We start from the raw sequence: 56,864 nt of genomic DNA on the forward strand, positions 1-56,864 counted from the left end.
GCCCGGGCCTCCTCGAGGGTGCGGCGGACCAGATCGATACCACTCAGGGCATTCGACGGGGCACGGGGTCTCTCATCGGCACCGGTCATGAGTGCATCTCCGACACCCGGCCCGAGTCGCCGTCACGCAAATCGACGTGCACCTGGCGGGCGTCCCAGCCCGCCGGGATGTCTTCCAGCACCGCCGCGGTGACCAGCACCTGTTCGGCGGATTCGGCGACCGTGGCCAGCGCGCGGCGCCGGGCGGCGTCGAGCTCGGCGAAGACGTCGTCGAGCAACAACACGGGTTCGCTTTCTTCGCCCCTCAGTAATTCGTATGCGGCCAGCCGCAACGACAACGCCAAGGACCAGGATTCGCCATGGCTGGCAAAACCTTTCGCGGGCTGATCCCCGAGCGACAGTTCGAGATCGTCGCGGTGCGGGCCGACAAGACACACGCCGCGTTCGAGCTCCGCGTCGCGGCGCGCCGACAACGCCGCGAGCAGGGCGGCTTCCAAGAACTCCCGGTCGGCGCCGGCGATGTCCGTCCCGGCCTGGGCACCCAGGCTGGAGCGATAGCCGATGGATGCGGTGCGCGATCCCGGGGCCAGCAGCTGGTAGGCCTTTTCAACCTCTGGCGTCAACTGGTTCACCAAATCGATACGGGCGGCCATCAATTGGGCACCGTATTCAGCCAGGCGACTGTCCCACACGTCGAGCGTGTCCAGTGCGCTCTGGTCGCCCCGGTAGCGCGCCCCGGACAGAGATTTCAACAGCGCGGTGCGCTGCCGCAGCACCTTTTCGTAGTCGGCGCGCACCGCGGCCACCGCCGGGCGGCGCACCGTCGCCAGATCGTCGAGGTAGCGGCGCCGGTCGGATGGATCGCCGCGCACCAGCGACAGGTCTTCGGGGGCGAACAGCACCGCGCGCAGCACCCCAATCACCTCGCGCGTACTGCGCACCGGGGAACGATTCAGCCGCGCCTTATTCGCCCGGCCCGCCGCGATCTCCAGATCGACCGCGCATTCCCTGCCTTCGTTGACCACGATCGTGGAAACCACCGCGCGCTCGGCCCCGGCGCGGATCAACGGCGCGTCCGTGCCCACCCGGTGCGAGCCCATGGTGCTCGAATACCACAGCGCCTCAAGGAGATTCGTCTTCCCGAAGCCGTTGGATCCAATGAAGACCGTCCGACCAGGCTGCAATTCGAGGTCGGCGTGTGCCCAGGACCGGAAATCGCGCAGTCCCAAATGCCGGACGTACACCTAGCCAGGCAACCGGACAGGCATCAACAAGTAGACGTAATCGGTCGGCAGGGCGCTGTACGGGCCCGGGCCGGTCGGGTGGCTGTCATCACTCACGGCCGGCCGCAACAGCGCCGGCTTGCCTGGCGTCGTGAAGCCGAACGACACCAGCTCCGAATGGACCGATCCCAAGCCGTCGGTCAGATACGTGGGGTTGAACGCGATCGTCAACGGCTCGCCGACGAAATCGACCGCGAGGTCTTCTTCGGCCCGGCCAACATCGTCGGCGCCGGCCGACAAGCGCAGCGATCCCTCGCTGAATTCCATCCGCACCTGGGCGCCCCGGTCGGCGACCAACGCCACCAGCTTGATCGCCTCGGTCAATTCGGCCACGTTGATGGTGGCGACGGCCGTGTGCTCGGCCGGCAGCAGTTGGCGGAACTTCGGGAATTCCGCATCCAGCAGACGGGTGGTGGAACGCTTGCCGTTACCGCTGATGCCGAGCAATCCGTCTTTCCCGACGCCCGAACCCGCACCCAGTGCCAACCGGACCTCGGAGCCGTCGGCCCCGGTCCGGGCGGCTTCGGCCAATGTCTTGGCCGGCACCAGGACCGCGGCTTCGATGTCCGGCGAGGCCGCCGACCAGGTCAGCTCGCGAACCGCCAGGCGGAATCGGTCGGTGGCCGCCAAAACCACCGTGTCACCCGAAATCTCAACCCGGATCCCGGTCAACATCGGCAACGTGTCGTCGCGGCCGGCCGCGATGGCCACCTGGCTGATCGCCTCGGCGAACAGGTCGGCGGGCAGCGTCCCGGTCTCTTCGGGCAGCGCGGGCAGCGTCGGGTAGTCCTCGACGGCCATCGTCGGCAACGAGAACCTGGCGTTTCCGCAGTGCAATGCCACCCGGTTGCCGTCGACGTAGAAGTCGATGGGCTTGTTGGGCAGCGCCCGCACGATGTCCGACAACAGCCGACCGGACACCAAAACGCTTCCCGGAGAAGCTATTTCGGCTGCAACCTGCGCCTCGGCGGAAACCTCGTAATCGAATCCGGAGATCGTCAGGCCCTCATCGGTGCCGGACAGCAGCACACCGGAGAGCACCGGCACCGCGGGTCTGGACGGCAGGTTCTTCGCCACCCACGACACCGCGTCGGCGAAAGACTCCCGCACCAGACGAAATTTCAAGTCGCTGAGGCCAGCCGTTGTCGTCGCCGCGTCCATAGCGTCCCTTCACCTACTCAGCGTTTCGAATCCATTGGCTAGCCTCCCCCGCTAGCACGGGGCTCCGCCACGAACGCCGGTGACATGTGATGAGCCAACGGCGACCGCAACGGCAGTCGAAGAACAACCGTAGATCCTTCGACGCCATCTTGAAAGCTAATCGCAAACCCCGACAACCCGAGCTGACCGAGCCTCAGACGACGAGTGTGCACCGAGCGTCCCCAAGCCTGTATTTCAAAGAAGAACCGATGAAGAGATCTCAGTACCAGTATTAAGGCCTGTGCAATCTGGGGACAGCGGCGTCTCGGGCCAGCTAGCGCCGCGATCGGGTTGTGCATCGCCGCGTGAACACCTGTGGGCGACGTGTTGGGCGGGTGGGGACGAATGACGACTGTGCACCCAAGCCGTGTTACTGCACCGGCGTTTAATTGCGTTGTGCACAGTCCTACCCACATCCCCTGGCTGTGGCGGGTGTGACGGACGGGTGTGAAGTTTCTCGAAAAAAATTACGAGCACGCGCAGCGAAAGCCCGGAATCAGGGCCGGGAGCGCCGGGGAGAGAAGAGATTTCAGCGCTTGGAGCGCTGACGGATGCGAGTGGTGAGCTCCTTGACGTGATCAAAAACCTCACGCCGCTCGGCCATCTCGGACAAGATCTTGCGCTGCGCGTACATGACCGTGGTGTGGTCGCGGCCGAATGCCTGCCCGATCTTGGGCAGGGACAGATCGGTGAGCTCGCGGCACAGATACATCGCGATCTGGCGCGATTGGGCCAGCGCTCGGGTCTTGCCGGGGCCGCGGAGCTCTTCGACCGTGGTGTCGAAGTATTCGGCGGTGGCCGCCATGATGGTGGCCGCGCTGATCTGCATGGTGCTGGCGTCGGCGATCAGGTCGCGAAGCACAATCTCGGCCAGCGCCTTGTCGATCGGCGTCTTGTTCAGCGAGGCGAACGCCGTGACGCGGATCAGGGCGCCTTCGAGCTCACGGATGTTGCGCTCGATGCTGCTGGCGATCAGCTCGAGCACATCGTCGGGCACCGCCAGCCGCTCCATCTGTGCCTTCTTGCGCAGAATGGCGATCCGGGTTTCCAGTTCGGGGGGCTGGACGTCGGTGATTAAGCCCCACTCGAACCGCGTCCGCAGCCGATCTTCCAGCGTGGCCAGCTGTTTGGGTGGGCGGTCCGAGGAGATGACGATCTGTTTGTTGGCGTTGTGCAGGGTGTTGAAGGTGTGGAAGAACTCTTCCTGGATGCCTTCCTTGCCCTCGATGAACTGAATGTCATCGACCAGCAGCACGTCGACGTCGCGATAGCTGCGCTTGAAGGCGACCTTGCGGTCGTCGCGCAGCGAGTTGATGAAGTCGTTGGTGAATTCCTCGGTGGAGACGTACTTGACTCGCATGCCAGGGAACAGCCGCTGCGCGTAATTGCCGGCGGCGTGCAACAAGTGGGTCTTGCCGAGACCGGACTCGCCCCAGATGAACAAGGGGTTGTAGGCCCGCGCCGGCGCTTCGGCGATCGCCAGGGCGGCAGCGTGGGCGAACCGGTTGGAGGCACCGATGACGAATGTGTCGAAGGTGTAGCGGCGGTTGAGGCTCGTCCCGGCGGCGACGGCCGGATCGATCGCGTGCGGCCGCTCGGTGAAGTAGTTCGGCCACCCCGGCTGGTTGCCGGTGACCGTCTCGCCGTTGTCGAACGCTTCGTCGTTGTCGATGGCCGCACCGTCGGCGGGGAAGGCAGGTTCGGCTCCGGGGAACGGTTCGGCCGGCGGGATGAGCGCGTCCTCGACATCGTCGGGCGGGGGAGCGATGCGAACACCCAGTTGAATCTGCTGGCCGAGCCGCCGACTGAGCGCATCGGTGATGGGTGCCCGCAGATGTCGTTCGATCTCGTTTTGCACGAAGCTGCTCGGCACCGACAGCAGCGCGAATCCCTCGACGATGGTCAGCGGGCGGACAAGATTGAGCCAGGCACGTTGTTGGGGAGTGAGGGGAGTGACCAGGGTCGTGCGGTTGGCCGTCATGCCGTCCGCAGGGGGCTCCCCATTGAGCTCGGAAACGACCGCATTCCACACTGCCGTGAAACTGGAACCGGGGTCATCGGTCAACGACGCATCTCCCTGGTTCTCGAACGTCCCGACCCGAGTCACACACGCTTGGCGACAAAGCAACTGTCCACATAGTTATACACAGGTGTGGACAGGATGATCGTAGGCGAGCCACAACCTACCGGCGACGGCTCGCGATCTCCGCGCTGGAAGAGAACCCCGGAAGGTTGTCTAGGCAGCTAGTCGATCCACCATCCTCGCTTCGTTGTCGAGCGCTGCTTTAGTCTAAATCGACTTCGCAGAAGCTAACAGTTTTCCGTTCGGCTGCCAACCGTTCTGCTGCATTCCAATCGGGTCATTTAGGGTACGTAGGGCTTGCTTCGGCTCGTTATGGTAGCCACGTCCGCGGCGAGTGTGACCGAAACGGAAAATCTTTCCGGCAGGCGTGCGCGGCTTCGTTGCGGCAGGCCAGGTTTGACCAGGCGAAGCCTCGTCAGTACCCTCAAACAGTCGCCCGAAAGTCGGCGATACGGCTGCGACCCGAACCACCTGGGGACCGCGCCGGCCAGTAGCACCAAGACCACCTCCGGTCGAACCGCAGACGAGCCCGATGCGAAACGTCTGAGCGGCCGGATGGCAACACAACGAGGAGAACGTCGTGGCCAAGGGCAAGCGGACCTTTCAGCCGAATAACCGGCGCCGAGCCCGCGTGCATGGCTTCCGCCTGCGGATGCGCACTCGTGCCGGACGCGCGATCGTGTCCGGTCGGCGCCGCAAGGGTCGCCGCGCGCTCTCTGCCTGATCGCAACGTCAGGTCCTTCGGCGGTGCTTCCCGCACGCAACCGCATGACGCGGTCAATTGACTTTGACGCGACGGTGAAGCACGGGATTCGGATGGCACAGTCCGATCTCGTCGTGCACTTTCACCGGGGCGAAGATGGTGACGAAATTCGCGCGCCGCGCGTCGGACTGGTGGTCGGCAAGCCCGTCGGGTCCGCCGTCGAACGCCACCGGGTCGCTCGTCGGCTGCGGCATGTCGCCCGAACGCTGCTGGGCGAGCTCGGCCAATCCGATCGGTTGGTGATCCGCGCGTTGCCCAGCAGCCGGACCACCTCCTCGGCCCGGCTCGAGCAGGAACTGCGCCGGTGTTTGCGACGCGTGCCGGCGGCGGGAAGCAAGCCGTGACGATCTCGACCCGGCTGCGCGCATTGGTTGGCAACGCCGGACGAGCGACCGCCCGCGGAGTGATTTTCCTGATTCAGCTGTATCGGCATATGGTGTCGCCGCTACGTCCGGCGACGTGTCGCTTCGTCCCGACCTGCAGCCAGTACGCGGTCGATGCGCTCAACGAGTACGGCCTGATTCGGGGGAGCTGGTTGGCTGCGGCGAGACTCGCCAAATGCGGACCATGGCATGAAGGCGGCTGGGACCCGATCCCGGACCGCCCCGGATGCCACGTGAATTGCCAAGATGCCAGCGCCGCCCGGGTCCCCGGAGCGGCGCGAGGGGAGAGTGAATCTTTTGTTTGATTTCTTCAGTCTGGACTTCGTCTACTACCCGGTGTCGTGGATCATGTGGGTCTGGTACAAGTTGTTCGCCGCCATGCTGGGGCCGTCGAACTTCTTCGCCTGGGCACTGTCAGTGATGTTCTTGGTCTTCTCCCTGCGGGCGTTGCTCTACAAGCCGTTCGTCCGGCAGATCCGTACCACGCGCCAGATGCAGGAGCTGCAGCCCCAGATCAAGGCGCTGCAGAAGAAGTACGGCAAGGATCGGCAGCGGATGGCGCTCGAGATGCAGAAGCTGCAGCGCGAACACGGGTTCAACCCCATCTTGGGCTGCCTGCCGATGCTGGCGCAGATCCCGGTGTTCATCGGTCTGTATCACGTCTTGCGTTCGTTCAACCGCACCACAGGCGGGTTCGGGCAGCCGCACCTGTCGGTGGCGCAGAACCGGCTCACCGGAAACTACGTCTTCACCCCGACCGACGTCGGCCACTTCCTGGACGCGAACTTGTTCGGCGCACCGATTGGCGCCTTCATGACCCAGCGCACCGGGTTGGACGCGTTCACCTTCTTCAGTCGGCCGGCCGTGATCGCGGTGGGGTTGCCGGTGATGATCCTGGCCGGCGTCGCGACCTACTTCAACAGCCGGGCCTCGGTGGCGCGGCAGAGCCCGGAGGCGGCGGCCAACCCGCAGACCGCGATGATGAACAAACTCGCGTTGTACGTGTTCCCGCTCGGCGTCGTCGTCGGTGGCCCGTTCCTTCCGCTGGCCATCATCCTGTACTGGTTCGCCAACAACATCTGGACCTTCGGGCAGCAGCACTACGTCTTCGGGATGATCGAGAAAGAGGACGAAGCCAAAAAGCAGGAAGCGATCCAGCGTCGCGCGGCGAACGCCCCGGCGCCGGGTGCGAAGCCGAAGCGGAATCCCAAGGCGGCATCGTCGGGTGGCAACGGCTCGTCGACACCTGACGCCGAGACGGGTGCGTCCGGTTCGGGGAGCGCGGATTTCGATGGGGCCGACGCGGCAGCCACCGAGGAGAGCGACGGCCCGACCAACCGCACACCACGGCCCGGGGCGCGGCCGAAAAAACGCAAACGCTGATACGGGCGGAATGACTAACGGGGCCGCCGGGACAGGGCGACCCGAGTTGGGCTGGGGCCCATTGATTGAGGGAGAGAAGACATGACAGACGCCGAGACCACCGAGCGCGACGCCGATACCGAACTCGACACGCGATCGGCCGCCGAGGATGCCGCCGAGGCGGGCTCGGAAGAGATCGATGATCTGGAGGAGCGCTTGGTCGCCGAGGGCGAGATAGCCGGCGACTACCTCGAAGAGTTGTTGGACCTGTTGGACTTTGACGGCGATATCGATCTGGATGTCGAAGGCAGCCGCGCCGTCGTGAGCATCGACGGCAGCGACGATCTGAACAAGTTGGTGGGCCGCGGGGGTGAGGTGCTTGACGCGCTACAGGAGCTCACCCGGCTGGCGGTGCACCAGAAGACGGGCGTGCGAAGCCGGCTGATGCTCGACATCGCGAGCTGGCGTCGGCGGCGCCGGGAGGAGCTGGCGGCGCTGGGCGACAAGGTCGCCCGGCGGGTGCTCGAATCCGGCGAACGTGAAGAGCTCTCCCCGATGACGCCGTTCGAACGAAAGATCGTGCACGACGCCGTCGCCGCGGTCGCCGGGGTGCACAGCGAGAGCGAGGGCGTCGAGCCGTCGCGCCGCGTGGTCGTTCTGCACGACTGACCTCGCCAAGTTACAGCCATGTAGTTCCGGCCCGTCGAACTCCGAAGGTCGACAGTGCGCGTTCCAACTAGAGGATGTTTCACGTGAAACATGTCGGTTCCGCCGATTCGGCGGGCTCGGCGGAGGAGGGCGCCGACCAGGGCTCGTCGCCGGACGTGGCTGCCGCGGTCTTCGGTGAGCGGCTGGGCATCGCCCGCCGGTACGCGGAGATTTTGGCCACCGCCGGCGTGGAGCGAGGGCTGCTCGGGCCGCGGGAGGTCGACCGCATCTGGGATCGCCACATTCTGAATAGCGCGGCCCTCGCCGAGCTCCTCCATCCAGGCGAGCGCATCATCGACATCGGGAGTGGGGCGGGCTTGCCCGGGATACCGCTGGCGGTCGCGCGACCGGATCTCGACGTCGTCCTGCTCGAACCACTGCTGCGCCGCAGCGAATTTCTCAACGAGGTCATCCACGAACTAGGGTTAGCCGTCGTGGTCGTCCGTGGCCGTGCGGAGGAGCCGGGCGTGCGCAACCGGTTCGGGGAGAGGGATGCTGCGGTGTCGCGAGCGGTTGCATCGTTGGACAAGCTGACGAAGTGGAGCTTGCCGCTGCTTCGGCCCGACGGCCGAATGCTCGCCGTCAAGGGGGAGCGGGCGTTCGACGAAGTTGAACAGTACCGGCGTGTGATGGCTGCATCGGGCGCCGCTGATGTCAGGGTGGTGACATGTGGCGCGAATTATTTGCGTCCCCCCGCAACCGTAGTGTCAGCGCGCCGCGGAAAGCCGCCACACCACAAGCCGGCACGGACCGGGAAGGCCCGAACCCGATGACTTCTCCAGAAGATTGGCCGGTGGCTCACCACGCACCGGAGGACGTTCGCGAGACGGCGGCGCCCGCGCCGGCGGCCAATGTTTCACGTGAAACAACGGCCGAATTCGACACCCCGATCGGGGCGGCCGCCGAACGCGCGATGCGCGTGCTGCACACCACCTACCCGCCGCTCCGCCGGCCATCGCATCGCCGCGTTTTCACCGTCGCCAACCAAAAGGGCGGCGTGGGCAAGACGACCACCGCGGTCAACCTCGCGGCAGCGCTCGCGGTGCAGGGGCTCAAAACCCTCGTCATCGATCTCGACCCCCAGGGCAACGCGAGCACGGCGCTCGGTATTACCGACCGGCAGTCGGGAACGCCGTCGTCGTACGAGGTCTTGCTCGGCGAGGTCTCGGTGCACGATGCGCTGCGGCAGAGCCCGCACAACGAGCGCCTGTTCTGCATCCCGGCCACGATCGATCTGGCCGGCGCCGAAATCGAATTGGTCAGCATGGTCGCGCGTGAGAACCGCCTGCGCACCGCATTGGCCGATCTCGACAACCTGGACTTCGATTGCGTCTTTATCGACTGCCCGCCGTCGCTCGGCCTGCTGACCATCAACGCGCTGGTCGCCGCGCCGGAAGTCATGATCCCGATCCAATGCGAGTACTACGCGCTGGAGGGCGTCTCGCAGCTGATGCGCAACATCGAGATGGTGAAGGCCCACCTCAATCCCAAGCTCGAGGTGACCACCGTGGTGCTGACCATGTATGACGGTCGCACCAAACTCGCGGACCAGGTCGCAGAAGAGGTGCGCCGATATTTTGGTAGCAAGGTTTTGCGGACGGTGATTCCGCGCAGCGTCAAGGTTTCCGAGGCACCGGGCTACAGCATGACCATCATCGACTACGACCCCGGTTCTCGCGGGGCGATGAGCTATCTCGATGCGAGCCGCGAACTCGCCGAGCGCGATTGACCACCATCCGCGAAGGGACGACCATGACGCAGCCGTTACGCAAGAAGGGTGGCCTCGGCCGGGGCCTGGCTTCGCTTATTCCGACCGGCCCCGCGGAGGGCGACTCGGGGCCGGCAACGCTCGGGCCGCGGATGGGCGACGCCGCCGCCGACGTGTTGATCGGGGGACCGCCGCCGCAGGACGCGTCGTCGATGGGCGCGGTCTACCGCGAGATCGCGCCGGCCGACATCGAGCGCAACCCGCGTCAGCCACGGCAGGTCTTCGACGAGGAAGCGCTGTCGGAACTGGTGCACTCCATCCGCGAGTTTGGCCTCTTGCAGCCGATCGTGGTGCGGGCCGTCAAGGATTCCGCGAGCGGCGCGCGTTATCAGATCGTGATGGGGGAGCGGCGCTGGCGCGCGGCTCAAGAGGCCGGGTTGGCGACCATCCCGGCGATCGTGCGCGAGACCGGTGACGACGATCTGCTGCGCGACGCCCTGTTGGAAAACATCCACCGGGTGCAGCTGAACCCGTTGGAAGAGGCGGCCGCCTACCAGCAGCTGCTCGACGAGTTCGGGGTCACCCACGACGAACTGGCGGCGCGCATCGGCCGGTCGCGGCCGCTGATCACCAACATGATCCGGTTGCTCAAGCTGCCGATCGCGGTGCAGCGCCGGGTGGCCGCTGGGGTGCTGTCCGCGGGTCACGCGCGCGCGTTGCTGTCGCTGGAGGCCGGGGCGGAGGCACAGGAGGAGTTGGCCACCCGGATCGTCGCCGAGGGGCTGTCGGTGCGGGCGACCGAGGAGGCGGTCACGGTGGCCAACCGGAGCGGTCCGGCCACGCCGACGGCGCCGCGGCGCAAGCCGATTCAAATGCCGGGCCTGCAGGACGTCGCCGATCGACTCTCGACCGCCTTCGACACGCGGGTGACCGTCAGCCTGGGCAAGCGCAAGGGCAAGATCGTCGTCGAATTCGGCTCGGTGGACGATCTGCAGCGGATCATCGACGTCATGTCCCCGCCCAAGGCATGAACTAGGACATCGTGTAATTACGTCACTGTGACACGGGGGCCGCTTTCGCGGGCGGGCCGCCTACCCCCGGCGTCGTAGATCAGCGAAACAGCATGCGCATCAACAACTTTCGATAATCGACGTGCCACGGCCGCAGAAGGCCGGCGGTCCGGGTGCGTCAACCCCGGTGGCCAGGCCAAAGCTGGCCCGATCACGACCACCTCTCCTATCCTGGAGGGGTTGCCGGTGCAGATGGCTGCAGTACCGCACAGGAGCCAGGAGGCTAGTGTCCGCTCGAATCACGCCGCTACGGCTCGAGGCATTCGAGCAGCTTCCCAAGCACGCACGTCGGTGCGTCTTCTGGGAAGTCGATCCAGCGACCCTCGGTAATCAGGACCACCTCGCCGACCCCGAGTTCGAAAAAGAAGCGTGGTTGTCGATGGTGATGCTGGAGTGGGGCTCGTGCGGACAGGTCGCGACCGCGGTCCCGGACGAGCGAAGCCAGTCCGAGCCGCCGTGCCTGGGCTACGTGTTCTACGCCCCGCCGCGGGCGGTGCCGCGGGCGCAGCGGTTCCCGACCGGTCCGGTCTCCGCGGACGCCGTGCTGTTGACGTCGATGGGCATCGAACCCGGGCCGGCGGCCGACGATCTACCGAACGGGTTGATCGCGCGGGTGATCGACGAGCTGGTGCGCCGCGGCGTGCGGGCGCTCGAGGCGTTCGGCCGCACCCCGGCGGCGTCGGAACTGCAGGATCCGCGGCTGGTCGGTCCCGACGTGCGGCCGGTGCTGGAAGCGGTGGGCGACTGTTCGGTGGACCACTGCGTCATGGACGCGGAGTTCTTGAAAGACGCGGGTTTCGTTGTGGTAGCACCACATACGTATTTCCCAAGACTGCGGCTCGAGCTCGACAAGGGTCTGGGCTGGAAGGCCGAAGTGGAGGCGGCGCTGGAACGGCTGCTGGAGAGCGCACACCTGGAGCAGCCGGTCGGCGCCGGGTCTACGGCGGCAAATGCGCTGAAAACGTTGAAAACCACGGCGGGTGGTTAACGGCTAAGATCCGCCCAGCTGGCTGGTGCGTTCCACCGACAATTCGTGGGCCAGCAACTCGGCGAAAGTGAAAGTGCCAGTGGGCCGGTCGTTTTTGCCCAGCAGATACAGCCGCTTGACCGCGGCCAGGATTCCTTCGGCGATGGCATCACGGGTCTGCGTTGATACCAGCATCGAGCGATCGCGCGGGTTGGTGATGTAGCCGACGTCAACCTGCACCGTGGGCATCCGGGTCAAGCGCAGCAGGTCCCACGTCCGGCCGTGCGTGCGGCAGTCTCGTAATCCGGTGCGGGCCACCACTTCCCGCTGGATGAAGTCGGCGAGATTCCGCCCGATGGTGGAGACCGAACCGTGTGAGTTCCCGAAATGAAACGACGCCACCCCGTTGGCGGCGGCGCTGACCTGACTCTCGCAGCGCAGGCTGATCATCAGATCGGCGCCGACGTTGTTGGCGGTGGCGGCGCGCTCGGCATCCAACGGGCTGCGATTGACCGGTCGCGACAGGAAGGTCTCCATGCCGATCGCGGCCATCCGTCCCTCGAGCCGGCTGGCCAAGTCCCACAACACATCTGCTTCACTGATCGGTCCGGACGGCCCCTGCATGATGGCGCCGTGGTCCGCGCCGCCGCGGCCCGGATCGATGATGATCCGCTTGCCGGACAGCTTGGGGCCCGATGAGCGAACGAGCTCTTCTTCGCGGAGCGCGTGTGGCGATCCGCCGCTGACCCGTGAACTCAGGAAGTGAAAGGAGCGCAACGTTTCCGGACCGCAGATCCCGTCGGCGGAAAGCCCGTACTCGCGCTGATACGACATCAACGCGTTGTGCGTCTGCAACCCGAAGTATCCGTCGACCAGGCCGGTGTAGAAACCCAGATCCTGGAGACGGGCCTGCAGCGTGGCCACGTCATCGCCGAACAGCGGAGCACCGAATTGGTGGTACAACGTGCGGGCGCCCAACCGGTACGACGCCTCTTTGAGCGCCCGGTAGGTGGCCTCACCGACGATGCCGTCCACCAGCAGGCCGCGATGTTGTTGGAAAGCGCGCACCGCCTGGTCGAGTTCGGCGTCGAACAGTTCGAGGGTCACCTGCTGGCCGGTGTTGAGATCGTCGTCGGAGCCATCGAGCAGGCCCAGCGAGGCCAGCGTCGCCCGAATCTCGGTCACAGCAGCGCCGCGGTCACCGCAGCGCAGCGCGTCGCCGTATTCGCGGCGCGGACTCGACATACAGGGGGCCCTCCGGGACTAACTGACGAGCTCAAAAATGGGCAACAGCTAACCGTATTGTCGCAGACGCTTCGTCAATTCGGGAAAACCCCAGGCTATGCGCGGGGCGTGGTGCGACGAGTCAAATGAAGATCAGCTGAGGTTGGGAACCGCGTCCGAGAGCTCGCGCAGCAATGCGGCCTTGCCCTTGGCGCCGACGATCCGCTTCACCGGCTGCCCGTCTTTGAACAGGATCAGGGTGGGAATGGAGACCACCTGGAAGCTTTGTGCGGTTTCCGGGTTGGCGTCCACGTCGAGCTTGGCGACGGTGAGCTGTTCGCCCCGCTCGCTGGCGATCTCTTCGAGGACCGGCGCCACCATCTTGCAGGGGCCGCACCACGTGGCCCAAAAGTCAACCAGCACAGGCTTATTGCTAGACAAGACGTCGGTGGAAAACGACGCGTCAGAGACTTCTATTGTGGCCCCGGCTTTTTCGGCGTCGGTCATTGTGGTGCTCCAATCAATGTGTCGGTACTGCCAGGAAATTCGGTGGCGTCGCCTTGGGCGGCGGCGCTGGACTCTTCGTGGTCGGCGAGCCAGCGTTCGGCGTCGATGGCGGCCGAGCAGCCGCTGCCGGCGGCGGTGATGGCCTGGCGGTAGGTGCGATCCACCAGGTCCCCGGCGGCGAACACCCCCTCAATCGAGGTACTCGTGGTGCGGCCTTGGACCAGCACATACCCGTCGGGATCGGTCTGCAGCACCTCGCGCACCAACTCCGAACGCGGGTCATGACCGATGGCCACGAACACCCCGGTCACCGGCAACGTCGACACCTCACCGCTGCGCGTGTCACGCACCCGCAAACCCGTCACCGTGGACTCACCCTCGACCGCCTCGACCGCCTTGTTCGTCAGGATGGTGATCTTGTCGTTGGCCTTGGCCCGCTCGAGCATGATCCGCGACGCCCGAAACTCCTCGCGCCGGTGCACCAACGTCACGCTACGGGCAAAGCGGGTCAAAAAGGTGGCCTCCTCCATCGCCGAGTCCCCACCCCCGATCACCGCAATGTCTTGATCCTTGAAAAAGAAACCATCACAGGTCGCACACGACGACACCCCGCGACCCAACAACTCCTGCTCCCCGGGCACCCCCAAATACCGGGCCGCCGCACCCATGGCCAAGATCACCGCCCGCGCCGACACCGTCTCACCCTCGCTGGTGGTGACCGACTTGACCGCACCCTGCAGCGAGACGGATTCGACGTCTTCCATCCGCAGATCCGCCCCAAACCGCAGCGCCTGCTCACGCATCTGATCCATCAACTCCGGACCGGTGATCCCGTCCCGAAAACCCGGGAAATTCTCCACCTCGGTCGTCGTCATCAACGCCCCACCAAACGACGTCCCCTCAAACACCACCGGCGCCAACTGCGCCCGCGCCGCATACAACGCCGCGGTATACCCAGCAGGACCCGAACCAATGATGATCACGTCATGGACGTCGGAGGTGCTCATAAGCGGCCACCCTACTGCGCATCCGGCACACACCGGCCCAATCCCGCTGGCCGCCAAGGCATAGACGTGAAGCAGCGCACACAACGGACGGTTGTGCCTTCACAACACATGACCTCTACTGACGCCGCCGTAACTGGTGCACCATGGAAATCGCGACCCGTGGGTCCAACGACGAACTTGCGGGTACCTACAGACCCAACATCATCGCGATGCCGCGGCCCGACAGCCCACCCTGAGGCCGCATAACCGCCCTCAACGCGCCGCCGCGAGGAATGAGAACGCCATGACCACCGCACGTCCCGTCAAGACTCGCAACGACGGTCAGTGGGCGCTGGGCGATCGCGAACCGCTCAACCACGCCGAGCAGTTCAAGTCCGACGACGCGCCGCTCAACGTGCGCGACCGCATCATCAACGTCTACGCCACGCAGGGCTTCGACAGCATCGCCAAGGACGACCTGCGCGGGCGGTTCCGCTGGATGGGCCTCTACACCCAGCGTGAGCAGGGCTACGACGGCAGCTGGACCGGCGACGAGAACACCGACAAGATCGAAGCCAAGTACTTCATGATGCGGGTCCGCTCCGACGGCAAGGCGATGACCGCGCACACCATGCGCACCCTGGGCCAGATATCCACCGAATTCGCCCGCGACACCGCCGACATCAGCGACCGGGAAAACCTGCAGCTGCACTGGGTCCGCATCGAGGACGTCCCCGAGATCTGGCGCCGGCTCGAATCCGTGGGGCTGCAGACCACCGAGGCCTGCGGCGACTGCCCGCGTGGCATCCACGGGTCGCCACTGGCCGGTGACTCGCTCGACGAGATCCTCGACCCCTCGCCCGCGATCGACGAGATCGTCCGCCGCTCGCTGAACAACCCCGAGTACGCCAACCTGCCGCGCAAGTACAAGACCGCGGTCTCCGGCTTGCAGGACGTCTCCCATGAGACCCACGACGTCGCGTTCGTCGGCGTCAACCACCCCGAACACGGCCCCGGCCTGGACCTGTGGGTGGGCGGCGGCCTGTCGACCAACCCGATGCTGGCCCAGCGCCTCGGCGCGTGGGTGCCGCTGGACGAGGTCGCCGACGTCTGGGAGGGCGTCACCCAGCTGTTCCGCGACTACGGCTACCGGCGGCTGCGCGCCAAGGCCCGGCTGAAGTTCCTGGTCAAGGACTGGGGCGTGGAGAAGTTCCGTGAAGTTCTCGAACAGGAATACCTCAACCGCCGGCTGATCGACGGGCCGGCGCCCACGCCGGTCAAACACACCATCGACCACGTCGGGGTGCAGCGAATCAAGAACGGGCTCAACGCCGTCGGCGTCGCGCCGATCGTCGGGCGGGTGACCGGAAGCACCCTGTCGGCGGTGGCCGACCTGATGGAGAAGGCCGGCTCCGACCGGGCGCGCTGGACCCCCTTCCAGAAGCTGGTCATCCTCGACGTCGCCGACGACAAGGTCGACGAACTGGTCGCCGGCCTGGACGCGCTGGGCCTGCCGTCACGGCCGTCGTCCTGGCGCAAGAACACCATGGCGTGCACCGGAATCGAATACTGCAAGCTGTCGTTCGCCGAAACCCGGGTGCGCGCACAGACTTTGGTGCCCGAGCTGGAACAGCGCCTGGCCGACATCGATTCCAGGCTCAACCTGCCGATCAGCGTGCACCTCAACGGATGCCCCAACTCGTGCGCCCGAATCCAGGTGGCCGACATCGGATTCAAGGGCCAGTGGATCGACGACGGCGACGGCAACTCGGTCGAGGGCTTCCAGGTGCACCTCGGCGGCCGCCTGGGCGAGCAGAGCGGCTTCGGCCGAAAGTTGCGCCAGCACAAGGTCACCAGCGCCGAACTGGGCGACTACATCGACCGGGTCACCCGCAAGTACCTCGACGGACGCGAGGACGGCGAGACGTTCGCCTCCTGGGCGCTGCACGCCGACGAGGAAGAGCTCCGCTGAGGATCCGATGAACACGCTCGTACTCGCCGCACACGGCAGCCGCGACCCCCGGTCGGGCGCGAACGCCGAAGCCGTGGCCGATCGCCTCTCGCGGATGCGGCCCGACCTCGACGTGCGGCTGGCGTTCCTCGAGCTCAACACCCCGAACTTCGTCGACGTGCTGGCCGGGTTGCCGGACAGCCGCCGCGCGGTGGTCACGCCGTTCCTGCTGGCCAGCGCCTATCACGCGCGTTTGGACATCCCCCAGCAGATCGCCGACGCCGGAGCGCGCGGCATCCAGCAGGCCGACGTGCTCGGCGAGGACGATCGGCTGGTTTCGGTGCTGCGCGAGCGCCTGGCCGAGGTCGGGGTGTCGCCACACGATGACGCTCTCGGGGTGATGGTGGTCGCGATCGGCTCGTCGAACCTCGCCGCCAACGCGCGCACCGCGAAGGTGGCGCCCCGCCTGGCCGCCGGCACCCACTGGGCGGCGGCCACAACGGCTTTCGCCACCCGGCCCGAGGCGTCGGTGGCCCGCGCCGCCGAGCAGTTGCGCCGTCGCGGCGCGCGCCGGCTGGTCATCGCGCCGTGGTTCTTGGCGCCCGGCTTCATCACCGACGGCGTGTCAAAGTTCGCCCGCGACAACGACATTCCGATGGCGGCGCCGCTGGGGTCGCACCGGCTGGTGGCCGAGACGGTGCTGGACCGCTATGACCAGGCTCTGGCCGACGACGCCGCGGCCTAAGCTTTCGCAGCCGCGGTGCGGCTGGTGATGTGGCTGAGCAGGTCGCGGATCGCCCCCGGCGGCGGTGTGCGTCCGCCGATCCAGATGGCCCGAAACTTGCGACGTAGATCCAACTCCGGGATGTTGACGGCGTATAGCCGGCCGTCCGCCAGGTCGTCGACCACCGCCAGCCGGCTCATGGTGGCCGGGCCGGCGCCGGCGAGCACGGCGGCGCGCATGGCCGCCGCGGAGGTCAGTTCCAGTACGGGCGTGGCCTGCTGCATGTCCTCGCCGAGCACCTTGCGCAACGCCGCCGTCAGCGAATCGCGGATGCCCGAATGGGGTTCCCGGGCCACCAACGGTGTCTGCGCGAGTTCGCGCGCGGTGACCACCCGCGACCGCCGCGCCCACTTGTGATTGGGTGGGACCACGATTACCAGCTCGTCCTCCCCCACCACGCAGCTGCCCAAACCCTTTGGCGTGCCGGGGTTTTCGACAAATCCCAGGTCGGCGCTGCCGTCGCGGACGGAGGCGATGGCGTGCTCGCTGTTGGTGGCGGTCAGGAGCACCTGAGGCGCAGTGTCGCCGCGCCGGGCCGCCTCGGCCTGCAGGGACAGCAGCCAGTGCGGCATGAGTTGTTCGGAGATGGTCTGGCTGGCCGCCACCCGGATGCGTTCGCGGCCCTCCTTGCGCAGCGAACCCAGACCCGCGTCGACCTCGTTGGCGACTTCGAGCAGGCGGGTCGCCCAGTCCGCGACGATCAGGCCGGCGGGCGTCAGTTGCGAGCCGCGCGTCGTGCGGACGGCCAGCGTGACGCCGATCTGGGCCTCCATGGTGGCGAGCCGGCGGGAAATGGCCTGCTGGGTCAACCCGAGTTGGCGGGCGGCCCGCCCGAGGCTGCCGGTCTCGGCGATCGCCAGAAACGCCTCGAACGACGCGAGTTCGGGCAGCCGGGGGCTGAGGGGCATGGGCGGCGGCTCACAATCAAATCGTGTGACACAACTATAGCTTGTGACACCACAACGCCGCACCTCTACTCACGCCCGGCACGAGCCGCTAAATTAGCCAGCCTGACCGTGTTTTGACGGCCGCACCCGGCTGACCCCGCTAGCCAGAAGGAAGGACAACCCCCGTGGCCTACGTGATCGCCGAACCCTGTGTGGACATCAAGGACAAGGCGTGCATCGAGGAATGCCCCGTCGACTGCATCTACGAGGGCGCGCGGATGCTCTACATTCACCCCGACGAGTGCGTCGACTGCGGTGCCTGCGAGCCGGTGTGCCCGGTCGAGTCCATCTTCTACGAGGACGACCTGCCCGACGAGCACAGCCAATACCTTCAGATCAACGCCGATTTCTTTACCGAGCTCGGCTCGCCCGGCGGCGCGGCGAAGGTCGGGCTGACCGAGAACGACCCCGCCCCGGTCAAGGAGCTGGAAAGCAGGGCGGAAGCGTCCTAGCTGTCGCGGGCCGCTAGTCCCAGCCGGAGAGCCCGAACGTGTCGCTGGGCCGCCGACCCGAAAGCTTCTGCACCACCCACTGGTTCATCGAGACCCGCTGTTCGGCGGCCTCGACAGCGAGGTGGCTGTGCAGCTCCAAGGATGTCCTGATCACGATCGTGCCGCTGTAGCGGCGGTCCGCCATGGCGGTCGGGACCGTTTCGCCGGTCGACAACATGATTTCGACGTGCCGGTCGACGGCCGTCTCGATTTCGCCGATGGCCTCTTGCGCGGTCGGCGCTTCGCGCCGCATGAATGGCAACTCGAGACAGGTGCCGACGTAGTGGCCGTGGTACGGCGACCACGCGACGCGGTAGGTGTAGTGGTTCACGCCGGGTTGGTAGCACGGGCGCTAGCGGTTTCGCGAGTCACTCATCCCCACCCGGAGAGGTGCGCGGCGTGTTGGGGCGAGGCGGCGGGCTGTTGGGTGCGGCACGGCGGGCTAGCGGGTGCGGCACGGCGGGCTGGCGAGGCCGGCACCTCTCCAAGACGACAAAGCCCTTCCCACATCCGCTAGCGCATGCGCTAGCGAATCCGAGAGTCAGCTACTCGTAAGGTGAGGCCATGCGGACAGCGAGAATCCTCCACGTCATCCGGCACATAGGGGCGGCCGCGGTCACCACCGTCACCGCGGCGTCCACCGTCAACGCCTACCGCCCCTTGGCGCGCGGCGGATTCCCGTCGCTGTACTCCTGGATGTTCGGGCTCGTCGTCACCGAATTACCGCTGCAGACGCTGCTGAGCCAGCTCGCTGGGCTGGCGCTGACCGGCCGTCGTCTCAACCCACCGCTGCGCATCATCGCGTGGGTCGTCGCCGCCCTCTCGGCCCTCGGCCTGCTCAACCTCAGCCGGGCGGGACATCGGGCCAACGTTCCGCTGACCGAGGCGTTGGACGACGGGCTGGGGCCCGATCGGCTCACCGAGACGAGGGGTCTGTGGCGCCGGCCGGCCGGCGCCGGCACCGCCAAGGCGCCGGGGCTGCTGAGGATGTTGCGGATCTACCGGGACTACGCCCACGACTCCGACATCAGCTACGGCGAATACGGCAGCGCCAACCACCTCGACATCTGGCGCCGTCCAGACCTCGACCCGGCCGGCAAGGCGCCGGTGCTCTTCCAGATCCCCGGCGGCGCTTGGACGACGGGAAACAAACGGGGACAAGCGCATCCGTTGATGAGCCACCTCGCCGAGCTGGGCTGGGTCTGCGTGGCCATCAATTACCGGCACAGCCCGCGCAACACCTGGCCCGACCACATCGTCGACGTCAAGCGCGCCCTCGCCTGGGTCAAAGAGCACATCGCCGAATACGGCGGCGACCCCGACTTCGTCGTCATCACCGGGGGCTCGGCCGGCGGTCACCTGTCGGCGCTGGCCGCCCTGACGCCGAACGACCCGCAGTTCCAGCCGGGGTTCGAAGACGCCGACACCCGGGTGCAGGCGGCGGTGCCGTTCTACGGCATCTACGACTTCACCCGATTCGACAAAACGCTGCACCCGATGATGCCGGGGCTGCTGATCAAGTCGATCATCAAGCAGAAGCCCGACACGCACCGGCAGACGTTCGAAGCCGCGTCGCCGGTGAATCACGTCAACTGCGACGCTCCTCCGTTTTTCGTCCTGCACGGGCGCAACGACTCGCTGGCCTACGTCGAGCAGGCCCGCACGTTCGTCGAGCAGCTGCGGAAAACCAGTGCCCAACCGGTGGTCTACGCCGAATTGCCGTTCACCCAGCACGCTTTCGACATCTTCGGCTCGGTCCGCGCCGCGCACACCGCGGTCGCCATCGAGCAGTTCCTCGCCGAGGTCTACGCGGCGCACCTGCGCGCCGATGTGCTTGCGGCGCCGGAGGTTTCGTAGGGGTCAGGCCTTGGGACGCACGCCGGCCGCCCGGTACACGAACACCGGGTCCACCGGCACCCGCAGCGCCGTCCGGGGCAGGGCTTCGAGCACCTCGTCGGGGATCTTCTTCTTGTAGTTGAGCCGCATCGAGCCGCTGAAGGCAGGGTCGACGCCGTGCAGATCGATCTCGATCCCGAGGCCCTTGCCGGTGATGGTGGCCCGGGCCGGACCCTTGTCGGTGTCCCAGGGGCAGTCGAGGGAGCGCAGGTTGGCGTCGCCGCGGGCCGGGAAGGTGGCGACGATCCGGGCGGCGCTGAACGCGAACCCGCCCTTATAACGGGACACCCCGGAGGCCGAATACACCCCGGGCACATGGCCACTGAAGTGGCGGACCACCCCGACCCGTCCCGCGCTGAAGGTGAGCCCCTCGGCTTCGAGTTCCTCGCGCAACGGCGCGGGCAGCTGGCCGATCCGGGTCAGGTTGCGAAGAAATCCGAACACGACCGAACCGTAGCCCGACAGACGATGAGCCCGCAGCCTTATTGCACGGTGACGGTCAGCGTGTAGGTGCATGCGGGTTTGGTGTCCTTACCCACGAAGCTGGTGTAGGCCGTGCTGACGGTGGTGGTCCCCGGTCTCAGCGCGGCGAAGGTCCACACCTCGGTGCCTGGCGCCCCCAAAGCATCCGAAGCCGGCTGCTCGAACTCGTGATTGAGCTGTTTGATGACCGACGAGTCGCCGATCTTGGTGTCGGGGTTCCACCGGTAGGGCGTGGTGTAGTTCGAGCCCAACTGCACGATCAGGGTGTTGCCGACGGCGAGGGTGACGGTCTGGCTGATCTCGCTCTGGGTCAGCACGTCGGTCATGGGGACGTGGAGCGTTTTGGTCGACGGCGGGTTCCTGGAGGCGAAGTGGCAGCCCACCACCGTCGACAACATGAGCGCGGCGACTGTCACCAGCAGCCTGACCTTCACCAAATCCCCCTTCGGTGTCGCTCCGGAGCCTAATAGGTCTGATCCAGACCGAAGATAGGCGACGAGCTCCGCCGTCGCTCCCTCGCCAGGACACAGGGCTTACTCGATTGCCGTGCTAGGGGATTCGCGGCCGACCCGACCGCGATCTGCGGCCTGCTGATCGAGGCTCCAGCTCGCGAGAATCTTCAGCGCCTGCTCGGACTGCGAATTCGGGTCCGCGGTATAGCCGACCAACGACAGGCCCGGCGCCGCCGTGACTGCGAAAACGTTGTAGGTAAAGGTCAACTCGCCGAACTCCGCATGGCGAAAAACTTTCACGCCGTGCCGATGCGCGGTGACGTTGTGGGCGGCCCAGCGGCCGCGAAAGTCGTCACTGCGGGTCGCCAGCTCGCCGACGATCCGGGTGATCTCGGGCGAGTGAGGCGAGCGGGCGGCCTCGGCCTGCAACATGGCGACGACCTCGTCGGCTGACCTATTCCATTCGGGAAACACCTGGTCGGCATAGGCGTCGAAGAAGATGAACCGAGCGAAGTTCGGGACACCGGTCGCCCGGTCGAACATGGGGGCATACAACGCTCGGCCAAGCCGATTAGCTGCGAGGATGTCCAGGCTTCCGTTCATGACGATCGCGGGCGAGGTGGCCATGCCGTCAATCAGAGCCTGGATCCCATCGGGAATCGTCTGCCCGGCTTCCCGCCTCGGGCGGCCACCCGTCCGCGTGCCGATCGCCGCGCGCACCAGGTCGAAGAAGTGGGCCGTCTCGTCGTCAGTGAGCCGGAGCGCACACGCCACGGCATGCAGCACGTCGTCCGACACGCCCGCAACGCTGCCACGCTCGATCTGTGTGTAGTACTCGGTGCTGACCGCGGCCAGTTGCGCGACTTCCTCGCGCCGCAAACCGGGCACTCGCCGTCGCCGGCCGGACGGCAACCCCACTTGCTCTGGACTGATTCTCGCCCGCCGGGTCATCAAGAACTCCTTGATGTCCTTGGCGATGTCCATATTCGCCACAGTAGGCAAACACCGGCCGCGCCAGGCAGGGGCTGCTGATACCCCCGATAATTGATGGCTCCCTGCTCGCCCTCCGCGTGCGTAGCGTCGCAGAAAAGGAGGTCATCACATGGCAAGCGACAATCAGACGCAGGCAGCATTCGACAATTTTGTTCAGTTGTGGACCACTGGCACGACGGCAGGACGCCGCGCCCCGGTTCTGCGACGTCCCGACGAGGTCGGTCTCGATTACGAAAACGTCTTCTTTCCGTCGATGGACGGAGTGCCGCTGGAGGGCTGGTTCATCCCGGCCGACTCCGACAGGCTGATCATTCACAACCACTTCCTGCCCGGCAATCGCTACGGCTACCCGGGTCACCTTCCCGAATTCGGTGGCTTAGGCGGATTCGAAGTCAACTTCCTGCCCGAATACAGGGCGTTGCACGACGCGGGATACAACGTGCTCGCCTACGACATCCGCAACCACGGGATGAGCGGGCAGGGTAACGGCGGCATTGCCGGCATCGGCTTGACCGAATACCGCGACGTCATCGGCTCGCTGCGCTACGCGGCGGCCCGTCCGGACACCAAGACCATGAAGAAGGCTTTGCTGTCCGTCTGCCTGGGGGCAGACTCGACCGCCGTCGCCTGGTCCAAGCACCCGGACGAGTTCTCCGAAATTCGGGCAATGGTGATGCTGCAGCCGGTCTCCGGGCGCTACATCGTGGAGGAGTTCGTCAAGAGCATCGGCATAGAAGACGGCTACCAGAAGTTCGACAAGGCGGTGCACGAGCGCACCGGCTTCCATCTGTCCGAGCAGTCACCGCTCGAGCACATGAAGGCCGTCACCGTGCCCACTCTGGTGGCCCAGGTGCACGACGACACGATGACGCGACCCCAAGACGTGCAAGACATCTACGACGCGATCCCCGTCGAGCAGAAGCGCCTCTACTGGATCGAGGGCACCGACCGCCGCTTCGACGGCTACAACTTCTTCGGTGCGCACCCCGAGCTTCCGATCGAGTGGTTCGACAAGCACATCAGCTGACAACCCTGACCCGCCCAAACCCGAAGCCGCGCAAACTTAGCGGGTCCGGCAGGATGGGCTGGTGTTTGGCCTCGAACTGATCGTTGCCCTGGTGTCCACCGTCATCGTGGGGACGGTCATCGGACGGCGCTACCGCGTCGGCCCCCCGGTGCTACTCATCTTCCTGGGCGTCCTGGTGGGCCTGATCCCCCATTTCGCGCACATTCATGTCAACGGCGAGATTGTGTTGTTGCTGTTCCTTCCCGCGATCCTGTACTGGGAGGGCCTCAACACCAGCTTCCGCGAGATCCGGGCCAACGCGCGCATCATCGTCTTTCTCAGCGTCGTCCTGGTGATCGCCACCGCGGTCGCGGTGTCGTGGACGGCACGGGCGCTGGGCATGAATCCACACGCGGCCGGCGTCCTGGGCGCGGTCTTGTCGCCCACCGACGCGGCCGCGGTGGCCGGTCTGGCGAAGAAGCTGCCACGGCGCTCGTTGACCGTGCTGAAGGCCGAGAGTCTGATCAACGACGGCACCGCCCTGGTCCTGTTCGCCGTCAGCGTCAACGTCGCGATCGGCGGGGCCTCGATCACCCCGCCCGAGGTGACCGTCCGGTTCATCGTGTCCTACCTCGGCGGCATCGCCGCCGGGCTGCTGGTCGGTGGCGCGGTGACGCTCCTGCGCAAACGAATCGACGCGCCCCAGGAGGAAGGGGCTTTGAGCCTGGTGACGCCGTTCGCCGCCTTCCTGCTGGCTCAGTCGTTGGAATGCAGCGGCGTGGTCGCGGTGATGGTGGCGGCCCTGGTCCTCGCCTACGCCAGCCCGCTGGTGATCCGGGCCCGCTCCAGGCTGCAGTCCTTCGCCTTCTGGGACATCGCGACCTTCCTGCTCAACGGGTCGTTGTGGGTGTTCGTCGGCGTCCAGATCCCGGGTGCGCTGCGCGGCATCGTGGGCGTCGACGGCGGAGTTCGCCACGCCGTGTTCGTGGCGTTGGTGATCACCGGCGTGGTCATCGTGTCGCGCATCTTCTGGGGAGAAATCACCACGCTGCTGATCCGGCTCATCGACCGCCGCGAGGTGCAACGCGAACGTCGGGTCACCTGGCGGCAGCGCTTCGTCACCGTCTGGGCGGGATTTCGAGGCGCCGTCTCGCTGGCCGCGGCGGTGGCCGTGCCGATGACGACGCTGAGCGGCGCGCCGTTCCCCGACCGCAGCTTGCTGATCTTCATCGTCACCGTCGTCATCCTTGTGACCGTGTTGGTGCAGGGCAGCACGCTGCCCGCCGTCGTCCGATGGGCGAACATGCCCGAGGACGCCACCCACGCCGAGGAGCTGCAACTGGCTCGTTGTCGGGGCACGCAGGCCGCCCTGGCCGCACTGCCCACGGTCGCCGACGAAGTCGGCCTCAGCGACGAGCTGAGGCGCCGGCTGCAGAAGGAGTACGAGGAAAAGGCGGCGCTGGTGCTGGCCACCGAGGACGGTTCGCCGGACACCCGCATCCTCAAGGGCCGCGAGAAGGTCCGGCGGGTGCGCCTGGGCGTGCTCGAACACAAGCGCCGCGAGATCACCGCGCTGCGCAACCAGAACCTGATCGACGACATCGTGCTGCGCGAGTTGCAGAACGAGATGGATCTCGAGGAAGTGCAGCTGCTCGCCGCCGCGATCGACGACGGCGACGAGGAGGAGTAAGGCCCGTCGGTGCCCGACCGTACAGTCGGCCAAATGCTGCACACCGTCGCGATCCGCGGCTATCGCTCGCTGCGCGAGGTGATCCTGCCGCTGGGCCGGCTGTCGGTGATCACCGGCGCCAACGGCGCCGGCAAGTCGTCGCTGTATCGCGCGCTGCGGCTGCTGGCCGATTGCGGCCGCGGTGAGGTGATCGGGTCGCTGGCCCGCGAGGGCGGGCTGCAGTCGGTGCTGTGGGCGGGCCCCGAGCAGCCGGCCGGCGCGCGACGCTCCGGGAAAACCGAGGGCACCGTGCGCACCCGGCCCGTGTCCCTCGAAATGGGCTTCGCCGCAGACGATTTCGGTTACCTGGTGGACTTGGGCCTGCCGCAGTCGGCCGGCAAGTCCGTGTTCGCCCGCGATCCGGAGATCAAACGCGAGGTGCTGTTCGCCGGTCCGGTGCTGCGGCCCAGCACGACGCTGGTGCGACGGTCGCGGGTCTTCGCCGAGGCCAGCGCGGATTCCGGCAGCGGTTTCGACGAATTGTCCCGAGCCCTGCCGTCGTATCACAGCGTGCTCGCCGAGTACGCCCACCCGCACGCGCTTCCCGAACTGGCCGCCGTGCGAGAACGATTGCGCGGCTGGCGGTTCTACGACGGCTTCCGCGTCGACGCCGGAGCGCCCGCGCGCCACCCGCAGGTGGGCACCCGCACCCCGGTGCTCTCCGACGACGGCAGCGACCTCGCCGCCGCGATCCAGACGATCCTCGAATCGGGGTTCGACGACCTGACCCGGGCGGTCGCCGAGGCGTTCGACGGGGCCACCGTCTCGGTGGCCATCCATGATGGGCTGTTCGACCTCCAGCTGCGCCAGCGCGGCATGCTGCGCGCACTGCGCTCGGCCGAGTTATCCGATGGCACACTGCGTTTCCTGCTATGGGCCGCCGCGCTGTTGAGCTCGCAACCGCCGTCGCTGATGGTGCTGAACGAGCCCGAGACCTCGCTGCACCCCGACCTGGTGGCCCCGCTGGCCTCACTGATCCGCACCACCGCCGCCAAGACTCAGGTCCTCGTGGTCACCCACTCCCGCTCGCTGCTGGAATTTCTGGGCACAAATCCGCTGGGCGAGGGCTCCGACGGCGAGGCCGTCGAAATCGAGCTGTACAAGGACTGGGGCGAAACACGCATCAGCGGCCAGACCCTGATCACCACGCCCCGGTGGGACTGGGGCACGCGCTAGCCGAAAATTGCCCACTAGGCAATCTTGCCCACCGGGCAAAATTGACGTACGTTGGGCGCTATGACCGGGCTCCGCGAGCGCAAGAAGGCCGACACCCGGCGCGCGCTCAGTGATGCCGCGTTGCGGCTGGCTTTCGAGCGCGGCCTGGAAAACGTGACACGCGAGGACGTCGCCAACATGGCGGGCGTCTCGCTGCGCACGTTCAACAACTACTTCAGCGGCAAATACGAGGCGCTGGCCTACCGGCAAGCAGAACGCGTGCGTCGCAGCGTCGACGCGCTGCGACGGCGGCCCGCCGACGAACCGCTCTGGACCGCCCTTACCCATGCCGTGCTGGAACCCCTGGAGGCCGACTTCGGCGATGTGCACGGTGACGAGAACCGCGTCCCCAGCCGCCAGGAGCTCGTCGAGGTCCGTAAGCTCGTCATGCATCCGCAAGTGCGGAATTCGGTGCCGCACAACCTCTTCGACGAACTTCTCCACGTCATCGCCGAACGCACCGGGACCGACCCCGACCACGACCTTTACCCCCGGCTGGTGATGGCCGTGGTACGCGCCGTCGGCGACGCCGCCGCCGACGCCTACGTGCGGGCCGATCCGCCGGTGGCCATCACCGCCCTGATCCGCGAGGGCTTCGCCACCGTCAGCGCGGGGCTACCCGAACCCACCAGAAAGAAGGCACGCCATGCCTGACGAACACGCCGACGTCGTGATCGCCGGAGCCGGGCCCAACGGGCTGCTGGTGGCCTGTGAATTGGCGCTGGCCGGCATCAGGCCCGTCGTGTTGGACGCCCTGCCCGGTCCAAGCTCCGAGCCGAAGGCGAACGGCCTTGTCGGCCAAGTGGTTCGGATGCTCGACGTGCGCGGTCTGTACCGGGAGTTCACCGGTGACCCTAATCCCCCGCAACCGGTCTACGGGTGGATTTTCGCGGCCATGACGCTGAACTTCTCCGAAGTGCCCGACAACCCAATGTACGCATTGCCCATTCAACAGCCCCGGGTGGTACGGCTACTGGAGAAGCGGGCGCGGGACCTCGGAGTGGACATCCGCTGGGCGCACCAACTCACCGGCCTGCGGCAGGAAGCGAATTCCGTTGCGGTGACTGTGTCGTCGCCGGAGCGCGAGTATCGCATCGACGCCGGTTATCTGGTGGGCGCCGACGGCGGACGCAGCCTGGTCCGCAAGACCGTGGGCATCGGCTTTCCCGGGCACACATCGCAGACAGTCGGGCGGCTGGCCCACGTGCATATTCCCGACGGACTCCGCCGCGCCGACGGCGGCATCGAAGTCCCCGGGTTCGGCCGGATTGCGTTCGGTCACACGCGGTTGGATTGCGGCGGCCTGATCTATGCCGAGTTCGAACCCGGCCGCTCGCTCTTCGGCACGATCGAGTTCGGGCCGCCGGTGGAGGACAAACCGATGAGCCTGGCAGAACTGCGCGAGAGCGCCCGTCGCGTCCTCGGTGTGGATCTGCCGTTCGAGGCACCGAAAGGCCCAGGGCCCCACGCCCTGCGCCGGATCAACGGGCAGAACACACGCCACGCGGAGCGCTACCGCGACCGACGGGTTCTGCTGCTCGGAGACGCCGCCCATGTGCACAGCGCCATGGGCGGGCCGGGCCTGAACCTGGGCCTGCAGGACGCGATGAACCTGGGCTGGAAGCTCGCGGCCGAAATCAACGGCACCGCGCCGCCCGGATTGCTCGACACCTACCAGTCCGAGCGCCACCCCGTGGGCGAGCGCGTCATGATGCACTCAATGTCGCAGACCGCCCTCATGGCGCCGGGGCCCGAAGTCGCTGCGCTACGAACGCTCGTGGGCGAACTGTTCGCCGTTCCCGACGTCGCCCGGCACATGGCGAAACTGCTCGCCGGCAACGATGTTCGGTACGACGTGGGTGACGACCATCCGTTGTCGGGTTGGCTGGTGCCGGACCTGACGCTCGATGACAGTCGGCGCGTCGCCGAGCTGCTGCACGACGCCCGCCCGGTGCTGCTCGACCTCGACGGCGCCGTCGCGGACACGGCACGCGGCTGGACCGATCGTGTCGACACCGTCACCGCGAGCATCGCCGAGCGGCCCGCCGCAGCGCTGCTGATCCGGCCGGACGGCTATGTCACGTGGGCGGCCGACGAATTCGGGCCGGCCGACGAGGCGGCCCTGCGCGCGGCGCTGCAGCGCTGGTTCGGGCCGCCGACGAGCGCATAGCGGCGCCAGCGGCCAGACTGGGCAACATGGCGTCCACAGACCAGGCTGAGCCCGTGCGCAGCGCCCAGAAGATCGTCGACGTCTTATCAGCGCAGGGCGTGCAGTACGTATTCGGTGTGCCCGGCGCCAAGATCGACGCCGTGTACGACGCCCTAGTGGACGGTGGACCCCAGCTCGTGGTGTGCCGCCATGAACAAAACGCGGCGTTCATGGCCGCAGCGACCGGGCGGCTCACCGGCGTCCCTGGTGTCGTGCTGGTGACGTCCGGGCCCGGCACCGCCAACTTGGCCACCGGGTTGCTGACCGCCAACACCGAACAGGACTCGGTGGTCGCGCTATGCGGCGCGGTGCGCCGGGAGGACCGGCTCAAGCGGACGCATCAGTCGATGGACGCCGCCGCATTGCTCAAGACGGTGACGAAGTTCACCGGAGAGGTCAACGACCCCAACGATGTCGCCGAGGCCACCGTCACCGCCTTTCGCGCCGCGGTCGCCGAGCCGCGCGGAGCGGCCGCCGTCGTGCTGCCCGCCGACGTATTGGCCGCACCCACCACAGCGGGCATCACCCGTCGCCTGCCGATCCCCGAGTTGGCGGCGGCCCCGGCGTCCGCGATCCACAGGGCCACCGAGGTGATCCGGGCCGCGCGCCGCCCCGCGCTGCTGGTCGGTAGCCGCGGCGCCGATCCGGACAGCTGCCTGGCGCTGCGCGCCCTGATCGCCACCACGGGTATGCCGGTGGTGGAGACGTTTCAGGCCGCCGGAGTGGTGTCACGATCGCTGGAAGACAACTTCTTGGGCCGGGTCGGCCTGTTCCGCAACCAGCCCGGCGATGTCATCGTCGGTCAAGCCGACGTCCTGGTCACTGTCGGCTACGACGCCGTCGAATATGACCCGGGACTGTGGAACAGCGACGTCGACCGCACCGTGGTGCACATCGACTCGATTCCGGCCGGGATCGACAACAACTATCAGCCGACGAACGAGTTGCTGGGCGACATCGCTGCCACTCTCACCGCCTTGACCGACACCCTCGCCGACCTCACCCTCGCGAACGAATACCAAGACGAGATCGACGTGCTGCGAAAACGCTTGTCGCACATCGATATCACTGCGGGCTCTCGAAAGCCGGAGGGCGCCGGCCTCAATCCGGTCGCCGTTGTGCTGCGGCTGCGCGAAGAACTGGGCGACGACGCCACCATCGCCTGCGACATCGGCTCGGTCTACATTTACATGGCCCGCCACTTCCGCGTGTACGAACCGCGCCGACTGCTGTTCTCCAATGGGCAGCAGACACTTGGGGTTGCGCTGCCCTGGGCGATGGCCGCGTGCCTGGCGCGGCCCGGTACGCCGGTCGTGTCCGTCTCCGGGGACGGTGGGTTTCTGTATTCCAGCCAGGAGCTCGAGACCGCAACCCGCCTGGGTTTGTCGTTCACTCACATCGTCTTTCGCGACAATACCTACGACATGGTGGGCTTTCAGGAAGCCCTCAAATACGGCCGCAAATCCGGGATCCAGCTCGGCGACTACGACATCGTTTCCTACGCAGCGGCTTTCGGCGCCAACGGGTACCGGGTGACCGGTCTAGACGAGTTCAGCGCCACGTTACGTCAGGCGCTGGCCGAGAACGGACCATCGCTGATAGACGTTCCGGTGGATTACAGCCACAACGTCGACCTGGCCGAACAATTACACGACGACCCGTTCGAGTAGGGATCATGGACAAGCATTCCGGCGCATACGAGCGATTCCGCAACTGGGCGACAGGGCTTCTCGCTCATCAAGGCGCCGACAACGAGGTCTATCAGTTCTCCACGATCAGCGCATTGCTGGAGGGTGTCTACGATGGCGACGTCACCGTGGCCGATCTGCTGCGGCACGGTGACTTCGGTCTGGGCACCTTCAACCACCTCGACGGCGAGATGGTGGTGCTGGACGGGGTGTGCTATCGGCTGCGTGCGGATGGATCCGCGAGCCGGGCGGCGGCGACCGACCGCACACCGTTCGCGGCCATCACCAGATTTCACACCGACTTCGAGATCACGATCCAAACCCTAACCCGCCGAACGGAGTTGACAAGCGCGATCGACCGCCAGCTCGAAAGCCCCAACCTGATCTACGCCATCCGGGTCGACGGAAAGTTCCGCATACTGCACACGCGCACCGTGATGGCGCAGCAGCCGCCCTATCCCCCGTTGACCCAGGCCACCGAAGAGCAGTCCGAGACCGTCTTCACCGACGTGTCGGGCACCGTGGTCGGATTCCGCACTCCCGACTTCGAACGGGGCATCTCCGTGGCCGGCTACCACCTGCACTTCCTCAACAACGAACGCAGCGCCGGCGGCCACATCCTCGACTTCATTCTCGATCGCGGCAACGTGGCGATCAGCGGGGCATCACAGCTGCACCTGAGCCTGCCCCGGTCCGGTGCGTTCCTCGACGCACGACTATCGGGTGCCGACCTCGCCGAGCGGATCAGCAAAGCCGAAGGCCCTAAAGGCGACTGACCCGAACGCGGCCGTCAGCATGCCGATTGCGGACGACGCGGACAACCGTGCAAGCGAAGTTCACGCAGTGTTCAGGCACCCGTCGGTTCAGCATTGATGAGTGCACACGCGCACCGCGTGTCCTCACGTTATGCGCTTCGTACAGGTCGCCAATTTCTATGGCCCTCGCTCCGGCGGCCTCCGCACCGCGATCGACCGGTTGGGCGCGGAATATTGCGCCAGTGGCCACGAGGTCTTCTTGGTCGTTCCCGGCCAACGCGTCGAGCGCGCCCAGCTGTACACCGGCGTGGTGCGAATCACGTTGCCGGCCCGCCTGATTCCCTTCACCGGCGGCTATCGGGCGGTGCTGCCGGGACCGGTGAAGGCGCTGCTGGCAGCGCTGCGACCCGACGCATTGGAGGTATCAGACCGCCTCACCCTGCGGTCGCTGGGCCGTTGGGGACGCGATCACGGCGCCACGACGGTGATGATCTCCCATGAACGCTTGGATCGCCTTGTCGGACAAGTTCTTCCGCGGAGGGCCGCGCAGAAGTTCGCCGACATCGCCAACGCGCGCACCGCGGCGAACTACGACACCGTGGTGTGCACCACCGGTTTCGCCCGCGAGGAATTCGACCGGATCGGCGCCGACAACACCGTCACCGTCCCGCTCGGTGTGGACCTGCAGACGTTTCATCCGCGCCGCCACTCCTATCTGGTGCGCGAACGGTGGGCCGCGCCGACGCAGCTGCTGCTGGTGCACTGCGGGCGGCTGTCGGTGGAAAAGCGGGTCGACCGCAGCATCGACGCACTCGGTGCGCTGCGCCACGCCGGTATCGACGCGCGGCTGGTGGTCGTCGGCGAGGGTCCGTTGCGCTCCAGGCTGGAGCGACAGGCCGCGCGCCTGCCGATCGACTTCATCGGCTTCGTCTCCGATCGCAGGGCGGTGGCGCAGTTACTGGCCTCGGCCGATGTGACACTGGCACCGGGGCCGCACGAGACGTTCGGGCTGGCCGCGTTGGAATCGCTGGCGTGCGGAACGCCCGCCGTGGTTTCGCGAACGTCGGCGCTAACGGAGATCATCACGCCGGACAGCGGGGCGTCGGCCGACAATGACCCGGCCTCCATCGCAAAAGCGGTCAGCGCCATAGCCAGTCGGCCCGAGCGGGAGCGACGTATCTGCGCGCGACGCCGCGCCGAGGACTTCACCTGGCACCGCGCCGCGGCCGGCATGCTGGCGTCGCTCGGGGCGCCGGCCTTCGACGACCCGACCGGTCATTCCGAACAGACTGCGTAGCGTTTCAGAAGTCCGACGCCGCCCACGTCCCCGGCGGGTACGGCGGGACCTGTCCGGCGAAGGCGCCATCGGTGAGCGTGCACAGGGTGTCGGAGATCGTGCCGGCGTTCGCCACCACCTTCGGCTCGCCGCCAGCGCGACTCGGGCGATCACCGTCTGCCAGCGGTAACCGATGCCGCCGTGTTCGTACCAGGGGAACCAGTCGGCGCCGTGATTGCCCGCGCGGATCAGGCGCCGGAATGGCAACGTCGGATCGCCGCCCGAATCGGTCGCGTTGAACTGCGCCTCGATGTCGGCCATCGGTCGCCGCTCCCTTCAACCGGGCGGCGATTGCCCGGGGCGCTGGCTAGGCTCGCTGGAGACCGACGAGGAGGATCCGGTGGGAGCACGCACTCAGGTATTGATCACCGCCGCCGAGGTGGCGGACATCATCTCGGCCGGTGACCCGGTGACCATCCTGGACGTGCGCTGGCGGGTCGACGCTCCCGACGGGCGCGCGGCCTATCTGGACGGGCACATTCCGGGCGCGGTGTACGTCTCGCTCGACGACGACCTCAGCGACCACACGCAGTCCGGCCGAGGCCGCCACCCGTTGCCGTCGGGTCGTGCCCTGGAGACCGCCGCGCGCCGCTGGGGGATTCGGCAGGGCGGCCCGGTGGTGGTGTACGACGACTGGAATCGCGCCGGTTCCGCGCGGGCCTGGTGGGTGCTGACCGCGGCCGGCATCGACAACGTCCGCATTCTGGACGGCGGCTTGGCCGCGTGGCGCTCGGCCGGGCAAAGCCTCGAGACCGGACCGGTCGATCCGGCGCCCGGGAATGTGACTGTGCCCCAAGATGATTTGTATGCGGGAGGCCGCCCCACGCTGACGGCCGAGCGGGTCGCCGAGGGCACCGTGACGCTGCTTGATGCGCGGGCACCGGAGCGCTACCGCGGCGACGTGGAGCCCCTCGATCCGGTCGCCGGGCACATTCCCGGCGCGAAGAATCTGCCCAGCACCTCGGTCCTGGCGGCCGACGGCACCTTCCTCGACGACCACGCACTCGCACAACTGTTGTCCGAGCACGCGATCGAACGTCATGACGCGGTCGCCGCCTACTGCGGCTCGGGCGTCACCGCCACGGTCACCATCGCCGCGCTCGCCGCGGCGGGTCGGCAGGCCGCGTTGTATCCGGGGTCGTGGTCGGAGTGGAGCTCGGATCCCGGCCACCCGGTGGAACGCGGCGGCGCGTAGTCGCCGTTGGTCGTGCGGCGACCGACCAGAGGGCAGTTCCAAAAAGCGCTAGCAGGGGCGCTACCCGATTTGAGAAACACTTAGTGGTCGAAGTACTCGTTCACCCGAGCGGCCTCAGCTCTGACGGACGCTGCGGGCGTGGATCTTTGGTAACCTGTGCTCGATAGCGCCTAGGGTTCCGACTTTCGAGTGCCTGGTCCGAGCGGCGCCACCGCGCCTGCCGATGGGACGCGGTCATCTGAACGGACAAAAGCCTGGAGGACCCCGGCCGGCGCGCCGCGCGCCGCCGAGAAGGTCCTTTCATGCTGGCTCTTTGCGTTCTCTTCGTCATCGCCCTGGCCGCCGGCGCGCTCGGTGGACTGGTAGGCACCGGATCGTCGCTGGTGCTGCTGCCCGCGCTGGTCATGATGTATGGGCCACGAATCGCAGTGCCCGTCATGGGGATTGCGGCCGTCATGGCCAATGTCGCCCGAGTCGCCGCCTGGTGGCGACAGATTCGGTGGCGACCGGTGCTCGCCTATGCGCTGCCCGGAACTCCCGCCGCCGTGCTCGGCGCCAACACCTTGTTGAGCATCCCGCAAGCGGTGGTCGACGGGCTGCTCGGAGTGTTTTTCCTCGCGATGATTCCGGTGCGCAGGGTCGCGGCGGCTCGGCAGTGGCGGGTGCGCCTGCGCCACCTGGCCATCGCCGGTGCCATCGTCGGCTTCCTCACCGGTATGGTCCTGTCCACGGGGCCGCTGAGCGTTCCCATCTTCACCGGGTACGGGCTCACCGGCGGCGCCTTTCTCGGGTCCGAGGCCGCCAGCGCCCTGGTGCTCTACGCCGGCAAGATCAGCACCTTCGGTCAGTTGGGCGCGCTCAACCTCGCCGTCGTGGCTCGTGGGCTGGTCATCGGCGCCGCCTTGATGATCGGGCCCTTCGTGACGCGTTCCATCGTGCGCCGCGCCCATCCCCGTAACTACGCGATGCTGATCGACCTGGTGCTCGTCGTCGCCGCCGTCGGCATGTTCATCGCAACGGCGACCTGCTGAATCACGTGGGCGCTAGAATCTGCCCCGGCATGAATCCGCTTGGTAAGTCCTCGCAATGACCGGCCGGCTCGACGGCAAGGTCGCGATCGTCACTGGCGCCAGCACCGGCCTGGGCCCGGTGCTGGGCTCGCTGTTCGTCCGTGAAGGCGCCAAGGTGTTGCTGGCCGCCCGACGTGAAGAGCTTGTCAACGCCGCCGCCCGCGCGGCCGGCCCCGGTGCCATCGCCATGCGCGCCGACGTCACCGATGAGAATGACGTCGCGGCCATGGTGGCGCGGGCGGTCGACGAGTTCGGCCACGTCGACATCCTGTGCAACAACGCCGCCGCGCCCGGCCAGGACCGCTGGATCTGGGAGCAGACGCTGGCCAACTGGAACGCCACCTTCGCCATCGACGTCACCGCCGCGATGCTGTGTACCCGTGAGGTCCTCAACCGCTCGATGCTGCAGCGCCGCACCGGCGCGATCCTGAACTTCTCGTCCACGGTCAGTTATTCCGGCATGGTCCGCAAAACGCACTACGTCACCGCCAAGGCGTCCCTGCGGGCGTTCACCAAGGCCGTCGCGCTCGAGGTCGGCCCGCACGGCATCCGGTGCAACTGCATCGTTCCAGGGGCCATCGACACCGAGCTGTGGCGCAACTGGTTGCAACGCACCGCGACCCAGCAAGGCGTCGACGTCGACACGGTTCGCGCGAGGCAACTCAAAGGCGTTGCCTTGCAGGACATCTCCTCGCCCGACGACGTCGCCAACCTGGCGTTGTTCCTCGCCAGTGACGACAGCCGCACCATCACGGGCCAATCGATCCCCGTCGATGCCGGAGGGTACATGCAGGGATGAGCGGGCCTGTGAAACCGTCGGTCGCCATGCATCCGCCCGCCGGATGCTCCACGTGATGCGGGTCAGGGCAGGCATATTCAGCCTCACCGCCCCGGCACCGGCCGACGACGACGGCAGCTACTTGCGTTGGCACCTGCTGGATCACATGCCCGAGCAATACCAGCTGCCCGGCATCGTGCACGGGCTCCGCTGGATCGCCGACGGCGACTACCCCGACCACCGCCTCGCGTCCGAGGGAGACCTGGGCGAGATCGGCAACGCCGTGCAGTATCTCGTCACCGACCCCGTCGAGGAGACCTTCGACGACTTCGTCACCCTCGGACGCACCCTGCGCGACAACGGCCGATTCCCCGTCGTCAGGCCATCCCTGCAAGTGGCCGGGTTGCGGCTGCTGCAGTGGCGATCCTCGCCACACGCGCTCGTTTCACCCGAGGTGGTGCCGTTTCGCCCGCACCGCGGCGTCGTGCTGATCGTTGAAGAACCCACCGACGGTCGGCCGGACGACTGGCTGCAGTGGTTGCATGCCGAGCACTATCCGGCACTCCTGGCGACGCCGGGCACCGCCGGCGCGTGGACGTTCGGTTCCAGCGCCGGCTGGAGCCACCTGCCCCGGGGCTGGCGAACCGACCACCAGTACATCACCGTGGTCTACCTCGATAAGGATCCGCTGGCCACGACCGGTGCGTTGGCCCCGATCATCGAAGAGCGTTGGCATTCAACGGCGGTGCGGCCGGTGTTCGCCGGGCCGCTGCGCAGCATGATCAGCTGGGACGCCTGGCCGTAGGCGACATTCGCCGCCTACGAGGCGCAGCAGGCGGACTCCGATTGGTCGCCGGGCCCGAACGTCTCGGAATGGGCCTTCACCGTGTAGATCTCCCAACGTTCACCGCCCGGACCGCTCACCCAGACTTTGTCCTGGGTGGCGAAGCAACACGTCGTGTCGAGCTCTTCGTCGGCCAGCAAGCCCACCCCGGCGAGCCGTCGGCTTTCGTTGTGCACGGTGTCGCTGGAGGCGACCTCAACGCCGAGGTGGTTGAGACTGCCGCCGTGACCGGGGTTCTCCAACAACACCAATTTCAGTGGCGGCTCATCGACGGCGAAGTTGGCGTAGCCGGGCTTGATCTTGGCCGGCTCGACATTGAAAAGCTTGGTGTAGAACGCGATTGCCTCGTCGAGATTGTCGACGTTGAGGGCCATTTGAACACGCGACATGTTAACTTCCTTTCCCGGTGGGCATCTCGATCGTCATCGTTGTCCCCGGCAGTTCTTCGATGAGCGCACGGACACGCTCGGCGATGTCGTCGCGAATGGCCCGCACCGCCTCGACCGGCTGGCCGGCGGGATCGCGCAGGCGCCAATCACGGTACGAGACGCCCGGGAAATACGGGCAGGTATCGCCGCAGCCCATCGTGATAACGACGTCGCTGCTCTGCACCGCGTCGGCGGTGAGAACTTTCGGGACGTCGGTGATATCGATGCCCCATTCGGCCATCACCGCCACCGCGGCCGGATTGATCTGGTCGGCGGGCTCCGTTCCGGCGGAGCGTACTTCGATGCGGTCGCCGGCCAAATGCCTCAGCAGCGCGGCGGCCATCTGCGAGCGGCCGGCGTTGTGCACGCAGACGAAGAGAACACTGGGTCTCTCCGCGCCAGCCGAGGCAGGGTCACCAAAGAGCCGCGGACGCAGGGCCAACGAAACGTAAACCAGCGCGACCAGGATCGGCACTTCGATCAGCGGTCCGACCACACCGGCCAGTGCCTGACCGGACGCGGCGCCGTAGGTGGCGATCGCCACCGCGATTGCGAGTTCAAAGTTGTTGCCCGCGGCGGTGAAGGCCAGGGTGGTGGTGCGGGCGTAGCCGAGTCGCAGCAGGACTCCCAGGCCATATCCGCCGGCCCACATGATCGCGAAATACGCCAGCAGCGGCAGCGCGATTCGCGCGACGTCCCAAGGGCGCGAGGTGATCTGGTGACCTTGCAGCGCGAAGAGGATGACGATGGTGAACAGCAATCCGTACAACGCCCACGGCCCGATCATGGGCAGGAAACGACCCTCGTACCAGCCGCGGCCTCTGGTGCGCTCACCGAGGCGCCGCGACAGGTATCCGGCCAGCAGCGGGATGCCCAGGAAGATGAGTACGGATTTCGCGATATGCCAGGCGGATACGTCGATGCCGGTCGTGCTCAGCCCCAGCCACCCGGGCAACACCGACAGATAGAACCAGCCCAGGGCGGCGAACATGACGACCTGGAACATCGAATTCAGCGCGACCAGAACCGCGGCGGCTTCGCGGTCGCCGCACGCGAGGTCGTTCCAGATGATGACCATGGCGATGCAGCGCGCCAAACCCACGATGATCAGCCCGGTGCGGTAGTCCGGCAGATCCGGCAGCATCAGCCAGGCCAGGGCGAACATCACGGCGGGTCCGATCAGCCAGTTCAGCACCACCGACGCCACCATGAGCTTGCGGTCGCCGGTGACGCCGCCGAGCTGGTCGTAGCGCACCTTGGCCAGCACCGGGTACATCATCACCAGCAGGCCGATCGCGATGGGCAACGAGATGCCGTCGACCTCAACGGCGCTGACTGCCCGCCCCAGGCCGGGGACCAAGCGGCCGAGCAGCAGCCCCGCGACCATGGCGATCGCGATCCATCCCGGCAGGAACCGATCCAACGTCGAAAGCCGGGCGCCCACCGCCGTGTCGATCGAGTTCATGACCCACATTCCGCGGTCACGCGTGCATCGACGCTCAACACCGACGAAAGTTGTTGCAATGCAGCGGGAACCACCCAGTAGTAGACCCATGTGCCGCGTCGTTCACAATCCAACAGCCCGGCCGACCGCAGCGTCTTGAGGTGATGGGAGATCGTCGGCTGTGACACGTCGAACGTCTGGGAGATCTCGCAGACGCAGGCTTGGCCGCCAGGATGGCTGGCGACCAGGCTCAACAGTCGCAGCCGCACCGGATCGCTGAGCGCCTTGAACATCGCCGCCAGCTCAGCGGCCTGCGGCTCGGCCAACGCCGCCGCTCCCAGTGCCGGGCAACACTCCGTCAACAGCTGCTTCGACATACATCTATATAAACACATATCGAATCAACTCGCTAGCGGTGGAGTTTTTCCCGCGCTCCGGTTTTAGTCGGGCAGGGGAAACGAACGGGACCTATAGTCCTCGTGACGACCTAGACCAAGGGGGGTGCCATGACCAATTCCGGCAATCGCCGCGGCCAGCGGTGGGTCGTCCGCGCGGCCGCCGCACTCGGCCTGGTGGCGTTGGTGGCCGGCCTGCCGGCCTGTTCATCCAAGCACCCCGCCGCCCCGAGTTCGGGCCCGCCATTGGCAAGCACGACCGTCATGATCGACGGGAACAAGCACACGATGATCGCCGCGGTGGACTGCACCCGCTCGGCGGCGCAGCCGAGCGCGTCTCCCCCGGAATCGGGTGACCTGACCACCCGGATCAGCGTGCACGACGATGCCGCATCGGTGTCGCTGGCGGTATCCGACGAGCAACCGCCCACCGTCGACGGCTTCGCCATTTCGCTCAAGCTGGACAACGGCCAATACCAATTGCCTTACCAAGGAACGAAATCGCCGACTCAAGTGCAAGCGACCAAGGACGGCAAGAGTTATACGGTGACCGGGACGGGCCAGGCGACCACACCCGGCCAAAGTGGTTTGCGCGACGTCACGTTCGGCATTCACGTGACGTGCCCGTAGGCGGATAGTTGTCTGCCGCGGCGGCCTCTGCGATGCTGACAGCTTGGACATCTTTGCGCAGTGGCAAGACGGCGGCACCGAGCTGCGATGGCGCTCGACGACCGCGGCCAACGACGGCGCAGAGGTCGCGGTGTTCACCCGCCGGTGCGGCACTGCCGGCGCGCCCGCATTGGTGTTGGTGCACGGCTTTCCGACCAGCAGCATCGACTATTTCGCGTTGGCGGGTGAACTGAGCGCGGAGTTCGATATCTACCTGCTGGACTTTCCCGGCTACGGACTCTCCGACAAACCACCCGAGCCCTACAGGTACTCGCTCTACGACGACGCGCGCCTGCTCGTCCATGCGATCACGCAGGTGTGGAGGCTCACCGAATACCGCATGCTGACCCATGACCGGGGTAGCAGCGTCGGCATGATCGCGGTGGGCATGCTGGCCGCCCTGGACCCGCCGGCCGCACCCGTCGACCTGATCCTGACCAACGCCAACATCTACCTTCCGCTAGCCAACCTCACCGCATTCCAGACCGCGCTGCTCGACCCCGCCACCGCGCGGGCCACCGCGGCGGCCACCACGCCCGAGATGCTGGCGGCCGGCATGGGCGCGAGCACGTTCATGCCGCGACGCACACTGGATGACCCGGAGATCGCCGCCCTGGCGAAAAGCTTCGCGCACAATGACGGAATCCGGGTGCTGCCCGACACCATCCAATATCTGCACGAGCGCGCGGCCGACGAAACCGGTTGGCTGGAAGCTCTTTCCACCAGCGACGTCAACACGACGGTGATCTGGGGCGTCCACGACAACGTGGCACCGTTGCGCGTCCCCAACCACGTCTGGCAGACGTATCTGAGGAACAAGCCGGGCCGCAATCACTACTGGGTGATTCCCGGCGCCGACCATTACCTGCAGTGTGACGCCCCGGGGCAACTAGCCCAGATCGTGCGCCTCACCGCCCGGGGCGACGATATTCCGTTGCAGACCTTGGGAAACCAGCCCGACGGCGCGGTCTTGGTGGACCAGAGCGGCTCCTAGCTCGCCGAATGTGAAACAAACCTCACGCTCGTCGCCGAGGGTGAAACTAACTTCACACTCGGCGACCAAAAAGTCCGAGCCCCAAGCCTATGGCGTGACCACGGGCAGGCGCGCCCAACCGCGCACGCTCGCGGTGTGCGCCCGCTGGGCGTTCGCGTAGTCGACTTCCCAGTCTGGCCAACGCTTCAGCACTTCCTCGAAGGCCACCCGCGCTTCCAGCCGGGCCAGCGCCGAACCCAGGCAGAAATGCAGGCCCTGCCCGAAGCTGAGATGGCTTCCGCGGCGGTGGATGTCGTAGCGATCCGCATCCGGGAAGTGGCCTTCGTCGCGGTTGGCCGACGCGTTCAACAGCAGCATGAACGATCCCTCCGGAACCACGCACCCATAGTGCTCGGCATCCCGCGCGACGTAGCGGGCCTGCACTGGTGACGGCGGCTCGTACCGCAGCGTCTCCTCGATCGCCCCAGGAATCAGCGACGGGTCGGCGACGAGTTCGCGGCGTTGATCCGGGTGATCCGACAACAGTTGGCCCATGAAACCGATGAGACGGGCCGTGGTTTCGTTGCCGGCACCGGCGATCATCGCGGTGTAGGACAGCACCTCCGTCCGCGTCAACGGGCGCCGCGTCCCGTCCGGCTCGTCGATCTCGGCCCGCAGCAACTCCGTCATCAGGTCGTCGGAGGGATGATCGGCCCGCCATTCGATGTACTCGGCAAACAGGGCAATGGAATTCGCGAACACATTGGCATCGACCGCCGCTGGGTCGCTGTCCCTGGACAGTTCGATGTTGGCGACGCTGCGGTCCCGGATCTTTTCCTGATCGGCCTCGGGAATGCCCAACAGATACCCGATGGTCCGCATCGGCATCATCGCGCCGAGGTCGGCGATGAAATCGAAGCCGCCCTGTCCGATCAGCGGGTCGAGTTCGCGGACACAGAACCCACGCACCAGATCCTCGACGGCCAGCATGCGCCGGGGCGTGAAGACGCGGGACAGCAGTTTGCGGTGCAGATCGTGCAGCGGCGGATCCTCGAACAGCAGAATGCCCGGCGGCACTTCGATGTTCGCGAACAAGATGTCGGCGGTCGTGCCGCGCCCGGATCGGTAAGTCTCCCAGTTCGGCAACTCCCGCACCACGTCGTCGTACCGACTCAGCGCATAGAAGTTGTACTTCTCGTTGTAGTACAGCGGCGCTTCTTCGCGCATCCGCTTCCACACCGGGTACGGGTTGTCGTCGATCTCGACATCGAACGGGTCGTAGTACAGCTCGACGGCGCTGGGGCTGGTCATTGTCGGATCCCTATCTCAGTCGTTGCGGTGCAAGAAGCCGTGTAAGAGTGCTTGGACGAGTTCCTCAACGATCACCTCCCGCGGCGGTGGATTGTTTCCGAAGTAGGTCGACCGCAGCGCGGCCATGCCGGCGATCATCGACACGGTCGAGTGGGCCGGCAGGTCAGGGTGATCGGACCGCAACCCCCGCAATTGCATGCCCTCAACGCTGATCTGGCCCAGCACCGTGACCGCCCGGCGGATCTCGGCGATGCCGGCGTCGACCTTCTCGTCGTCGCTGAGACTGTCGGCGGCCATCAGTGTCAACAGCAGACCCTGATGTTCGACGAACACGTCGTAGAGCTTCGAGACGAACAGCCGGGTCAGTTCCTGCTCGTCGGTCTCCTCGGGAACCACCGACTGCCAGGTCTGGCCGAATTCGTCGACGAAGGTCACGAAGGGGACGACGAGCGCCTCGCGGAACAACGCGGCCTTCGACCCGAAGTTGCGAAACAGCAGGTGTTCGGTGACGCCCGCGGCTTGGGCGATTTCGCGCGTCGTGGTGCTGCGATAGTCCTGGCCGGCGAAGAGCTCCCGGGCGGCATCGAGCAGTAGCCGGCGCGGCTCGCCACGGGGGCGACGCGCCACCGTGGCCGGCGTGGGCTGCTTAATTGCTCGCTGGGGCACCGGTGTCCACTCCTCGAACGGCCTTCGGGATAGTATCCACTATCTCAATAGGATAGTATCCACTACCTTAAGGCGAAACCATCGGAAGGGTGACACCATGGGCGCTGTAATCATGCTCGGCACGCTGTTCGGACTGATCGTTCTGATATTCGGCCTGGTGCTGCGCTTCGACCCCGAGGCGCGGCGCGCACCGAGCGACGAGGGTCGCCGGTGAACACCCAGATGACGCCGGCGATGGCCGGGGCTCAGTACTTTTCCTACGTCGCGAGCATCGCGTTTTTGATCGCGGGGATCTACCTGAGCTACCGGCGTCGCCGCATCCGCCCGCTGTTGCTTCTCGGCATCTCGGCGATCTCGTTCTCCTGGATCGAGTCCCCCTACGACTGGGCGATGTATGCACAGTTTCCGCCCGCGCTGCCTCGCATGCCGTCCTGGTGGCCGTTGAACGTGACGTGGGGCGGGTTGCCGTTAGCGGTGCCGATCGGTTACGTCTCCTACTTCATCATCCCCGCGGTGACCGGGGCCGCCCTCGGACGGTGGCTGAGCGCAAAGTTCAACTGGCGCATGCCGATTACCCTGCTGGTGGTCGGCCTCGTCGTCGGCATCTGCTGGGCATTGTTTTTCAACGCCTTCACCGGCGCCCAACTCGGCAACTTCTATTACGGGTACGTGATTCCCGGCCTCGCGATCTTCGAGGGGACCAAGCACCAGTACCCGCTGTACGACTCGCTGGCCATGGGCATCCAGATGATGCTGTTCACGTATCTGCTCGGGCGCACCGATGCGCAAGGACGAAACGTCATCGACATGTGGGCGGACAGGAGGGCGAAGAGCCGCGGCCAGTCTGCGGTGCTCTCCATCGTGGCCGTCATCGTCGTCGGACACCTGGTCTACGGCGCGGTGTTCGCGCCGCACCTTATTACGAAGCTGGGCGGCTACGTCACCGCGGGGCCGACCGAGCAGCTGTACCCGGGCGTCCCCAACCAACCCAAGTAAGGCAGCGATCACATGGGTTACGAGAGCACTGCGGAGCCGATCAAAATCGGTTATTTGATGGACTTCCGCCTGCCCGAGGGCTTTCCGAAGACGTACTTCGAGGACCTGATGCAACCGTTCGACCTGGTCTTCAAGAAAGGTGTCGAGCAAGGGCTGATCGATCGGCCGATCGAGATCATCTACCGCGAGGTGGAGGGCCTACCCAAGGGATCGGTCAAGGCGGTCATCGACGCCTACGGCGAGTTGTGCGACGCGGGTTGCCTGGCGATCTTCGGGCCCAATATCGGGGACAACGCGATCCCGACCCGAGAGGCCATCGAGGAGCGGTTCAAGGTCCCCTGCATCAGCGTGACCGGCTCCGACGCCGCGCTCGGCGAGTGGTTCTTCGCCTACCCGATGGGCTCGCACACCGACGAGCCGATCTTCTGGTCCGACCTGCTGGCCAAGGGTGGTCACGCCGAGGTCGGCGTGCTCGTGGAGCAGTCGCTGGTCGGCGAGGCGTATCTGAAGAACTTCCGGGATGCGTGCAAGCGCAAGGACATTCGCATCGTGGCCGAGGCGTCGATCGCCCAGACCGCCGGGGACGTGACGGCCGCGGTCCAGGCGCTGCACGACGCAAAGGCGCAGGCGATCGTGCACTGCGGGTTCGGCTTTGGGATCGTGTTCGTCAACCCGGCGCTCGAGGCGCTGGGCTGGGATCCGCCCCGGTTCTGCGGTACCGCCTTCCAGAACGCCTGGCTCAACCCCATCATGTGGAACGCCTTCATGGGCTGGACCGGTGTCGACCAGTACGACGAGGGCAACGCGGTCGGGCAGCAATTCCTAGACGAGTACAACGAGGCCTACGGCCGGCGACCGGAATGGTGTGTGCCGGTGGTCAATCGGGACGTCGCGCACACGCTGCTGCGGGCGCTCGCCGACGCCCACCCGTTGAGCCCGCGCGGGGTGAAGGAGGCGCTCGAACGCGTCAAGATGATGCCGGCCGCATCCGGCGCGCCGGGAACACGGGTGTCGTTCGGGAACTGGTCTCGGCGCGCCTGGACGGGGGCCGGCTATCTGGTGGCGCGGCGGCTCGACCCCGACGGCGTCAACTCGCACCTCGTCGATCGCTTCGGCGAGGAGTAGCGGTCAGCCGAGAGCCTCGGGCAGCACCACTTCGCCGACGCGCTTGAGGTACGGCCACGCGATCTCCGGCGGCAGCCCGCCGCACAGCGGCGACAGATTGAGCACCTGACCGGCCTTGACGCGCGAAATCGCTTCTGGCACCGAAATAATCACGTGCGACGTCGGTGTCTCGCGCAGCTCGTCGATGGTGTTGACGTGGCTGAATCCCGCGGTCGTCTCGTCCCCCGGATTCCACGCGGCGTAGGTGCGCACGTCGTGCAGCAGGTGCTCGCCGATCTCTTTCCACGCCTCGTCCACGTCGTCGGCGACGAACACCACCGAGGGCGTGTCGCGGTCGGGAAACATCGTCGGCCCGGGTTGATGCCCGTGCTCGCGGCAGGCCTCCTCGTAGGCCTCGCGCATACCCGGCGCGTTGGCGTTGCCCAGCATGCCGAGTCCGTATCTGCCGGCCCGGCGGGCCGCCGCGACCGTGCCGCCGCCCCACATCAGTCCCGGCCCGCCGGGCGTCAGCGGCCGAGGCGTCACGGTGATCGACCGCCCGTCCTCGACGACGGTTTCACCGGCGAGCAGTCGCCGCAGCAGCGCGAGTTTCTCGTCGCAGAGGCGGCCGCGCTTCTTGATCGGCACGCCGAAGTGCTCGAATTCCTCGGGCCGGTAGCCCAGGGCCAGGATGTACGACGCCCGCCCGTTGCTGATGATGTCGAGCACCGCCATGTCCTCGGCGAGGCGGACCGTTTCGTAGAACGGGAGGATCAGGATGAGGCTCAGCGCCAGGCGCTGGGTTCGCGCCGCCACCGCCGAGGCCAGCAGGAACGGTGACGGCAGGTAGCCGTCCTCGGACCCGTGGTGCTCACACAGGACGGCCGCCAGGCCACCGTGCTCCTCGGCCCACGCGGACATTTCGGGAGCCGCGGCGTACAAATCGGTTGGGGGCGCAGCCCATTCGGGATCGCGCATGTCGAAGCGCAGTGTGTACACGGCAGACTCCTAGGTGGGCTAATCTTGGTGATGCACGTTACACCTTCAGTCGAAGGCGTAAAGCGGCAGCGCCATGGGAATGTCCAGCGAGCTCAGCAGCCCCGGGGGCGCCTCGACGACATACGGGATCGCGTTGACCACGCGCATCGCCGTGGCCGCCATGGCGGCCCGCCCGGCCCCGTGTCCTTCGGTATCGCCCAGCGTCAGCTCGCAGTGGATGTCCGGATCTCCCTCGATGTCGACCCGATAGGTGGCGTCGCAGGCCGACGCCGGCCAGTCCAGGGCGACGTCGCGGGCCATCCGGATGACGTGCTCGATCACGATGGCCTTGCGGCCGTTGACCACTCCCGCCGCCCGGGTCCGCACCGCGCCGCAGGTGCCCGCTTTTATCGTGCCGAACGCAACCTCGATGTCCCGGTCGGTGAGCTCACGGTCGAGCGAACCGCGTATCTCCTCCACCTCGACACCGAGTCCCGCCGCCATCAGGTAAATCGGTGCCTTCCAAGCCAATTCGATGAAGCCGGGTGTCTTCAGCATCGGCTCGAACTCGAGCGGCCGGCCAAAGCCCATCCCGTCCATCATCACGTCGGCGACCGGGTAGTGGTCGTTGAGCGCGACCTCGCTGGCCGTGATCCGGCGGATGCTCTTGGACTGGGTCGTCATGAGTAGCGCGAGCTGGTCGGAGGCGAACCCGGGGAAGATGCCCGACGCGTAGAACGACGCCCGACCCGCTTTGGCCGCGCCGTCCAGTTCGTCGCGCCAGTTGGGCGCGAAGTAGGACGGCGGGTACACCAGACTCGTCGACGACGTCGACACCACATTGATGCCCGCCGCCAGCAGACGCACATAGTCGGGCACCGCCGCGCTATCGCGGTCGGGACCGCTGGCCGCATACACCACGCAGTCGGGGGTCAGCGCGATCAGCGCGTCGGCATTATTGGTGGCCGTGACGCCCATGGGCTCCCCGCCGGCCAGCTCGCCGGCGTCCTTGCCGGCCTTGTCGGGTGAATGTACCCACACGCCAACAAGTTCCAGGTCCGGCCGTCGCCGGATGGCATCAATCGCGTTCGAGCCGACGCCCCCGGTCGACCACACGACAACCCGCATCAGCAGCTCTCCTCACTTGTCGTGCGCCCGCGCGGCGGCGATCGCGGACCGCTCGAGATAAAGCCAGGCCACCTCCGGTGCGACGCCGCCGCACAGCGGATGCAACGAACAACAGTCGCCCGCCGCGCATGTAGTCGATCGCCTCGTCGGGTATGAAAAGCGGTACGGGCCGCCGTCCACTCGAAGCTCCGCCACATTTCCGGTGCCGAAGTGCTCGTATTCCTCCCGCCGATGCCCCACCCCGAACGCGTAGGACACCCGTCCACCACTGATCAGGTCCAGCACGCTGATCTCCTCGGCGAGCCGGACCGGATCCCACAGCGCAATCGGCACCGCGGCGAGCAGGATCGCCAGCGTGCGCGTCCTGGCCGCTATCGCCGACGCCAAGGTGAGCGGCACCGGCAGATGACCGTCATGAGCGCCGTGGTGCTCGGAGAGCACGGCCAGCGCGGCACCGCGCGTTTCGGCCCACTCGCACATGTCGATGGCCGCGGCGTACAGATCTGTGGCCGGTGCTCCCCCAACCGGGGCGCGCATGTCGAACCTGAGCGTGAACATCAGCGCCCGCCGCCCCGAATTTTCGCTCGGAGGCGGGCAACACGCTGGTGGGCCGTCACAGCAGCACCCTAACCTAAAATTTGTTCGCTAAGATAGTGCCCACTTTCTTAAATCCTTGACCGGGCGGATTCGCGGCGGTAGTTTCCAAGTCGACCGTCGGTCACACCGGCCGCTGCCGTCCGCGTAAAAGCAACGGCCGCCCCGGCTTTCGTCGTGTTGCGCGACGCGCACGCCCCTGAGGAGGAACAAGATGACGGCTCATCGCGTGGTGGTGTGGGCGACGGGTGGCATCGGATCGATTGCCATCCGCGCGATCCAGCGACGCCCTAATCTGAACCTGGTCGGCGTGTGGGTCCACTCGTACGCCAAGGTCGGCAAGGACGCGGGCGAGCTGGCCGGCGGTGAGCCGATCGGCCTGAACGCCACCAACGACGCCGACGCGCTGATCGCGCTCAAGCCCGATTGCGTCATCTATGCGGCCAGCGGCCCGGAGCGCGACGCGCTGGCCATCCCGGATTACGTCAAGCTGCTCGAAGCCGGGATCAACGTCGTGACCACCAGCACCACGCGATTGGTCAACCCGCACGCCTACGAGCCCGCGGAGTGGCGCGACCAGCTTGTCGCCGCGGCCAAGCAGGGCCAGGTGTCGCTGTACGCCTCCGGCATCGAGCCGGGCTTCGCCGCCGACTATCTGCCGCTGGTGCTGTCCACCCAGTCATCGTCGATCGACAAGATCCACTCGTTCGAGATCGGCCTGTACGACGACTACGGGGTTCCCGACATCATGAGCGACGCGCTGGGCTTCGGCCGTCCGCTGGACTACCAGCCGTGGATCAGCTACCCCGGCGCCATCGCCGGGGAATGGCAAGGGCAGATCCGGTTGATCGCCGACGCGTTGGGGGTCGAAGTCCAGGAAGTGCGCGAGGGTTTCGACCGCGCCGTCACCAACCAGACGCTCGAGGTCGCGATGGGCACCGTCGAGGCGGGAACCTGCGGCGCCCTGCGCATGCAGGCGATCGGCGTGGTCGACGGCCGGGAAGCGATCGTCATCGAGCACGTGACCCGGCTGGCGCACGACGTCGCCCTCGAGTGGCCCAAAGGGATTGGCGATCTGTCCTACCGCGTGATGATTTCCGGCGATCCGGACATCGACTGCACGCTGGCGGCGACGCTGAAAGATCCCGCCAAGGCGGGCATCGGCGGGATGACGTCCGGGGCGGGCGCCATGGTCGCCACCGCGATGCGCGTCGTCAACGCCGTGCCGTATGTCGTTGCCGCCCAACCGGGATTGCTCAGTTCGGTGGACCTGCCGTTGACGATCCCGCAAAAAGTATTTGTCGGCGGGTAGGCTACGCCGGTTACTCTGCGGGCGTGACGGTTAATCCGCTCGAGGAACTCACCCTGGCCCAGCTGCAGCTGCGCACCAGCATGAAATGGCGCGCGCATCCCGCCGATGTCCTGCCGCTGTGGGTCGCCGAGATGGACGTGAACCTGGCGCCGACGGTGGCGCAGGCGCTACGCGAGGCCATCGACGGCGGCGACACCGGATACCCCTGCGGCACCGCGCTGGCGGAAGCGGTCAGCCAATTCGCGGCGCAGCACTGGCAGTGGCACGACCTGGAAGTGGGCCGCACCGCGCTGGTTCCCGACGTCATGCTCGGTGTCGTCGAGGTGCTGCGCCTGCTGACCGATCACGGTGACGCCGTCGTCGTCAACCCGCCGGTCTACGCCCCGTTCTACGCATTCGTCGCCCACGACGGCCGTCAGGTGATCGAGGCGCCGCTACGCGATGGGCGAATTGATTTGGGCACCTTGGAGAATGCCTTCGTCCGGGCCCGTGCGGGGGCTTCCAGGGACGCGAAGGTCGCCTATTTGTTGTGCAATCCCCACAACCCGACCGGATCGGTGCACACCGCCGACGAACTGCGCGGGGTCGCCGAGCTCGCCCGGCGGTTCGGCGTGCGGGTGGTGTCCGACGAGATCCACGCGCCCGTCATCCTGCCCGGATCGCGCTTCACGCCCTTTCTCACCGTCCCCGGCGCCGAGAACGCCTTCGCCCTGACCTCGGCGTCGAAGGCTTGGAATCTGTCCGGTTTGAAAGCGGCCCTGGCCATCGCCGGGCCGGAAGCGGTCGCCGACCTGAACAGGATGCCCGAGGAGGTCAGCCACGGGCCCAGCCATCTCGGTGTCATCGCCCACGCCGAGGCATTTCGCAGCGGCGGCGACTGGCTGGACGCGACCCTGCGGGGCCTGGACGAGAACCGGACTTTGCTGGGCGACCTGGTCGCCGAACACCTTCCCGGCGTGAAATATCAATGGCCGCAAGGCACTTACCTTGCGTGGCTGGATTGCCGGGAACTCGGTTTCGTCGAGGATGCCCCCGACGGCCTTGCGGTGGTTGCGGACCTGTCGGGGCCCGCCCGCTGGTTCCTCGACCACGCGCGGGTGGCACTCAGCTCCGGCCACGTGTTCGGAACCGGCGGAACCGGACACGTGCGATTGAACTTCGCCACCTCGCGAGCCATTCTCGGCGAGGCCCTGTCGCGCATGGGCCGGGCCTTGGCCAGCGCACGCTAGCAATAACGCCGAACCACAACGGTTTTCGGCTATGCAGAGATCTCCTCGGCCCCTCGGCCCAAGTTGCGGAATCCTTGCGCGGGCTCCTTCATGCCGAGCGTGAAGGGCAGGCTGTCGATCTCGAGTTTCGCCGTCGCACCGAACCTGCGTAAAAAGCTGCGCCGCGGTGCCACCGCGGGAACCTGCAATGACGCGAGGTCGATGTAGTGCGTCGGCGTTTCGCCGATGCCATCGAAGACATGCACCAACGGCAGGCACAGTTCACGCATCTGCTCGTCGAGGCATGCGGCGACGGGATCGGTCATTAGCACGTATTCGGCAACCGGCACCATGTTTTTCAGCATCCGGTGCACCAGGATGACATCGAAGCCGGCCAGCTCGGTATGGCGCTTCACCTTCTGATCCGCCACCTCGCCCACGTGCACGACGAACTTGAGCGACAAGTTGTCCAGCTGTTCACAACTCGCGCACTGGCAGGCGATGTCGTTTTTCATCTGCTCGCGCCGCTGCAGGAACGCCGCGCGCATCCGTGACAGCCGGTCGCACACCACCACTTTGGCGTGGCTGTCCGGTGCCCAGAAGAACGCGGCGTCGCCCTCGAGTTTCGCCAGCTTCAAACCCTTGCCCGCGTTGATGACCGACTCCAGCAGGCCCGCAACGGTCAGCTGGGCATGGGCAAGATGCGTCCGGTTCCACTGCATGTACTGCGTGTAGCCGCCGATGTCGGCGATGAGTAGAACCGCGCGCCAAATTGCCATGAATGAACCATTTTAGTAGCCCGTTGGGCCCAGCTCAATGAATCTGCTACTAGACGAACTGGCCCCGGCGAGAGAGGCTAGCAGAGGTGCCGGTTCACCGGAGGAGCTGAATATGCATGTGCTGCGAACCCCGGACTCCCGATTCGAAAACCTGGAGGGCTACCCGTTCGTTGGGCACTACCTTGACGTAACCGCAAGCGACACCCGCCCGCTGCGCATGCACTACCTCGACGAGGGCACGATCGAAGGGCCGCCGATCGTGCTATTGCATGGCGAACCCACGTGGAGCTACCTCTACCGCACGATGATCCCGCCCCTGACCGACGCCGGGAACCGTGTGCTGGCGCCCGATCTGATCGGTTTCGGCCGTTCGGACAAGCCCAGCCGGGTCGAGGACTACACCTACCAGCGGCACGTCGAATGGGTGACCTCCTGGTTCGAGCACCTCAACCTCAGGGACGTCACGCTGTTCGTGCAGGACTGGGGATCGTTGATCGGGCTGCGCATCGCCGCCGAGCAGTCCGACCGCATCGGGCGGCTGGTGGTGGCCAACGGTTTCCTGCCCACGGCGCAACGGCGCACCCCGCCCGCCTTCTACGCCTGGCGTGCCTTCGCCCGCTACTCCCCCGTGCTGCCCGCGGGCCGCATCGTCAGCGCCGGGACCGTTCGCCGGGTGCCGTCGAAAGTCCGCGCCGGGTACGACGCGCCCTTCCCCGACAAGTCGTATCAAGCCGGGGCGCGGGCGTTCCCTCAGCTGGTCCCCACCTCTCCCACCGATCCGGCGATCCCGGCCAACAGGAAGGCCTGGGACGCCCTCGGCCGCTGGGAAAAGCCCTTCCTCGCCATCTTCGGGGCCCGCGATCCGATCCTCGGGCGGGCGGACAGCGCACTGATCAAGCACATTCCCGGGGCCGCGGGCCAGCCACACGCCCGCATCAACGCCAGCCACTTCATCCAAGAGGACCGCGGGCCCGAACTAGCCGAACGCATCCAGTCCTGGCAGCAGGCCTGGCGGTGAAGCCGCCTCCAGACCATGACCTTCGACAACCCACGGGTCGGATGACGCGCGACGTATCCGATCATGTCCATCTCAACCACTTCAAGTCTCGTCGCGCAACAACAAACCGCCCGGGCGCTTCGATCATGGTTGGAAGGACACCATCGATGCTGCACCGGCTGAGCGGCGGAAGTGATCGTGCGGTTCACCCACTATCGCGGAACGTATCTGGTCCAATGCCACACCTCCAGCACGAGGACATGGCGATGATTGCCGAGTTCGTCACGGTCTGAGTGAGCCCCGGGCAGGCAGATCGTGTCAGCTCCCAAACCGCCGACGCATCAATGCGATTCCCTCGCTGTAGACCGAGCGCACGGCCGCTGCGGCATCGGATTCGCTGGCACCGACGGGGATGAAGGAGCCCGCCCAACTCAGCGCGCACCTGCTCTCGCCGAGCGGCTGCAACGTGATGGTTGCCCGGTAATCGGCCACGGGAAACGGTCCGGTGACGATCATGGAGTAACGGGTTCGCCATTGCTCCTCGTCGATCTCGTCGAGCCGTTCGATCATGCACTCGCCATCGACCGTGACGGTCCGAAGCATCCCGATACCGGCCCCGCGGGTCCTGACCGTGCCGTCACGCGAGGCGACGAGCATCTCGACGAATCCTCCGAAATCGGCGACTAGCCTCCACACCTGCTGCGCCGACGCACCCAGTTCGCCGCATTCGTGGACTTGCGTCATGATCGCGTTCCGCGAGCCGTCGCGATTGGGGCGCGGCCCTGGGAAAGGCCGTCATGCAGAATCTCGTCGAGCGCAGTCGGGGTCAGGCCGAACGTGTGCGCGGTCTCCGAGGAATCCATCACGAACGGCTTTTGGAGCTGATACTGCATCTCGGGTAACTCGCGGACCACTTTGGAGCCCAACGCCGCCACAGCCAGCAACCAGCCCGGCATGCGGCGGAGCTTGGGAGCGCCGACTCGAGCGCAGTCGGCCAACACCGTCGCCAACTGGCGGGGCGACACCGCGGGGTTGGTCGGAACGTGCCACGGTCGTCCCCAACTACGCTCGTCGGCGCCCGCAACGACCAGAGCGCGCGCTGCATCGACTGTTCCGGTCCAGCTGTGCGGCGCATCGAGATTGGCAGGAAATAATGCTGTTTTGCCGGCAAGCACCTTGGGCGCGACCATGATCGTGAACACCGACATGGCGCCACGGCCGATGAAATCGCTGGCGCGGACCTCGGTTACGCGGACCCGGCCCGCGTCGTGTGCGGCCTTTGCCTGCATCCATACTTCTGCGCGCAGTTCACCTTTTATCGAGTTCGGTTTCAGCGGCGAGTGTTCGGTGATCGAGCCGGCCACGGGTCCGTAGCCGTACAGATTGCCCAACATCACGTAATCCGCCCCAGCCACGATCGCGGCGTTGAGCATGCCCGAAGCGAGGGCGGGAAGGCGGGTGCGCCACAGGTGATACGGCGGCGCGGCGCAGTTATAGAGGGTACTCGCCCCCTTGAGCGCACCCACCAAGTCGTCGGTTTTCGACGCATCAACCGCGATCCGCCGGATCCGCGGATGGCTCGGACCACTGCCGCGCCGGGTGATCAGCCGTACCTCATGGCCAGAGTCGGCGAGCAGCTCAGCGGTCGCTACACCCGCACCACCCGCTCCGACAACAACTTTCACGGACATGTTTCTCCTTCAGGGCCTTGAAGTCCCACTATTCGTGCGACCGGCTACACTGCGCCAGTGGCATAAATGCCATACCAAGGGAGGTTCTAGCCATTCACCACGTTGCGGTGGTCGCCGTCCCGCCGGTCGGTGCGTTCGAGCTATCGATCCCCGACCTGCTGTTCGGCGGCGTGCAGATCGATGGCCGCGAAGCCTACGCAGTCCGCACCTGCACACCGGTGCCCGGACCGTTGGCCACGCGAGGTGGGTTCGACGTAATCGTTACCGGCTCTCTGGAGGTCATCGGCGGCGCCGATACCGTTCTCGTTACCGGTACCGGCGCCCGCGACAAGGTCGCACCCGAACTGGTTTCGGTGTTGCAGGAGGCCGCAAGTCGCGGGGCGCGAATCGCGTCGATCTGTACCGGCGCGTTCGTCCTGGCGGCCGCGGGCTTGCTGGACGGGCGGTGCGCAACGACGCACTGGCGTTACGCCGCCGAGTTGGCGCAACGCTATCCACATGTGCAGGTCCGGCCCGAAGTGCTGTTCGTTGAAGACGGGCCGGTCGTCACGTCGGCCGGATTGGCCGCCGGAATCGACCTATGCCTGCACCTCATCCGCACCGACCACGGTGCGGCAGTGGCAAATACGATCGCACGCCTGGCCGTGGTCGCCCCTGTGCGCCCCGGCGGGCAAGCGCAGTTCGTCGCCGCGGCCGTCCCTACGGCGGCCCCTACCAGCTTGAGTCAGACGCGTGCCTGGGCCCTGACCAGAATTCAGGACAAGCTCACACTCGCCGATTTGGCCGATCACGCAAAGGTCAGTATTCGCACGCTTAATCGACGCTTCCGGGATGAAACCGGACTCAGCCCACTGCAATGGCTGCTGCAACTGCGGATCGACCGCGCACGTGAACTCTTGGAGACTACCGATCTGCCGGTCGGGGTCATCGCCCACCGCAGCGGGCTCGGTTCCATTGACTCACTACGCGACCATTTCATTCGCAAGACCGGTCTGACCCCGAGCGCCTATCGTGCTGCGTTCACCCACTCCCCCAAGCAAACAGATAGCGTCACGTCGCCAAAGTGACAGACTGAGCGCATTTTTAACGTCGACAGTCAGCGGGTAACCGCGAGCACCGCTTCCGCCAGTTCGGGACGGCAGACCACCAGATCCGGCAACCTCGGATCGGGTTGGTTATAGGCCAGGGCGGAGCCGTCGATGCGAGAGGTATGCAATCCGGCGGCCCGTGCCACCGCCACCGGCGCGGCGGAGTCCCATTCGAACTGGCCGCCGGCGTGCACGTACACATCGGAGAGCCCTTGGACGATCGACGCGACTTTGGCTCCCGCGGAGCCCATTTCCACCAGCACCCCGTCCAGGGCATCCTTCACGTTCAGGGCGATGGCGGGTGGGCGGGTGCGCGACACCACGATGCGCGGCTTGCCCGGTACGGCGGGAGGCGACGCGACGTCGGGAGTCGCCAGCGTGATGCCCTGCGCCGGCAGCGCCACGGCGCCGGCGACCAACTCACCGGCCTCCCAGAGCGCGACGTGGACGGCCCAGTCGTCGCGTCCGAGCTCGGAGAATTCCCGGGTGCCGTCCAGCGGATCGACGATCCAGACCCGGTCCGAGCGCAATCGCACCGGGTCATCGGCGCCCTCTTCGGACAGCACGGCGTCACCGGGCCGCTCCGCGGTGAGCGCCTCCATCAGAAAGTCGTGGGATCGCTTGTCGCCCGCGGCTTTCCGTTCAGCGGCTTCCGCGTGCGCGAATTCGTCTCGAACGCCGAGCAACAACCGACCGGCCTCGGTGGCCAACCGTGCGGCCAGATCATGGTCTTTCATCGGCAACCCCGCGGAATCCTCAATATCTTGGCAGCGATGACCAACTTTACCCTGTCAGGCGCGAAGACGGGCAGCAGCCCACCGGCAAAGTTTCACCCGTAATCTAATGAGCGTGAGCGGCAACGCCAACGTCCCATTATCGAGGCGGTTGCGGCACACCTCGCGGGGGCGACTGATCGGGGCCGGGATTGTCGCGGCCGTGGTGTTGGTCGGGGTCCTCGCAGTGGTGGGCGTGCAGCTGAGCCGGGGCCATCAGAGCGCGACGGCGCCTAGCACCCAACCGCCGCCAGCACCGGAGAGCTTCGCCATCCCGGGCTGCTATAACCCGTCCGTTCCCCCGGTCGCGCGTCCGAAGAAGCTCAACGTTCTGGGCTGCGCCAGTGTGGCCGTTGCGCTGCAGGACATGTCGTGGATGTCCTGGGGGCCGCAGGGCGCCGACGGGACCGGCACGGCGGTGTTCAAGCTCTGCGACCCGAATTGCGCGACGGGGTCTCAGCTGACGGAACCGGTCGTCGTGCACGCATGGAATCCGCAGCCGCCGCGCCGCGAGGCGATATGCCAGTCCGGCTTGGAGATTTACGCCGACATGATCCTGGCTTTCCCCAAGGGCGTTCCACCACCGACCGTGCAGAAGATGAACACCCAGTACAACGGCGAGCCGGCCGTGCACTTCGCCAATTACTCGAGCGGCGACACGCGCGGCACCCAATTCATCGGCTACACGTTCTGCAATTAGCCGCTGAGGCTCGGATCGATGGCGGCGACGCGCATCGCCCCAGCTTCGCCGACCTCGCGATCGCCGCTAGACCTCGATGACGACCGCGCCGCCCTGGCCGCCGCCGGCGCACATCGCCGCGACGCCGATGCCGCCGCCGCGGCGGGCCAGCTCGTAGGCCAACGTGGTCACCATGCGCGCACCCGAGGCCGCGATCGGGTGGCCGAGGCTGCAGCCGCTACCGGAGAAGTTCACCTTCTCCTCGTCGAGGCCGTATTCGCGGCACGCCGCGATCGGGACGGAAGCAAACGCCTCGTTGATCTCCCACAGGGCGACGTCGCTGGGCGACAGGCCGGCCCGCTGCAACACCTTCCCGATGACCTTGACCGCACCCAGGCCGCAGTCCCGGGGCGGTACACCGGCGGCCGCCCAGGCCCGGATCGTGCCCATCACGTTGAGCTTCTCGGCCTGCGCGTAGTCGCTGTCGACCAGCGCGACGGCAGCCGCGGCGTCATTGGTGCCGCTGCTGTTGCCTGCGGTGATCGAGAAACCCTCGATCTCGGGGTGCAGCACCTTGAGGCCGGCCAGCTTCTCGATGGTGGTGTCGCGGCGTGGGTGCTCGTCCACGGCGAACTCGGTGACCGAGCCGTCGAACTGGGTGATCTTCAGCGGCAGGATCTCGTCGGCGAACTTGCCGGCGTCCTGGGCGGCAACGGCGCGCTGATGGGAGCGGGCCGCCCAGGCGTCCATCTCCTCGCGCGTGATGCCGACCGTCTGCGCGGTGTTCCAGCCGACCGTGATGGACATGTCCTTGGCGGGCGCGTCGGGCGTCTCCACATGCGTGGGAGGCATCCAGCGCTCCTCGAACTTCAGCTCGGGGCCGGGGATCCGCCAGTTGGTCAGCGGCGTCATCGACAGCGACTGCACCCCGCCGGCGATGAGCACCCGTTCCATGCCGGAGCCGATCTGCGCCGCGGCGTTGCCGATGGCGGTGAGGCTGCCCGCGCAGTGCCGGTTGACCGACTGCCCGGGAACGTAGTCCAGGCCCGTCGCGGTCGCCGCATACCGGGCGAGATCGCCACCGCCGTAATGGGATTCGGCGAAGATGATGTCGTCGATGTCAGTGGGATCGATGCCCGACCTGCGGACCACCTCGGGTAGCACGGCGGTGATCAGGGTCTCGGGCGGCGTGTTGACCAGCGTCCCCTTGAACGATCGGCCGATCGCGGTCCGGACGGCTCCGACAATGACGGGTGTTCCCATGTTCTCAACCTCGTTGTTGTGGGCGGTCAGACGCCGCGAATCGTATCAAATACTGTATAGACAATAGTAATGGTCTAAGTTCAGTAGGCCGGGCTCCTGTGACGGCGCTAACAATTAAGCGGTTCGGGTAAAAACGGAGGCCAACCGTTGAAAACCAAAGGTGCGCTGGTCTGGGAACTGAACGAGCCATGGTCGGTCGAGGAGATCGAAATCGGCGAACCCCGCCGCGGCGAGGTGACGGTGCAATTGGAGACGGCCGGCCTGTGCCACTCCGACCACCATCTGATGACGGGCGACTTCCCCATCCCGAGCTATCCGGTGCT

Annotated in this window: 58 protein-coding genes and 1 pseudogene (1 of these 59 running past the window's edge); 35 read left to right on the forward strand and 24 right to left on the reverse strand. The window is 66.6% G+C overall.

All coding sequences use genetic code 11. The features are described from left to right. Positions 1–85: 85 nt before the first annotated feature. From recF to dnaA, 3 genes are all read right to left on the reverse strand, one after another. Entirely contained in the window at positions 86–1,243 is a 1,158-nt protein-coding gene (recF, locus tag DQP58_RS09290) for a DNA replication/repair protein RecF (protein ID WP_112708126.1), read from the reverse strand. Next, a complete protein-coding gene (dnaN, locus tag DQP58_RS09295) occupies positions 1,244–2,443 on the reverse strand; it encodes a DNA polymerase III subunit beta (protein WP_112708127.1) in 1,200 nt (399 codons plus the stop codon). 568 nt (positions 2,444–3,011) lie between these two features. Continuing rightward, complete coding sequence (dnaA, locus tag DQP58_RS09300; RefSeq protein WP_112708186.1) at positions 3,012–4,547, reverse strand: chromosomal replication initiator protein DnaA; 1,536 nt, start codon at positions 4,545–4,547, stop codon at positions 3,012–3,014. A gap of 598 nt (positions 4,548–5,145) precedes the next feature. Between dnaA and rpmH the strand changes: the two genes are divergently transcribed. From rpmH to DQP58_RS09345, 9 genes are all read left to right on the forward strand, one after another. Continuing rightward, positions 5,146–5,289 carry a 50S ribosomal protein L34 gene (gene rpmH, locus DQP58_RS09305; protein ID WP_003874369.1) on the forward strand — a complete coding sequence of 48 codons (144 nt, stop codon included), beginning with the start codon at positions 5,146–5,148 and terminating at the stop codon, positions 5,287–5,289. Positions 5,290–5,312: 23 nt separating this feature from the next. After that, a complete protein-coding gene (gene rnpA / locus DQP58_RS09310; RefSeq protein WP_112708128.1) occupies positions 5,313–5,672 on the forward strand; it encodes a ribonuclease P protein component in 360 nt (119 codons plus the stop codon). Then, on the forward strand, positions 5,669–6,016 hold the full coding sequence (yidD, locus tag DQP58_RS09315; RefSeq protein ID WP_112708129.1) for a membrane protein insertion efficiency factor YidD: 348 nt from the start codon (positions 5,669–5,671) through the stop codon (positions 6,014–6,016). Before rnpA ends, yidD begins: the two co-directional genes overlap by 4 nt. After that, the gene (yidC, locus tag DQP58_RS09320) at positions 6,000–7,094 is read left to right on the forward strand and encodes a membrane protein insertase YidC (RefSeq protein ID WP_112708130.1); all 1,095 of its coding nucleotides are present in this window, start codon (positions 6,000–6,002) and stop codon (positions 7,092–7,094) included. Before yidD ends, yidC begins: the two co-directional genes overlap by 17 nt. A gap of 81 nt (positions 7,095–7,175) precedes the next feature. After that, complete coding sequence (locus tag DQP58_RS09325; protein WP_112708131.1) at positions 7,176–7,742, forward strand: protein jag; 567 nt, start codon at positions 7,176–7,178, stop codon at positions 7,740–7,742. Between the two features lie 74 nt (positions 7,743–7,816). Next, on the forward strand, positions 7,817–8,554 hold the full coding sequence (gene rsmG / locus DQP58_RS09330) for a 16S rRNA (guanine(527)-N(7))-methyltransferase RsmG (protein WP_112708132.1): 738 nt from the start codon (positions 7,817–7,819) through the stop codon (positions 8,552–8,554). Continuing rightward, the gene (locus DQP58_RS09335; RefSeq protein ID WP_240629691.1) at positions 8,551–9,510 is read left to right on the forward strand and encodes a ParA family protein; all 960 of its coding nucleotides are present in this window, start codon (positions 8,551–8,553) and stop codon (positions 9,508–9,510) included. The genes rsmG and DQP58_RS09335 overlap by 4 nt, the downstream gene beginning before the upstream one ends. Before the next feature lie 23 nt (positions 9,511–9,533). Continuing rightward, positions 9,534–10,520 carry a ParB/RepB/Spo0J family partition protein gene (locus DQP58_RS09340; protein ID WP_112708187.1) on the forward strand — a complete coding sequence of 329 codons (987 nt, stop codon included), beginning with the start codon at positions 9,534–9,536 and terminating at the stop codon, positions 10,518–10,520. A 265-nt stretch (positions 10,521–10,785) separates the two neighbouring features. After that, positions 10,786–11,547, forward strand: a complete 762-nt coding sequence (locus DQP58_RS09345; protein ID WP_066861859.1) for an acetyltransferase — start codon at positions 10,786–10,788, stop codon at positions 11,545–11,547. A gap of 3 nt (positions 11,548–11,550) precedes the next feature. On the opposite strand, the gene DQP58_RS09350 is transcribed toward DQP58_RS09345, so the two are convergent. The 3 genes from DQP58_RS09350 to trxB all read right to left on the reverse strand — a co-directional run bounded on the left by DQP58_RS09350 (position 11,551) and on the right by trxB (position 14,264). After that, positions 11,551–12,771, reverse strand: a complete 1,221-nt coding sequence (locus DQP58_RS09350) for an N-acetylmuramoyl-L-alanine amidase (protein ID WP_112708134.1) — start codon at positions 12,769–12,771, stop codon at positions 11,551–11,553. 132 nt (positions 12,772–12,903) lie between these two features. Then, complete coding sequence (gene trxA, locus DQP58_RS09355; RefSeq protein WP_066861867.1) at positions 12,904–13,257, reverse strand: thioredoxin; 354 nt, start codon at positions 13,255–13,257, stop codon at positions 12,904–12,906. Continuing rightward, the gene (trxB, locus tag DQP58_RS09360; RefSeq protein WP_112708135.1) at positions 13,254–14,264 is read right to left on the reverse strand and encodes a thioredoxin-disulfide reductase; all 1,011 of its coding nucleotides are present in this window, start codon (positions 14,262–14,264) and stop codon (positions 13,254–13,256) included. The genes trxA and trxB overlap by 4 nt, the downstream gene beginning before the upstream one ends. 283 nt (positions 14,265–14,547) lie before the next feature. Between trxB and DQP58_RS09365 the strand changes: the two genes are divergently transcribed. Further along, the gene (locus DQP58_RS09365) at positions 14,548–16,215 is read left to right on the forward strand and encodes a nitrite/sulfite reductase (RefSeq protein ID WP_112708136.1); all 1,668 of its coding nucleotides are present in this window, start codon (positions 14,548–14,550) and stop codon (positions 16,213–16,215) included. Positions 16,216–16,222: 7 nt separating this feature from the next. Continuing rightward, complete coding sequence (locus tag DQP58_RS09370; RefSeq protein WP_112708137.1) at positions 16,223–16,939, forward strand: sirohydrochlorin chelatase; 717 nt, start codon at positions 16,223–16,225, stop codon at positions 16,937–16,939. Here DQP58_RS09370 and DQP58_RS09375 read toward each other — a convergent pair. Then, on the reverse strand, positions 16,936–17,886 hold the full coding sequence (locus tag DQP58_RS09375) for a LysR family transcriptional regulator (protein WP_112708138.1): 951 nt from the start codon (positions 17,884–17,886) through the stop codon (positions 16,936–16,938). The genes DQP58_RS09370 and DQP58_RS09375 overlap by 4 nt on opposite strands. Before the next feature lie 164 nt (positions 17,887–18,050). Between DQP58_RS09375 and fdxA the strand changes: the two genes are divergently transcribed. Beyond that, positions 18,051–18,377, forward strand: coding sequence for a ferredoxin (fdxA, locus tag DQP58_RS09380; protein ID WP_066871453.1), 327 nt, complete (start codon positions 18,051–18,053; stop codon positions 18,375–18,377). A gap of 13 nt (positions 18,378–18,390) precedes the next feature. Here fdxA and DQP58_RS09385 read toward each other — a convergent pair whose 3' ends face one another. Beyond that, positions 18,391–18,747: a type II toxin-antitoxin system HicB family antitoxin gene (locus DQP58_RS09385; RefSeq protein WP_112708139.1), complete on the reverse strand. Its 357-nt coding sequence runs from the start codon at positions 18,745–18,747 to the stop codon at positions 18,391–18,393. A gap of 233 nt (positions 18,748–18,980) precedes the next feature. On the opposite strand from DQP58_RS09385, the gene DQP58_RS09390 reads away from it, so the two are divergent. Beyond that, positions 18,981–20,273: an alpha/beta hydrolase gene (locus DQP58_RS09390; RefSeq protein ID WP_112708140.1), complete on the forward strand. Its 1,293-nt coding sequence runs from the start codon at positions 18,981–18,983 to the stop codon at positions 20,271–20,273. Positions 20,274–20,276: 3 nt separating this feature from the next. On the opposite strand, the gene DQP58_RS09395 is transcribed toward DQP58_RS09390, so the two are convergent. The 3 genes from DQP58_RS09395 to DQP58_RS09405 form a co-directional block, all read right to left on the reverse strand. Further along, complete coding sequence (locus DQP58_RS09395; protein WP_112708141.1) at positions 20,277–20,756, reverse strand: hypothetical protein; 480 nt, start codon at positions 20,754–20,756, stop codon at positions 20,277–20,279. A gap of 38 nt (positions 20,757–20,794) precedes the next feature. Next, positions 20,795–21,229, reverse strand: coding sequence for a protease inhibitor I42 family protein (locus DQP58_RS09400; RefSeq protein WP_112708142.1), 435 nt, complete (start codon positions 21,227–21,229; stop codon positions 20,795–20,797). 99 nt (positions 21,230–21,328) lie between these two features. Further along, the gene (locus tag DQP58_RS09405; protein WP_112708143.1) at positions 21,329–22,231 is read right to left on the reverse strand and encodes a helix-turn-helix domain-containing protein; all 903 of its coding nucleotides are present in this window, start codon (positions 22,229–22,231) and stop codon (positions 21,329–21,331) included. Between the two features lie 118 nt (positions 22,232–22,349). Here DQP58_RS09405 and DQP58_RS09410 point away from each other — a divergent pair, with 118 nt between their 5' ends. From DQP58_RS09410 to DQP58_RS09470, 12 genes are all read left to right on the forward strand, one after another. Then, entirely contained in the window at positions 22,350–23,267 is a 918-nt protein-coding gene (locus tag DQP58_RS09410) for an alpha/beta hydrolase family protein (RefSeq protein ID WP_112708144.1), read from the forward strand. Positions 23,268–23,328: 61 nt separating this feature from the next. After that, complete coding sequence (locus tag DQP58_RS09415; protein ID WP_112708145.1) at positions 23,329–24,936, forward strand: Na+/H+ antiporter; 1,608 nt, start codon at positions 23,329–23,331, stop codon at positions 24,934–24,936. Between the two features lie 33 nt (positions 24,937–24,969). Continuing rightward, a complete protein-coding gene (locus tag DQP58_RS09420) occupies positions 24,970–26,151 on the forward strand; it encodes an AAA family ATPase (protein ID WP_112708146.1) in 1,182 nt (393 codons plus the stop codon). Between the two features lie 60 nt (positions 26,152–26,211). Continuing rightward, entirely contained in the window at positions 26,212–26,844 is a 633-nt protein-coding gene (locus DQP58_RS09425; protein ID WP_112708147.1) for a TetR/AcrR family transcriptional regulator, read from the forward strand. Further along, positions 26,837–28,360: an FAD-dependent monooxygenase gene (locus DQP58_RS09430; RefSeq protein WP_112708148.1), complete on the forward strand. Its 1,524-nt coding sequence runs from the start codon at positions 26,837–26,839 to the stop codon at positions 28,358–28,360. The genes DQP58_RS09425 and DQP58_RS09430 overlap by 8 nt, the downstream gene beginning before the upstream one ends. Positions 28,361–28,386: 26 nt before the next feature. After that, positions 28,387–30,069: an acetolactate synthase AlsS gene (gene alsS, locus DQP58_RS09435; RefSeq protein WP_112708149.1), complete on the forward strand. Its 1,683-nt coding sequence runs from the start codon at positions 28,387–28,389 to the stop codon at positions 30,067–30,069. Positions 30,070–30,074: 5 nt separating this feature from the next. Further along, positions 30,075–30,863 carry an acetolactate decarboxylase gene (gene budA, locus DQP58_RS09440; protein WP_112708150.1) on the forward strand — a complete coding sequence of 263 codons (789 nt, stop codon included), beginning with the start codon at positions 30,075–30,077 and terminating at the stop codon, positions 30,861–30,863. Positions 30,864–30,993: 130 nt separating this feature from the next. Further along, on the forward strand, positions 30,994–32,139 hold the full coding sequence (locus DQP58_RS09445) for a glycosyltransferase (RefSeq protein WP_112708151.1): 1,146 nt from the start codon (positions 30,994–30,996) through the stop codon (positions 32,137–32,139). Between the two features lie 379 nt (positions 32,140–32,518). After that, a complete protein-coding gene (locus tag DQP58_RS09455) occupies positions 32,519–33,373 on the forward strand; it encodes a sulfurtransferase (protein WP_112708188.1) in 855 nt (284 codons plus the stop codon). 302 nt (positions 33,374–33,675) lie between these two features. Then, positions 33,676–34,404, forward strand: coding sequence for a sulfite exporter TauE/SafE family protein (locus DQP58_RS09460; protein ID WP_112708152.1), 729 nt, complete (start codon positions 33,676–33,678; stop codon positions 34,402–34,404). A gap of 55 nt (positions 34,405–34,459) precedes the next feature. Then, the gene (locus DQP58_RS09465; RefSeq protein ID WP_112708153.1) at positions 34,460–35,242 is read left to right on the forward strand and encodes an SDR family NAD(P)-dependent oxidoreductase; all 783 of its coding nucleotides are present in this window, start codon (positions 34,460–34,462) and stop codon (positions 35,240–35,242) included. Positions 35,243–35,297: 55 nt separating this feature from the next. Further along, positions 35,298–36,026: a hypothetical protein gene (locus tag DQP58_RS09470; protein ID WP_112708189.1), complete on the forward strand. Its 729-nt coding sequence runs from the start codon at positions 35,298–35,300 to the stop codon at positions 36,024–36,026. Positions 36,027–36,040: 14 nt separating this feature from the next. Here the strand turns inward: DQP58_RS09470 and DQP58_RS09475 are convergent, their stop codons facing one another. From DQP58_RS09475 to DQP58_RS09485, 3 genes are read right to left on the reverse strand one after another with little or no spacing between them, the layout of a single operon-like run. Next, the gene (locus DQP58_RS09475) at positions 36,041–36,454 is read right to left on the reverse strand and encodes an ArsI/CadI family heavy metal resistance metalloenzyme (RefSeq protein ID WP_112708154.1); all 414 of its coding nucleotides are present in this window, start codon (positions 36,452–36,454) and stop codon (positions 36,041–36,043) included. A gap of 1 nt (position 36,455) precedes the next feature. After that, the gene (gene arsB, locus DQP58_RS09480; protein WP_112708190.1) at positions 36,456–37,958 is read right to left on the reverse strand and encodes an ACR3 family arsenite efflux transporter; all 1,503 of its coding nucleotides are present in this window, start codon (positions 37,956–37,958) and stop codon (positions 36,456–36,458) included. Continuing rightward, entirely contained in the window at positions 37,955–38,314 is a 360-nt protein-coding gene (locus tag DQP58_RS09485; protein WP_112708155.1) for an ArsR/SmtB family transcription factor, read from the reverse strand. Before DQP58_RS09485 ends, arsB begins: the two co-directional genes overlap by 4 nt. A 129-nt stretch (positions 38,315–38,443) precedes the next feature. Between DQP58_RS09485 and DQP58_RS09490 the strand changes: the two genes are divergently transcribed. Both DQP58_RS09490 and DQP58_RS09495 read left to right on the forward strand, forming a co-directional pair. After that, positions 38,444–38,962 carry a lipoprotein LpqH gene (locus DQP58_RS09490; protein WP_112708156.1) on the forward strand — a complete coding sequence of 173 codons (519 nt, stop codon included), beginning with the start codon at positions 38,444–38,446 and terminating at the stop codon, positions 38,960–38,962. Between the two features lie 43 nt (positions 38,963–39,005). Next, positions 39,006–39,995 carry an alpha/beta fold hydrolase gene (locus DQP58_RS09495; protein WP_112708157.1) on the forward strand — a complete coding sequence of 330 codons (990 nt, stop codon included), beginning with the start codon at positions 39,006–39,008 and terminating at the stop codon, positions 39,993–39,995. A gap of 87 nt (positions 39,996–40,082) precedes the next feature. Here the strand turns inward: DQP58_RS09495 and DQP58_RS09500 are convergent, their stop codons facing one another. Both DQP58_RS09500 and DQP58_RS09505 read right to left on the reverse strand, forming a co-directional pair. Continuing rightward, positions 40,083–41,285, reverse strand: a complete 1,203-nt coding sequence (locus DQP58_RS09500; RefSeq protein ID WP_112708158.1) for a cytochrome P450 — start codon at positions 41,283–41,285, stop codon at positions 40,083–40,085. 15 nt (positions 41,286–41,300) lie between these two features. Further along, on the reverse strand, positions 41,301–41,951 hold the full coding sequence (locus DQP58_RS09505; RefSeq protein WP_112708159.1) for a TetR/AcrR family transcriptional regulator: 651 nt from the start codon (positions 41,949–41,951) through the stop codon (positions 41,301–41,303). Positions 41,952–42,161: 210 nt separating this feature from the next. Between DQP58_RS09505 and DQP58_RS09510 the strand changes: the two genes are divergently transcribed. Together DQP58_RS09510 and DQP58_RS09515 are read left to right on the forward strand one after the other, a co-directional pair. Beyond that, positions 42,162–42,947: a spirocyclase AveC family protein gene (locus DQP58_RS09510; RefSeq protein WP_112708160.1), complete on the forward strand. Its 786-nt coding sequence runs from the start codon at positions 42,162–42,164 to the stop codon at positions 42,945–42,947. A gap of 12 nt (positions 42,948–42,959) precedes the next feature. Next, positions 42,960–44,072 (forward strand): ABC transporter substrate-binding protein, encoded by a 1,113-nt coding sequence (locus DQP58_RS09515; RefSeq protein ID WP_112708161.1) that lies wholly within the window; start codon positions 42,960–42,962, stop codon positions 44,070–44,072. A 3-nt stretch (positions 44,073–44,075) separates the two neighbouring features. Here DQP58_RS09515 and DQP58_RS09520 read toward each other — a convergent pair whose 3' ends face one another. From DQP58_RS09520 to DQP58_RS27600, 3 genes and pseudogenes are all read right to left on the reverse strand, one after another. After that, positions 44,076–45,050, reverse strand: coding sequence for an LLM class flavin-dependent oxidoreductase (locus DQP58_RS09520; RefSeq protein ID WP_112708162.1), 975 nt, complete (start codon positions 45,048–45,050; stop codon positions 44,076–44,078). A 45-nt stretch (positions 45,051–45,095) separates the two neighbouring features. Next, positions 45,096–46,157 (reverse strand): NAD(P)H-dependent amine dehydrogenase family protein, encoded by a 1,062-nt coding sequence (locus DQP58_RS09525; protein WP_112708163.1) that lies wholly within the window; start codon positions 46,155–46,157, stop codon positions 45,096–45,098. 204 nt (positions 46,158–46,361) lie between these two features. Further along, positions 46,362–46,715 (reverse strand): annotated as a pseudogene (locus DQP58_RS27600) (LLM class flavin-dependent oxidoreductase); the annotation flags it as partial. A 250-nt stretch (positions 46,716–46,965) separates the two neighbouring features. Between DQP58_RS27600 and DQP58_RS09535 the strand changes: the two are divergent. After that, the gene (locus tag DQP58_RS09535) at positions 46,966–48,063 is read left to right on the forward strand and encodes an NAD(P)H-dependent amine dehydrogenase family protein (protein WP_112708165.1); all 1,098 of its coding nucleotides are present in this window, start codon (positions 46,966–46,968) and stop codon (positions 48,061–48,063) included. A 23-nt stretch (positions 48,064–48,086) separates the two neighbouring features. Then, entirely contained in the window at positions 48,087–49,292 is a 1,206-nt protein-coding gene (locus tag DQP58_RS09540) for a MalY/PatB family protein (protein WP_112708166.1), read from the forward strand. A 29-nt stretch (positions 49,293–49,321) separates the two neighbouring features. Here the strand turns inward: DQP58_RS09540 and DQP58_RS09545 are convergent, their stop codons facing one another. Beyond that, positions 49,322–50,050, reverse strand: a complete 729-nt coding sequence (locus DQP58_RS09545; protein WP_112708167.1) for a DUF2652 domain-containing protein — start codon at positions 50,048–50,050, stop codon at positions 49,322–49,324. Between the two features lie 112 nt (positions 50,051–50,162). Here DQP58_RS09545 and DQP58_RS09550 point away from each other — a divergent pair, with 112 nt between their 5' ends. Beyond that, complete coding sequence (locus tag DQP58_RS09550) at positions 50,163–51,068, forward strand: haloalkane dehalogenase (RefSeq protein ID WP_112708168.1); 906 nt, start codon at positions 50,163–50,165, stop codon at positions 51,066–51,068. 297 nt (positions 51,069–51,365) lie between these two features. Here the strand turns inward: DQP58_RS09550 and DQP58_RS09560 are convergent, their stop codons facing one another. After that, on the reverse strand, positions 51,366–51,791 hold the full coding sequence (locus DQP58_RS09560; protein WP_112708169.1) for an SRPBCC family protein: 426 nt from the start codon (positions 51,789–51,791) through the stop codon (positions 51,366–51,368). Then, on the reverse strand, positions 51,788–52,738 hold the full coding sequence (locus tag DQP58_RS09565; RefSeq protein WP_112708170.1) for an NAD-dependent epimerase/dehydratase family protein: 951 nt from the start codon (positions 52,736–52,738) through the stop codon (positions 51,788–51,790). The genes DQP58_RS09560 and DQP58_RS09565 overlap by 4 nt, the downstream gene beginning before the upstream one ends. A gap of 107 nt (positions 52,739–52,845) precedes the next feature. Between DQP58_RS09565 and DQP58_RS09570 the strand changes: the two genes are divergently transcribed. Beyond that, positions 52,846–53,805 (forward strand): GlxA family transcriptional regulator, encoded by a 960-nt coding sequence (locus DQP58_RS09570; protein WP_240629695.1) that lies wholly within the window; start codon positions 52,846–52,848, stop codon positions 53,803–53,805. Between the two features lie 29 nt (positions 53,806–53,834). Here the strand turns inward: DQP58_RS09570 and DQP58_RS09575 are convergent, their stop codons facing one another. Further along, the gene (locus tag DQP58_RS09575; protein ID WP_112708171.1) at positions 53,835–54,563 is read right to left on the reverse strand and encodes a 3'(2'),5'-bisphosphate nucleotidase CysQ; all 729 of its coding nucleotides are present in this window, start codon (positions 54,561–54,563) and stop codon (positions 53,835–53,837) included. A 106-nt stretch (positions 54,564–54,669) separates the two neighbouring features. On the opposite strand from DQP58_RS09575, the gene DQP58_RS09580 reads away from it, so the two are divergent. Then, positions 54,670–55,299, forward strand: a complete 630-nt coding sequence (locus tag DQP58_RS09580; RefSeq protein WP_240629697.1) for a hypothetical protein — start codon at positions 54,670–54,672, stop codon at positions 55,297–55,299. Positions 55,300–55,365: 66 nt separating this feature from the next. On the opposite strand, the gene DQP58_RS09585 is transcribed toward DQP58_RS09580, so the two are convergent. Then, positions 55,366–56,541 (reverse strand): thiolase family protein, encoded by a 1,176-nt coding sequence (locus DQP58_RS09585; protein WP_112708172.1) that lies wholly within the window; start codon positions 56,539–56,541, stop codon positions 55,366–55,368. 147 nt (positions 56,542–56,688) lie between these two features. Here DQP58_RS09585 and DQP58_RS09590 point away from each other — a divergent pair, with 147 nt between their 5' ends. Further along, a protein-coding gene (locus DQP58_RS09590; RefSeq protein ID WP_112708173.1) for an NDMA-dependent alcohol dehydrogenase crosses the window boundary here: on the forward strand, positions 56,689–56,864 show its start. It continues 955 nt past the right edge of the window; 176 of the gene's 1,131 nt are visible here — the first part of the coding sequence; it begins with the start codon at positions 56,689–56,691; its stop codon lies off the right edge, out of view.

The organism is Mycobacterium colombiense (genome assembly GCF_003284975.1).
Lineage (GTDB): Bacteria > Actinomycetota > Actinomycetes > Mycobacteriales > Mycobacteriaceae > Mycobacterium > Mycobacterium europaeum_A.

Coding starts and splice junctions, on each gene's coding strand:
- DQP58_RS09565 (WP_112708170.1), bottom strand. CDS start 52,738: ATGTCCGTGAAAGTTGTTGTCGGAGCGGGTGGTGCGGGTGTAGCGACC.
- DQP58_RS09365 (WP_112708136.1), top strand. CDS start 14,548: ATGACCACCGCACGTCCCGTCAAGACTCGCAACGACGGTCAGTGGGCG.
- DQP58_RS09405 (WP_112708143.1), bottom strand. CDS start 22,231: ATGGACATCGCCAAGGACATCAAGGAGTTCTTGATGACCCGGCGGGCG.
- DQP58_RS09370 (WP_112708137.1), top strand. CDS start 16,223: ATGAACACGCTCGTACTCGCCGCACACGGCAGCCGCGACCCCCGGTCG.
- DQP58_RS09465 (WP_112708153.1), top strand. CDS start 34,460: ATGACCGGCCGGCTCGACGGCAAGGTCGCGATCGTCACTGGCGCCAGC.
- DQP58_RS09445 (WP_112708151.1), top strand. CDS start 30,994: ATGCGCTTCGTACAGGTCGCCAATTTCTATGGCCCTCGCTCCGGCGGC.
- DQP58_RS09335 (WP_240629691.1), top strand. CDS start 8,551: ATGACTTCTCCAGAAGATTGGCCGGTGGCTCACCACGCACCGGAGGAC.
- DQP58_RS09585 (WP_112708172.1), bottom strand. CDS start 56,541: ATGGGAACACCCGTCATTGTCGGAGCCGTCCGGACCGCGATCGGCCGA.
- DQP58_RS09420 (WP_112708146.1), top strand. CDS start 24,970: ATGCTGCACACCGTCGCGATCCGCGGCTATCGCTCGCTGCGCGAGGTG.
- DQP58_RS09460 (WP_112708152.1), top strand. CDS start 33,676: ATGCTGGCTCTTTGCGTTCTCTTCGTCATCGCCCTGGCCGCCGGCGCG.
- DQP58_RS09430 (WP_112708148.1), top strand. CDS start 26,837: ATGCCTGACGAACACGCCGACGTCGTGATCGCCGGAGCCGGGCCCAAC.
- rsmG (WP_112708132.1), top strand. CDS start 7,817: ATGTTTCACGTGAAACATGTCGGTTCCGCCGATTCGGCGGGCTCGGCG.
- DQP58_RS09375 (WP_112708138.1), bottom strand. CDS start 17,886: ATGCCCCTCAGCCCCCGGCTGCCCGAACTCGCGTCGTTCGAGGCGTTT.
- DQP58_RS09475 (WP_112708154.1), bottom strand. CDS start 36,454: ATGTCGCGTGTTCAAATGGCCCTCAACGTCGACAATCTCGACGAGGCA.
- budA (WP_112708150.1), top strand. CDS start 30,075: ATGGACAAGCATTCCGGCGCATACGAGCGATTCCGCAACTGGGCGACA.
- DQP58_RS09535 (WP_112708165.1), top strand. CDS start 46,966: ATGACGGCTCATCGCGTGGTGGTGTGGGCGACGGGTGGCATCGGATCG.
- DQP58_RS09560 (WP_112708169.1), bottom strand. CDS start 51,791: ATGACGCAAGTCCACGAATGCGGCGAACTGGGTGCGTCGGCGCAGCAG.
- trxB (WP_112708135.1), bottom strand. CDS start 14,264: ATGAGCACCTCCGACGTCCATGACGTGATCATCATTGGTTCGGGTCCT.
- DQP58_RS09500 (WP_112708158.1), bottom strand. CDS start 41,285: ATGACCAGCCCCAGCGCCGTCGAGCTGTACTACGACCCGTTCGATGTC.
- DQP58_RS09545 (WP_112708167.1), bottom strand. CDS start 50,050: ATGGCAATTTGGCGCGCGGTTCTACTCATCGCCGACATCGGCGGCTAC.
- DQP58_RS09425 (WP_112708147.1), top strand. CDS start 26,212: ATGACCGGGCTCCGCGAGCGCAAGAAGGCCGACACCCGGCGCGCGCTC.
- alsS (WP_112708149.1), top strand. CDS start 28,387: ATGGCGTCCACAGACCAGGCTGAGCCCGTGCGCAGCGCCCAGAAGATC.
- arsB (WP_112708190.1), bottom strand. CDS start 37,958: ATGAACTCGATCGACACGGCGGTGGGCGCCCGGCTTTCGACGTTGGAT.
- DQP58_RS09550 (WP_112708168.1), top strand. CDS start 50,163: ATGCATGTGCTGCGAACCCCGGACTCCCGATTCGAAAACCTGGAGGGC.
- DQP58_RS09470 (WP_112708189.1), top strand. CDS start 35,298: ATGCGGGTCAGGGCAGGCATATTCAGCCTCACCGCCCCGGCACCGGCC.
- trxA (WP_066861867.1), bottom strand. CDS start 13,257: ATGACCGACGCCGAAAAAGCCGGGGCCACAATAGAAGTCTCTGACGCG.
- DQP58_RS09525 (WP_112708163.1), bottom strand. CDS start 46,157: ATGCGGGTTGTCGTGTGGTCGACCGGGGGCGTCGGCTCGAACGCGATT.
- DQP58_RS09325 (WP_112708131.1), top strand. CDS start 7,176: ATGACAGACGCCGAGACCACCGAGCGCGACGCCGATACCGAACTCGAC.
- DQP58_RS09390 (WP_112708140.1), top strand. CDS start 18,981: ATGCGGACAGCGAGAATCCTCCACGTCATCCGGCACATAGGGGCGGCC.
- DQP58_RS09350 (WP_112708134.1), bottom strand. CDS start 12,771: ATGTCGAGTCCGCGCCGCGAATACGGCGACGCGCTGCGCTGCGGTGAC.
- DQP58_RS09485 (WP_112708155.1), bottom strand. CDS start 38,314: ATGTCGAAGCAGCTGTTGACGGAGTGTTGCCCGGCACTGGGAGCGGCG.
- DQP58_RS09575 (WP_112708171.1), bottom strand. CDS start 54,563: ATGAAAGACCATGATCTGGCCGCACGGTTGGCCACCGAGGCCGGTCGG.
- DQP58_RS09410 (WP_112708144.1), top strand. CDS start 22,350: ATGGCAAGCGACAATCAGACGCAGGCAGCATTCGACAATTTTGTTCAG.
- DQP58_RS09580 (WP_240629697.1), top strand. CDS start 54,670: ATGAGCGTGAGCGGCAACGCCAACGTCCCATTATCGAGGCGGTTGCGG.
- DQP58_RS09490 (WP_112708156.1), top strand. CDS start 38,444: ATGACCAATTCCGGCAATCGCCGCGGCCAGCGGTGGGTCGTCCGCGCG.
- DQP58_RS09340 (WP_112708187.1), top strand. CDS start 9,534: ATGACGCAGCCGTTACGCAAGAAGGGTGGCCTCGGCCGGGGCCTGGCT.
- dnaN (WP_112708127.1), bottom strand. CDS start 2,443: ATGGACGCGGCGACGACAACGGCTGGCCTCAGCGACTTGAAATTTCGT.
- DQP58_RS09515 (WP_112708161.1), top strand. CDS start 42,960: ATGGGTTACGAGAGCACTGCGGAGCCGATCAAAATCGGTTATTTGATG.